This is a genomic window from Bacteroidota bacterium (genome assembly GCA_016714535.1).
Lineage (GTDB): Bacteria > Bacteroidota > Bacteroidia > AKYH767-A > OLB10 > JADKFV01.
Genome location: JADKDR010000018.1, coordinates 1 through 57,671 on the forward strand (window position 1 = coordinate 1; position 57,671 = coordinate 57,671).

55 protein-coding genes and 1 pseudogene (1 of these 56 running past the window's edge) are annotated in these 57,671 nt (G+C 37.6%); 23 read left to right on the plus strand and 33 right to left on the minus strand.

Annotation, left to right across the window (positions count from 1 at the left end; all coding sequences use genetic code 11):
* Positions 1-863 precede the first annotated feature (863 nt).
* Positions 864-1,760 (minus strand): annotated as a pseudogene (locus IPO27_18240) (3-hydroxybutyryl-CoA dehydrogenase).
* Positions 1,761-2,674: 914 nt separating this feature from the next.
* On the opposite strand from IPO27_18240, the gene IPO27_18245 reads away from it, so the two are divergent.
* The 6 genes from IPO27_18245 to IPO27_18270 all read left to right on the plus strand — a co-directional run bounded on the left by IPO27_18245 (position 2,675) and on the right by IPO27_18270 (position 5,421).
* Positions 2,675-3,013: a hypothetical protein gene (locus IPO27_18245; protein MBK8848367.1), complete on the plus strand. Its 339-nt coding sequence runs from the start codon at positions 2,675-2,677 to the stop codon at positions 3,011-3,013.
* 41 nt (positions 3,014-3,054) lie between these two features.
* Entirely contained in the window at positions 3,055-3,702 is a 648-nt protein-coding gene (locus IPO27_18250; protein ID MBK8848368.1) for a hypothetical protein, read from the plus strand.
* The gene (locus tag IPO27_18255; protein MBK8848369.1) at positions 3,699-3,998 is read left to right on the plus strand and encodes a hypothetical protein; all 300 of its coding nucleotides are present in this window, start codon (positions 3,699-3,701) and stop codon (positions 3,996-3,998) included. Before IPO27_18250 ends, IPO27_18255 begins: the two co-directional genes overlap by 4 nt.
* Complete coding sequence (locus tag IPO27_18260) at positions 3,955-4,497, plus strand: SecD/SecF family protein translocase subunit (GenBank protein ID MBK8848370.1); 543 nt, start codon at positions 3,955-3,957, stop codon at positions 4,495-4,497. Before IPO27_18255 ends, IPO27_18260 begins: the two co-directional genes overlap by 44 nt.
* A gap of 245 nt (positions 4,498-4,742) precedes the next feature.
* Complete coding sequence (locus tag IPO27_18265; GenBank protein ID MBK8848371.1) at positions 4,743-4,913, plus strand: hypothetical protein; 171 nt, start codon at positions 4,743-4,745, stop codon at positions 4,911-4,913.
* A 133-nt stretch (positions 4,914-5,046) separates the two neighbouring features.
* Entirely contained in the window at positions 5,047-5,421 is a 375-nt protein-coding gene (locus IPO27_18270) for a hypothetical protein (GenBank protein MBK8848372.1), read from the plus strand.
* Positions 5,422-5,728: 307 nt separating this feature from the next.
* On the opposite strand, the gene IPO27_18275 is transcribed toward IPO27_18270, so the two are convergent.
* The gene (locus IPO27_18275; GenBank protein MBK8848373.1) at positions 5,729-7,714 is read right to left on the minus strand and encodes a 1-deoxy-D-xylulose-5-phosphate synthase; all 1,986 of its coding nucleotides are present in this window, start codon (positions 7,712-7,714) and stop codon (positions 5,729-5,731) included.
* Between the two features lie 441 nt (positions 7,715-8,155).
* Here IPO27_18275 and IPO27_18280 point away from each other — a divergent pair, with 441 nt between their 5' ends.
* A complete protein-coding gene (locus IPO27_18280; GenBank protein ID MBK8848374.1) occupies positions 8,156-9,670 on the plus strand; it encodes a DUF4139 domain-containing protein in 1,515 nt (504 codons plus the stop codon).
* 217 nt (positions 9,671-9,887) lie between these two features.
* Here IPO27_18280 and IPO27_18285 read toward each other — a convergent pair whose 3' ends face one another.
* Positions 9,888-11,162: a metallophosphoesterase gene (locus tag IPO27_18285; GenBank protein ID MBK8848375.1), complete on the minus strand. Its 1,275-nt coding sequence runs from the start codon at positions 11,160-11,162 to the stop codon at positions 9,888-9,890.
* A gap of 40 nt (positions 11,163-11,202) precedes the next feature.
* Positions 11,203-11,847, minus strand: a complete 645-nt coding sequence (gene pdxH, locus IPO27_18290; protein MBK8848376.1) for a pyridoxamine 5'-phosphate oxidase — start codon at positions 11,845-11,847, stop codon at positions 11,203-11,205.
* Positions 11,848-12,007: 160 nt separating this feature from the next.
* Between pdxH and IPO27_18295 the strand changes: the two genes are divergently transcribed.
* The 4 genes from IPO27_18295 to selD all read left to right on the plus strand — a co-directional run bounded on the left by IPO27_18295 (position 12,008) and on the right by selD (position 16,308).
* Entirely contained in the window at positions 12,008-13,531 is a 1,524-nt protein-coding gene (locus tag IPO27_18295) for a hypothetical protein (protein MBK8848377.1), read from the plus strand.
* Between the two features lie 137 nt (positions 13,532-13,668).
* The gene (locus IPO27_18300) at positions 13,669-14,235 is read left to right on the plus strand and encodes a YqgE/AlgH family protein (GenBank protein MBK8848378.1); all 567 of its coding nucleotides are present in this window, start codon (positions 13,669-13,671) and stop codon (positions 14,233-14,235) included.
* A 14-nt stretch (positions 14,236-14,249) separates the two neighbouring features.
* Positions 14,250-15,305 (plus strand): tRNA 2-selenouridine(34) synthase MnmH, encoded by a 1,056-nt coding sequence (gene mnmH, locus IPO27_18305; GenBank protein MBK8848379.1) that lies wholly within the window; start codon positions 14,250-14,252, stop codon positions 15,303-15,305.
* Entirely contained in the window at positions 15,283-16,308 is a 1,026-nt protein-coding gene (gene selD / locus IPO27_18310) for a selenide, water dikinase SelD (protein MBK8848380.1), read from the plus strand. The genes mnmH and selD overlap by 23 nt, the downstream gene beginning before the upstream one ends.
* Before the next feature lie 58 nt (positions 16,309-16,366).
* Here the strand turns inward: selD and IPO27_18315 are convergent, their stop codons facing one another.
* The 3 genes from IPO27_18315 to IPO27_18325 all read right to left on the minus strand — a co-directional run bounded on the left by IPO27_18315 (position 16,367) and on the right by IPO27_18325 (position 17,487).
* Entirely contained in the window at positions 16,367-16,588 is a 222-nt protein-coding gene (locus tag IPO27_18315; GenBank protein ID MBK8848381.1) for a DUF2795 domain-containing protein, read from the minus strand.
* Between the two features lie 177 nt (positions 16,589-16,765).
* A complete protein-coding gene (locus tag IPO27_18320) occupies positions 16,766-17,296 on the minus strand; it encodes a cob(I)yrinic acid a,c-diamide adenosyltransferase (GenBank protein MBK8848382.1) in 531 nt (176 codons plus the stop codon).
* Positions 17,293-17,487, minus strand: coding sequence for a hypothetical protein (locus tag IPO27_18325; protein MBK8848383.1), 195 nt, complete (start codon positions 17,485-17,487; stop codon positions 17,293-17,295). Before IPO27_18325 ends, IPO27_18320 begins: the two co-directional genes overlap by 4 nt.
* Before the next feature lie 110 nt (positions 17,488-17,597).
* Here IPO27_18325 and IPO27_18330 point away from each other — a divergent pair, with 110 nt between their 5' ends.
* The gene (locus tag IPO27_18330) at positions 17,598-18,053 is read left to right on the plus strand and encodes a hypothetical protein (GenBank protein ID MBK8848384.1); all 456 of its coding nucleotides are present in this window, start codon (positions 17,598-17,600) and stop codon (positions 18,051-18,053) included.
* A gap of 115 nt (positions 18,054-18,168) precedes the next feature.
* On the opposite strand, the gene IPO27_18335 is transcribed toward IPO27_18330, so the two are convergent.
* From IPO27_18335 to IPO27_18350, 4 genes are all read right to left on the minus strand, one after another.
* Positions 18,169-18,699, minus strand: coding sequence for a metal-dependent hydrolase (locus IPO27_18335; GenBank protein ID MBK8848385.1), 531 nt, complete (start codon positions 18,697-18,699; stop codon positions 18,169-18,171).
* On the minus strand, positions 18,699-19,214 hold the full coding sequence (locus IPO27_18340) for a YkgJ family cysteine cluster protein (protein MBK8848386.1): 516 nt from the start codon (positions 19,212-19,214) through the stop codon (positions 18,699-18,701). The genes IPO27_18335 and IPO27_18340 overlap by 1 nt, the downstream gene beginning before the upstream one ends.
* A gap of 3 nt (positions 19,215-19,217) precedes the next feature.
* Positions 19,218-19,583, minus strand: coding sequence for a hypothetical protein (locus IPO27_18345; GenBank protein MBK8848387.1), 366 nt, complete (start codon positions 19,581-19,583; stop codon positions 19,218-19,220).
* A 245-nt stretch (positions 19,584-19,828) separates the two neighbouring features.
* Positions 19,829-20,095 carry a hypothetical protein gene (locus tag IPO27_18350; protein MBK8848388.1) on the minus strand — a complete coding sequence of 89 codons (267 nt, stop codon included), beginning with the start codon at positions 20,093-20,095 and terminating at the stop codon, positions 19,829-19,831.
* 714 nt (positions 20,096-20,809) lie between these two features.
* Here IPO27_18350 and IPO27_18355 point away from each other — a divergent pair.
* Positions 20,810-21,154, plus strand: a complete 345-nt coding sequence (locus IPO27_18355; protein ID MBK8848389.1) for a single-stranded DNA-binding protein — start codon at positions 20,810-20,812, stop codon at positions 21,152-21,154.
* Positions 21,155-21,214: 60 nt separating this feature from the next.
* Here IPO27_18355 and IPO27_18360 read toward each other — a convergent pair whose 3' ends face one another.
* The 4 genes from IPO27_18360 to IPO27_18375 form a co-directional block, all read right to left on the minus strand.
* Positions 21,215-21,427, minus strand: a complete 213-nt coding sequence (locus IPO27_18360; protein ID MBK8848390.1) for a hypothetical protein — start codon at positions 21,425-21,427, stop codon at positions 21,215-21,217.
* Between the two features lie 119 nt (positions 21,428-21,546).
* Positions 21,547-21,855, minus strand: a complete 309-nt coding sequence (locus IPO27_18365) for a hypothetical protein (GenBank protein MBK8848391.1) — start codon at positions 21,853-21,855, stop codon at positions 21,547-21,549.
* Between the two features lie 66 nt (positions 21,856-21,921).
* Positions 21,922-22,296, minus strand: coding sequence for a cytochrome C oxidase subunit IV family protein (locus IPO27_18370; protein MBK8848392.1), 375 nt, complete (start codon positions 22,294-22,296; stop codon positions 21,922-21,924).
* A gap of 21 nt (positions 22,297-22,317) precedes the next feature.
* The gene (locus IPO27_18375) at positions 22,318-23,169 is read right to left on the minus strand and encodes a cytochrome c oxidase subunit 3 (GenBank protein ID MBK8848393.1); all 852 of its coding nucleotides are present in this window, start codon (positions 23,167-23,169) and stop codon (positions 22,318-22,320) included.
* A 260-nt stretch (positions 23,170-23,429) separates the two neighbouring features.
* On the opposite strand from IPO27_18375, the gene IPO27_18380 reads away from it, so the two are divergent.
* Entirely contained in the window at positions 23,430-24,725 is a 1,296-nt protein-coding gene (locus IPO27_18380; protein MBK8848394.1) for a UDP-N-acetylmuramoyl-tripeptide--D-alanyl-D-alanine ligase, read from the plus strand.
* 15 nt (positions 24,726-24,740) lie between these two features.
* Here IPO27_18380 and IPO27_18385 read toward each other — a convergent pair whose 3' ends face one another.
* From IPO27_18385 to IPO27_18405, 5 genes are all read right to left on the minus strand, one after another.
* The gene (locus tag IPO27_18385; protein MBK8848395.1) at positions 24,741-26,666 is read right to left on the minus strand and encodes an OmpA family protein; all 1,926 of its coding nucleotides are present in this window, start codon (positions 26,664-26,666) and stop codon (positions 24,741-24,743) included.
* 267 nt (positions 26,667-26,933) lie between these two features.
* Entirely contained in the window at positions 26,934-27,299 is a 366-nt protein-coding gene (locus tag IPO27_18390) for a hypothetical protein (GenBank protein ID MBK8848396.1), read from the minus strand.
* A gap of 16 nt (positions 27,300-27,315) precedes the next feature.
* A complete protein-coding gene (locus IPO27_18395; protein ID MBK8848397.1) occupies positions 27,316-27,804 on the minus strand; it encodes a hypothetical protein in 489 nt (162 codons plus the stop codon).
* 265 nt (positions 27,805-28,069) lie between these two features.
* On the minus strand, positions 28,070-30,574 hold the full coding sequence (locus IPO27_18400; protein MBK8848398.1) for a hypothetical protein: 2,505 nt from the start codon (positions 30,572-30,574) through the stop codon (positions 28,070-28,072).
* Positions 30,575-30,582: 8 nt separating this feature from the next.
* The gene (locus IPO27_18405) at positions 30,583-31,986 is read right to left on the minus strand and encodes a toll/interleukin-1 receptor domain-containing protein (GenBank protein ID MBK8848399.1); all 1,404 of its coding nucleotides are present in this window, start codon (positions 31,984-31,986) and stop codon (positions 30,583-30,585) included.
* A gap of 738 nt (positions 31,987-32,724) precedes the next feature.
* Here IPO27_18405 and IPO27_18410 point away from each other — a divergent pair.
* The 5 genes from IPO27_18410 (at position 32,725) to IPO27_18430 (ending at position 36,784) form a co-directional block, all read left to right on the plus strand.
* Positions 32,725-34,644: a GHKL domain-containing protein gene (locus IPO27_18410; GenBank protein ID MBK8848400.1), complete on the plus strand. Its 1,920-nt coding sequence runs from the start codon at positions 32,725-32,727 to the stop codon at positions 34,642-34,644.
* A gap of 4 nt (positions 34,645-34,648) precedes the next feature.
* Positions 34,649-35,014: a response regulator gene (locus tag IPO27_18415; GenBank protein MBK8848401.1), complete on the plus strand. Its 366-nt coding sequence runs from the start codon at positions 34,649-34,651 to the stop codon at positions 35,012-35,014.
* Between the two features lie 12 nt (positions 35,015-35,026).
* Positions 35,027-35,425: a response regulator gene (locus tag IPO27_18420; GenBank protein ID MBK8848402.1), complete on the plus strand. Its 399-nt coding sequence runs from the start codon at positions 35,027-35,029 to the stop codon at positions 35,423-35,425.
* 107 nt (positions 35,426-35,532) lie between these two features.
* A complete protein-coding gene (locus tag IPO27_18425) occupies positions 35,533-36,252 on the plus strand; it encodes an adenylate/guanylate cyclase domain-containing protein (GenBank protein ID MBK8848403.1) in 720 nt (239 codons plus the stop codon).
* An 88-nt stretch (positions 36,253-36,340) separates the two neighbouring features.
* Positions 36,341-36,784, plus strand: a complete 444-nt coding sequence (locus IPO27_18430; GenBank protein MBK8848404.1) for a hypothetical protein — start codon at positions 36,341-36,343, stop codon at positions 36,782-36,784.
* 467 nt (positions 36,785-37,251) lie between these two features.
* Here IPO27_18430 and coaD read toward each other — a convergent pair whose 3' ends face one another.
* Positions 37,252-37,713 (minus strand): pantetheine-phosphate adenylyltransferase, encoded by a 462-nt coding sequence (gene coaD, locus IPO27_18435; protein MBK8848405.1) that lies wholly within the window; start codon positions 37,711-37,713, stop codon positions 37,252-37,254.
* Positions 37,714-37,724: 11 nt separating this feature from the next.
* A complete protein-coding gene (locus IPO27_18440) occupies positions 37,725-38,384 on the minus strand; it encodes a DUF4290 domain-containing protein (protein ID MBK8848406.1) in 660 nt (219 codons plus the stop codon).
* Between the two features lie 175 nt (positions 38,385-38,559).
* Here IPO27_18440 and IPO27_18445 point away from each other — a divergent pair, with 175 nt between their 5' ends.
* On the plus strand, positions 38,560-39,483 hold the full coding sequence (locus IPO27_18445) for a DUF3078 domain-containing protein (protein MBK8848407.1): 924 nt from the start codon (positions 38,560-38,562) through the stop codon (positions 39,481-39,483).
* A gap of 167 nt (positions 39,484-39,650) precedes the next feature.
* Here IPO27_18445 and nuoF read toward each other — a convergent pair whose 3' ends face one another.
* The gene (gene nuoF / locus IPO27_18450) at positions 39,651-40,988 is read right to left on the minus strand and encodes an NADH-quinone oxidoreductase subunit NuoF (protein ID MBK8848408.1); all 1,338 of its coding nucleotides are present in this window, start codon (positions 40,986-40,988) and stop codon (positions 39,651-39,653) included.
* Positions 40,989-41,254: 266 nt separating this feature from the next.
* Positions 41,255-41,851 (minus strand): DNA alkylation repair protein, encoded by a 597-nt coding sequence (locus IPO27_18455; GenBank protein ID MBK8848409.1) that lies wholly within the window; start codon positions 41,849-41,851, stop codon positions 41,255-41,257.
* 68 nt (positions 41,852-41,919) lie between these two features.
* Between IPO27_18455 and IPO27_18460 the strand changes: the two genes are divergently transcribed.
* On the plus strand, positions 41,920-42,534 hold the full coding sequence (locus IPO27_18460; protein MBK8848410.1) for a YdeI/OmpD-associated family protein: 615 nt from the start codon (positions 41,920-41,922) through the stop codon (positions 42,532-42,534).
* Position 42,535: 1 nt separating this feature from the next.
* Here the strand turns inward: IPO27_18460 and IPO27_18465 are convergent, their stop codons facing one another.
* Positions 42,536-45,223, minus strand: coding sequence for a hypothetical protein (locus tag IPO27_18465; GenBank protein MBK8848411.1), 2,688 nt, complete (start codon positions 45,221-45,223; stop codon positions 42,536-42,538).
* A 108-nt stretch (positions 45,224-45,331) separates the two neighbouring features.
* Positions 45,332-45,928, minus strand: coding sequence for a ribonuclease HII (locus tag IPO27_18470; protein ID MBK8848412.1), 597 nt, complete (start codon positions 45,926-45,928; stop codon positions 45,332-45,334).
* A gap of 97 nt (positions 45,929-46,025) precedes the next feature.
* On the opposite strand from IPO27_18470, the gene IPO27_18475 reads away from it, so the two are divergent.
* Together IPO27_18475 and IPO27_18480 are read left to right on the plus strand one after the other, a co-directional pair.
* Positions 46,026-47,462, plus strand: coding sequence for an oligosaccharide flippase family protein (locus tag IPO27_18475; GenBank protein ID MBK8848413.1), 1,437 nt, complete (start codon positions 46,026-46,028; stop codon positions 47,460-47,462).
* Positions 47,463-47,472: 10 nt separating this feature from the next.
* Complete coding sequence (locus tag IPO27_18480; protein MBK8848414.1) at positions 47,473-48,195, plus strand: copper homeostasis protein CutC; 723 nt, start codon at positions 47,473-47,475, stop codon at positions 48,193-48,195.
* A 186-nt stretch (positions 48,196-48,381) separates the two neighbouring features.
* Here IPO27_18480 and IPO27_18485 read toward each other — a convergent pair whose 3' ends face one another.
* From IPO27_18485 to IPO27_18515, 7 genes are all read right to left on the minus strand, one after another.
* A complete protein-coding gene (locus IPO27_18485; GenBank protein ID MBK8848415.1) occupies positions 48,382-51,156 on the minus strand; it encodes a TonB-dependent receptor in 2,775 nt (924 codons plus the stop codon).
* A 376-nt stretch (positions 51,157-51,532) separates the two neighbouring features.
* Positions 51,533-51,766, minus strand: coding sequence for a T9SS type A sorting domain-containing protein (locus IPO27_18490; protein MBK8848416.1), 234 nt, complete (start codon positions 51,764-51,766; stop codon positions 51,533-51,535).
* Positions 51,767-51,861: 95 nt separating this feature from the next.
* Positions 51,862-52,269 (minus strand): DUF11 domain-containing protein, encoded by a 408-nt coding sequence (locus IPO27_18495; protein ID MBK8848417.1) that lies wholly within the window; start codon positions 52,267-52,269, stop codon positions 51,862-51,864.
* Between the two features lie 105 nt (positions 52,270-52,374).
* Entirely contained in the window at positions 52,375-53,751 is a 1,377-nt protein-coding gene (locus IPO27_18500) for a T9SS type A sorting domain-containing protein (protein MBK8848418.1), read from the minus strand.
* A complete protein-coding gene (locus IPO27_18505; GenBank protein ID MBK8848419.1) occupies positions 53,748-55,247 on the minus strand; it encodes a T9SS type A sorting domain-containing protein in 1,500 nt (499 codons plus the stop codon). Before IPO27_18505 ends, IPO27_18500 begins: the two co-directional genes overlap by 4 nt.
* Positions 55,204-56,964 (minus strand): hypothetical protein, encoded by a 1,761-nt coding sequence (locus IPO27_18510; GenBank protein MBK8848420.1) that lies wholly within the window; start codon positions 56,962-56,964, stop codon positions 55,204-55,206. The genes IPO27_18505 and IPO27_18510 overlap by 44 nt, the downstream gene beginning before the upstream one ends.
* A 4-nt stretch (positions 56,965-56,968) precedes the next feature.
* Positions 56,969-57,671: the 3' portion of a T9SS type A sorting domain-containing protein gene (locus tag IPO27_18515; protein ID MBK8848421.1), read on the minus strand. The gene runs 557 nt beyond the window's last position; the window shows 703 of its 1,260 coding nt (coding positions 558-1,260); the start codon falls outside the window, past its right edge; it ends in the stop codon at positions 56,969-56,971.

Here is a 57,671-nt window from a genome sequence, read left to right on the forward strand (position 1 = left end):
ATTGACCCTTTGTACACCATTCCATTTATGGTATTACTTATCATCTGCTTGTTTTAAACGAAGAAAGCGCTGTCCGTAGAAAAATTGCAATTGCTTCATTTATTGTAAATTACAGTATATATGGTAATGGTTAAAGGCTATAAAAGGCTACATATACACTGCCATGTCTGCCTCGAATTTACAGAATAACACATATGGCCTATACTACCCTTGGGACAACACCTTCCATCTTTAATGGGATGCTTTGAAGCAGGCATTGCTTATACCGCGATTCGATGCATGTTGGCGAATATTCAGTATGGGATAAGGACAGAATGTGGAATTTGTTTCGTTCCCAACCATTCAACATTTAAAAGAAAAATTCACTTGCCCCGAGCTTTCAACCTTAATGTGGTTTTCTCCAAGGCCAGTATATCTTCGAACATGTGAATGATACAACAGCACGTTTTATATTTGGTAAAATGGGACCGTTTTGATTATGATAAGCAACCACTCGATGCATTCCGTTTTACTTTACACTTATAAAACATGGCGACAATAAAGTAGATGTAATTTCATGAAGCCTTCCGAAGGTGAAATTAATTTCAAAGAAGCCTTTGCAAGATATGGCGAAGAATGTTTTACTATTGATTACTGTTTTACGCACATCTGTAATTATATACTCATCCCTCTTCGGAACGATATTACATTAAATGAGACGATAAAATCATTTAAGGTAAATGCTTTTACTCAAACAATTTATCTTCTTAAAAATTGATGAATCGAATGACAACGAATATATTTTAATCATGGAGTGTGTGCTTATTTTGAAAAATGAATGTCAATTAATATTTACAGACAGCCAACAATCACAACACTATCACTTACAACCGTCTCCTGAAAGCATCGGCCACCACAAGGTCCTTGCTGCCTTCTTTATATTGATAAAACCCGTGGCCAGGATTTTTCCTAAATGCCCTACTCGGCCATATTTACAAAAGCGGACAAGGAGCATATTTCGCAGTTTTCAAACCCATCATATAATACATGAGATATTTAATACTACATCTAAGCCGATAAAATCAGCCAACTGCAATGGACCCATTGGATGGTTCTCCCAAACTTCATTACCGTATCTATATCGCGAACATTAGACACACGCTCTTACAAGGCAAATATGGCTTCGTTTATCATCGGTATCAAAAACACGATTGCTAATAAAAACCCGGATAATCGTTTACTTCGGTTGGTGTTTTACCAATTCGCACCGATAACTCATTTATCGCACCTGCCACGCGCTGTCGAAGTTAAATAACCACGGAGTTACTTCAACCAATTTCATTACCGGAACCAGATTCATAAAGTGCATTCCATTACTTTATCGCCACGCTTAGTAGCTGCACCAATCATCGAAAATACTTATTGATGAAGTGTTGATGCTAATATATACCTCCAGGTTTGCAATGTTTATCAAGATCTTCAAATACCTTTATCTTAATATATCAACCCTTTTCGAAAACCTTCAATCGCAAGGTCTGCGTTGATTACGCCCTTCGATAAATCTGTATGTGTGTTAATATTATTTAATGCCATGGCCTTCACTTCTTCAGTTAGAGTTGCTGTAGCGGTCATCCTGTCAAGATTGGCTGTTATAGTAGCTATGGCCTTATCAAGGGCGTTTTTGATTAATATCTATAAGCGTGCTTTATAGTCTTACTGGGCAAATACCTGGCTATTCAGTTACCCATCGTTCCCAGACCAATTACTGCAATGTGTCTCACTTAATATTTCTAAAATCTTTTCCTCAAAAAAATTGAAGGCGCAAATGAAATAAATTAATCCAATTGCAATTGAGATTATTAATGTTGTCAAGTTCGGACGTATTTCTTTTTATCCGCTGGTTAAACCATAAAATTGACAAAATTCTACTTTTTCCATGCTACTGTAGTTTAGAAACTGCGATATTCAAAGGTGCTAATAACAGTTCCGTCCGCTTTTGATTACAATCTTTTTATTGTGTTCGAAAATGAAAAAAGGATTTCCATTACAATCGGGGTTAGTGATATACATTTGCTGCTTCGGGTAGATAGTCGTTCCAAAAACTAATTTTTGTCCAAATGGAGTTGTCCGAAATTCTGCCAAGCATTAATCATTAAATATAATTCAAGTAGCTATCTACAGATGACGTTTTATATTTATTTCAAAAAACGCCTTGTATAAATCAAAATCAGTTCAAGTGCAGTTGGAATAGTCGTTTCTCCTTTCGTGAATATTTTTTGCTCTTCCATTTTTCTGGTTGAATATTGCAGCAACATAAAAGTTCAAGAATGGAACCATTACATAACGAAGCTAATGTAAATTGAATCTGAATTCTCAAATCCACATCAGCAGCCTTATTGTTTCAACACAATAAAAACAATGAGACTCTACTCCAAAATCTAATCGGCAAGTCAAACACACTTTCCCAAAAAAGAAAGACTTCTAAATCAACTATTTCCACCCAAAACCGTGCATAAAGGCCCCAAACTAAAAACTTTGCCATTTTGCTGTATCTAAAATCAAAATTCTATATTTGCGCGCTTAAAAAATTTAAGAAACTATTTAATCAATTAAAAGTAATGCAAATAAAGGCGCAATAAGATACTGGCAATCAGAGTTATTGTTTTTTTTGCTTTTTTCGACAAGCTACACCTGGATGACCAAAAAGGTGGAATCCGATGCCCGTGGCTATGCGGCAGGTGATGCGGATAAGGAAGCCCGCTACCTCGACTCTATGAAAAACCAAAAGGTATTCCCTCCCTTGCTTAATGTGTACACCTATCGCGAGTGCAAGGAGCGTGAGCTTAACCTTGGGCTAGATCTTAAAGGAGGTATGAATGTAACGCTTGAGTTAAATTCAGCCGATGTAATTCGTGGGTTATCCAACTACAACACGGATAAGGATTTTAATTTAGCCCTTGAAAATGCATTAAAACAACAAACCAACTCGCAAACTGATTTGGTAACCTTGTTCGGTCAGGAATTTACAAAATAAACCCAAACAATAAACTTGCAGCCATATTTAGCACCGCTGACTTGCAAAGTAAAGTAAACTACAAAAGCACCAATGACGAAGTACTTGCAGTGATACGTGGTGAGGTTGATGATGCGGTAAAGCGCTCCTATAATATTATCCGCACACGTATTGATAAATTTAGAGTAACCCAGCCCAATGTGCAACAAGCAGCAAATGGACGTATTTTGGTTGAATTGCCCGGTGTAAAAGATAAAGAGCGTGTTCGTAAGTTATTGCAAGGAACTGCACAACTCGAGTTTTGGCCTACGTATCAATTTGGTGACATTGTTTCGCAAATTATTGAAGTTAACAAGACTCTTAAAACCTTGAACGATCGCGATTCGCTTGCTAAAGCGGGAAGCAATCCGATAACCCAGCCAGATAGTGCTGCATCGGCCAGCATTGCTGCAACTCAAGTTGAAACCAAGGACTCAGCTGCTAATGCATTATTAAATGAAATAAATAAACCTGTGGCTACCGACAGCGCCAAGAATGATACCTCTACAGCAGATAAAGGAACCATGACTCCAGAGCAATTCAAGAAGGAGTATCCATTGTTTAGTGTGTTGACGCCTTCCGATTTTCAAGTGAAAACAAAGAAGATCAAGATGCAGTCTACAAAAATTCACGCGTTGGTTTTGCCAGTATTCGTGATACGGCCGAAGTGAATGCCATATTTTCAAGGCCCGAAATAAAGACTTTGTTAAAAGGTGACTTAAAGTTTTTATGGAGTGCAAAATCTCCTTTTCCAAATGATGAAACAATACGCGAATTAGTAGCCATAAAAGTTGCCAGCCGTGATGGTAGAGCACCGTTAGATGGAGGCGCAGTTTCCAGTGCACGTGGCGATCGCAGTGTATTGACCAATAAGCCAGAAATAACCATGCAAATGAATCCTGAGGGTGCACAAAATGAAGCGCATGACCTCGGAAAATATTGGCAAGCAAGTCGCAATTGTGCTTGATGAGCAAGTATATTCTTATCCTACCGTGCAGGGAGAAATTCCCAATGGAAATTCACAAATAACCGGTGATTTTACCGACATGGAAGCTGCTGATATGGCTAATATATTACAAGCTGGAAAATTGCCTGCACCTTGCCGCATTATTGAGGAGGCTGTTGTTGGGCCATCTTTAGGCGAAAAAGCAATTAGCTCCGGACTATGGTCATTTGTTATAGCCCTTATATTGGTATTGCTGTTCATGGTATTTTATTATAGCAATGCTGGCTGGGTTGCCGATCTGGCATTGTTTGTCAATATCCTGTTTTTATTTGGAGTAATGACATCTATCGATGCAGTACTTACCTTACCAGGTATTGCCGGAATTGTGCTTACCCTGGGTATGGCTGTTGATGCCAACGTTCTTATATATGAACGAATACGCGAAGAATTGATTGACGGCAAGGGGGTTAGGTTAGCCATCAACGATGGTTTTCAAAAATGCCATGTCCGCTATTATTGATAGTAACGTAACTACAATTCTCACAGCTATTGTACTCGCAATTTTGGTACCGGACCTATGCAAGGTTTTGCAACCACGCTTATCATAGGTATTATCTCCTTATTCACATCAATATTTATTTCTCGATTAATATTTGAATGGATGTTGAGCAAGAATAAAGTAATTAGGTTTTCAAGGAAGTGGACCGAAAACTGGTTGAGCAATGTGAACATTGATTTCGTAAGCAAACGCAAATTTACTATTTAGTGTCAGGTGCATTTATACTTGCTGGTTTGATTTCAATTTTTACAGTTGGATTTAATAAGGGAGTTGACTTTAGTGGAGGCCGTGCCTATCGTGTTGAATTTAAAGAAGAACGTAATGCTGAAGAAATAAGATCATCCTTAACAACAGCCTTTGGAAAACTCCCGAAGTAAAGACACTCGAAAATGCAAAGACACTTAAAATCACCACAGCCTATTTAATTGATAGTAAAGAAGCTGAAGCCGATAATCAGGTTGAACAAAAGCATTATTTATTCTTGGAGTGTTTTCTTTATTCCGAAAGATTATGCCTTTCTCTATGGATATTGAGCAGGCATTTATCGCATCTATTCTTACCGTTATGGGATATTCTATTAACGATACGGTGGTTGTATTCGACCGTATTCGTGAATATCTTGGCATTCATAAGAAGGGCGAAATATCATTGGTAATAAACAAAGCTTTGAACGCAACGTTACGAAGAACAATTAATACTTCTCTTACAATTTTCTTCGTATTGGCAGCTATATTTTTATTTGGTGGCGAAACAATACGCGCATTTTCGTTCTCATTATTATTGGGAATTATTGTGGGAACGTATTCATCTATCTGCATAGCTACACCAATTGTAATTGATTTAGAAGGCAAGAAGGAGTTAGAGCCTATTCCGGTTAGAAAGTAATCTGGTTTCTTACGATATAATTGATGAGCCCTGAAATTTATTTCGGGGCTTTTTTGTTTATTCTCATTTTTTTTGAAAACTTCTAATCGCCTTTTATTTCGCTGTTCTTGAAAGAAAATAATCCGTAAAATTCTTTAGTGGGTCATGCTCAAATATCAATTAGATGTGAGAGCAAAAACAAGTTCTTCTTAGGTTTGATTATGTGTTTTATGGTTATAGCAATTTTGAAACACGAGCACTTGCATATTATTCGTTATTAATCACAACATATTAATTCTAATTTTGCCACAATGAAGTTTACTCTCAGTCATATTATTTCTCGATAGCCTTGAGGAGGCGAATTGCTTGTGGTTATATTTTTGCCTTGCTCTTTTTGGAAGTGATAAACTACCAGTTTTTGACGTACTGTTTTGATTATTGCTTTTGCATCAAAACCACATTCATTATATAGCTCGCTTTGCTCACCATGTTCAACAAAGCTATCGGGAATACCAAGGCGGGTAATATTGGTAGCGTAATTATTATCAATCATAAACTCGGCAACAGCACTGCCAAAACCACCCTGAATACATCCATCTTCAATAGTTATAACTTCCTTGAAGTTACTAAAAACTTCGTGCAACAAAACACTATCGAGAGGCTTAACAAAGCGCATGTCGTAATGTGCGGGGTAGATATTTTCTTTAGCAAGCAAGTCGCAAGCTTCCACTACAAAATTACCGGGATGCCCTATGCTTAATATTGCAACTTGTTCGCCACCACGTAATTTACGTCCTGTACCTACTTTAATTGCTTCGAACGGGGTACGCCAATCTACCATCACACCATTGCCACGCGGATATCGGATAACAAAAGCCCCCATATTATCATGCTGAGCAGTGTACATTAGATTGCGTAGTTCCTGCTCGTTCATTGGAGCACTCACTATCATGTTTGGAATGCAACGCATGTAAGCCAGGTCGAACGAACCGTGATGAGTAGGCCCATCGGCACCAGCAAGGCCGCCACGGTCAAGGCAAAATACCACATTCAGTTTTTGTAATGCCACATCATGCACCACCTGATCATAAGCACGTTGCATAAACGATGAATAAATATTACAAAATGGAATGAGCCCCTGTGTGGCCATGCCTGCACTAAAAGTAACTGCATGTTGCTCAGCTATACCCACATCGAAAGCACGATCTGGTATTGCTTTCATCATAATATTAAGTGATGATCCCGAAGGCATGGCAGGCGTAACTCCTACAATCTTACTATTACGTTCAGCCAATTCAACTATGGTGTGTCCAAAAACATCTTGATATTTAGGTGGCTTTGGCTTATTAACTACAGGCTTAAAAATTTCTCCGGTAATCTTATCAAACAATCCGGGTGCGTGCCATTTTGTTTGATCTTGTTCGGCAAGGGAATAGCCCTTACCTTTTACGGTAACACAATGTAAAATTTTAGGCCCGGGAATTTTTTTCAAATCGTTCATCACCTTCACCAGGTGATTTACATCATGTCCATCTATAGGACCAAAGTAGCGGAAGCGCAACGATTCGAACAAGTTACTTTGCTTAAGCAAAGAACTCTTTATGGCATTTTCAACTTTGGCAACTATGGATTGCGCATTTGGTCCGAATTTTGAAATTTTACCCAAAAGCCTCCATACCTCATCTTTAACTTTGTTATAGGTTTCAGAAGTCGTAACATCGGTAAGGTATTCTTTTAATGCACCCACATTAGGATCAATGCTCATACAATTATCGTTGAGTACTACCAGCAAGTTGGAGTTTTCTACTCCGGCATGATTAAGTCCTTCAAAAGCAAGACCTGCGGTCATTGCTCCATCACCAATGATGGCCACATGCTGCCTTTTTTTATCTCCTTTTAAACGCGAAGCAACGGCCATACCCAAAGCCGCACTTATGGATGTGGATGAGTGCCCTACACCAAAAGTATCAAACTCACTTTCGCTGCGTTTTGGAAAACCACTGATGCCTTCATACAGCCTGTTGGTGTGAAATTGATCGCGTCTGCCGGTAAGTATTTTATGGCCATAAGCCTGATGCCCTACATCCCAAACCAACTGGTCGCTGGGAGTATTAAACACATAGTGCAAGGCAACGGTTAGTTCCACTACACCAAGGCTGGCGCCAAAATGGCCTCCATTAACCGATACAATGTCGATGATAAAATTGCGTAACTCTTGTGCAACCTGTTCCAATTGATGTACTTTTAGTTTGCGCAACTCTTCGGGACATTGAATAGTGCTTAGCAACGCTCTGGGTACTACTTGTTGAGCCATGGTTTTTTTCGTTTTCTTATTCTAAATTTATGGCGAAGCCACAAAGTTAATTTAATAAATAAATACTGTGATTTTTTTTAATTGAACGTGTTTCCTGTTACCAACAATATAGGTTAACAGTTTATTATGCATTTTTGTTTGTAGCCATTTTCAGGATTTTTATTTTTGATTGATGGCTTTTTAAACATGTGTTACCTGCTCCTGTTTAAATGCATTTATTTTGCAATCATAATTTATTCCGCTACTTTGCGTTAACTTCTCTTTTAAACAAAATTCTATATGAGTAATAAAAATTTTCTTCTGATTTTAATTTGTAAATTTTTTGTTTTGTCAGTATGTCGCAAAGTGAAATAAAAGGTAAGCACAACGAAGTGTTATCCGTAAAAATTTACTCGAGCGGAGCATTAGGTTAGGAAGTTTAATGCCACAGTACAGCCGGGCATCAATCGCATTGTGGTGCAGGACCTTGCTTACGAGATAGGGCAAGAGAGCATTAGCCTTACCTTTCCGCCAGAAGTAAATTTGATGAATGTACTTTTTCAAAAAAACTTTTTGAGTGGTGAAAAGAATACTGCCGCAGTAAAGTTACTTCAAGATAGTGTAAAGCAATTGCAGGAGCAATTAGAGTTAGTTCAGCTTGAACAAAACATGAATGATGAGGAGCTAAATGTGCTAGTGGCAAATCGAAAGATTGGTGGAGAATCAGGTGTGGAGGCAGATCAGCTTGACAATGTGATGGACGTTTACACCGAACGTTTTCGCTTGGCACGCAAAAAATCTTTTGACTATAGCAAGCAAGTTGACAAGTTAAATCAAAAGATTATGAAACTAAATATGCAGATATCGGAGTTGGGACAAGGAAATAAAAAGCCTGAAGGTAATATTGTAATTACGCTTGAGTCTAAAGCAAAAGTTAATGGACAGTTTGAGCTTTCATACATTGCATCTGGTGTAAGTTGGTATCCGGTATATGATATAAAAACACAAAGCGATAAGGAACAATTAAGCTTGAAGTTTAAGGCCATTATCAATCAGTATACAGGCGAAAACTGGAGCAATGTCAAACTTACGCTTGCCAGTGGAAGCCCTTTTACAAGTGGCGAGGTGCCTGTACTAAGCAAGTGGATTTTGAATCAAGCAAACTGGAATTACCGCTCGCGTTTAGCAGGAAGAAAAGATGGCGATTATAAAAGCAATGAAGCCGCAGGGTATTATGCACCACAAACAACGTATGATGGCAATGCTCAAGGCAATCAAATTTTGTATAAAGACAAAGAAGATGAAAAATCGAAACAACGGCAGCTGTTTACCAATGCAGATGCTACGTACACATGGACCACCGTATCAAGCCTTGCAGCAAGCGATTATGTAATTGCCACTCCGGTAACCATTGCCAACGAATCAGCTGAGTTTATGCTGGATGTAGAAACATTTACCCTCGATACAAAATTTGAATATCGTTGCGTTCCAAAGTTGGATAATAATATTTTCCTTGTGGCAAATATTCTCAATTTCGAATCGCTTGATTTGCTGCCTGGTAAAGCCAATGTATATTTAAACAACAGTTTTCTGAGCACAACGTATGTTAATCCAAAAACACAGGAAGACACACTCGTCATTGGTTTAGGTATTGACAAGCGGTTTGTGGTAAAACGTACCAAGTTGAAAGAATTCAGCAGTAAGAAGTTTTTAAATAAAAATATTGAACGCGAAACCTCCATTGAAATCAGTGTAAAGTCGATGGTCAATACTCCTGTTACGGTTACTATATACGACCAATATCCAATTAGCAGCACCAGCGATATTGTTGTCAATCTTATTAAGTCAGATGCAGTGGTTAATCCTGAAAACAACGAACTAAAATGGGTTTTAAAAATTAATCCGAACGAAACCATAAAGAAAGACTTTACCTATATGGTTAAATACCCAAAGGGGATGACAATTTCATGCGAGTAGGATTTGTCTTTGTAATTTACATGTTTGACATGTAGAAAAAAATGCAAGGGTTGTTAACAGGGTGTATATACCTACGCAAAAAGATTTTCTGGTGTTTCAGATTGTATTTTTATTTTATAAGAGAAAATCAATAGCATACTGACAACATTATAAAATGCATTTGCATTTTATTCAAATTAGAATATGCTTGTTTACATTAAAAAGAATATGCTGCAGATTAGGAGGTTGCTACAAGTTCAAATACTGTAATCTCAGGCATAATGCCTACACGGCCCGGATAACCAATAAATCCAAGCCCCCGGTTAACATACAAGTGTTGGTTTTCTTTCGAGTATAAGCCGGCCCATTGCCTGTAAACATATTGCACGGGACTCCATTTTATTCCTGGTATTTCAATGCCAAACTGCATTCCATGCGTGTGGCCCGAAAGTGTAAGATGAATGAATGGGTATTTATCCAGCACTTCGCCATGCCAATGCGAAGGGTCGTGAGACATAAGTAAGTTGAAAGATTGCGGCTCAAAATTATTTGTTGCTTTAATCAAATCGCCATGCCTTGGAAATCGCTTATGCGAGCTCCAGTTTTGTACACCTAACAATCCGATTTTAGAGTCTCCTTTTTCGATGTATTGATGTTCATCCATCATTAGCTTCCACCCAATATCTGCATGCGACTGAATAAGGTTATCAAAGTTTTGTTGCTTATCCTCAGCACTTGGCCATTGATGATAATCACCATAATCGTGGTTGCCAAGTATGGAGAATACTCCATGAGGTGCAGTAATTTTTTTAAAAGTTTCGATAAAAGGAAGTACTTCGGATGCCATTTCATTAACTAAATCTCCGGTAAATAGCACCAGGTCAGGCTTTTGATTTAATATCATTTCAACCGCCCTGTCTACCTTATGTTCAAATGTAAAACTGCCGCTATGTATATCCGAAATTTGCACAATCTTAAAACCATTAAACTCTTTTGGAATGCCTGCATGTTTAATCTTAACCCTATGAATGGTATAATTGTAAGCACCTTTAACCATACCTGCCACCATACTAATAAAGGGAATAGCTGCTATTACCAATCCGGTTTTTACAATAAAATCATGTCTGCTAATATACCCAGATGTATTATAGTCATTCGATAGTGAATCGTTGCCTTTTAATTTTGTATAAACAAATTGAAATACACGTGAAATATCATCAATAAGAAGAAAGGCGATAAAGAAGACTTTCGAAAAATAAAAGATAAGTATAAAAGCAAACGCATACGTGCGGAATACTTTATTCCAACTATGATAGTCGGAAATGGTAACACCTGCAATTAAAATAGTGCAGCATACAGCATTGAGCAACCAAAAAGCAATTTGAATATTTCGTTGTGTTGTTGGTGTAAAGTTGCGTGATATAGTTTTTACACCCTGAAAAACATATAAATCAATTAACCCCAGTAAAAGGATAAGAATTAAGGTACGAACAATCATTTCAATAGGAGTCACAATCTAGATTTTAATTACAGTTAATTTTCTTAAATAAGTCTTAAGGGCATAATCGGTTTTTGCGCCACGAGTTATTGACAAGTTTATAAGCAATTCGATCGTGCAGGCGGCCGAGGCGACCCTGCCAGAATTCAATATAATCAGGTTGCAAGACATAGCCACCCCAGTGTGGAGGGCATGGTATTGTTTGATTCTCGTATTTTTTTTCGATTGCAGCAAATTGTTCGTCAAGCGCAGCACGTGAAGAAATTTCTTCGCTTTGCGAAGAAGCCCATGCTCCAACTTGACTCTCGCGTGGGCGCGATGCAAAATACTCTTCGGAGATAGAAGCAGAAAGTTTGTTAACCTTTCCCTCCAGACGAATTTGCTGTTGCACCTTTGGCCAGAAAAAGTTTAGTGATGCAATTGGATTTACTTCCAATGCTTTTGCTTTTGCCGATTGATAATTTGTATAAAAAGAAAAACCTTCGGGTCCATAACTGCGCAACAATACAATGCGTGATGACACTTGCGTGCCTGTTGCCGTTGACAAAGTCATTGCATGCGGCTCATCTGCATCCAGCATCATGGCATGATTTATCCAGCTATCAAACAACTGAAATGGATTGTCAGGTGCGCCATCATCTGTAAGCTCATACATATCATAGGGTTTGCGATGCTCAATTTTTTTGTTTCCTTCCTCCATGTTTTTTTGGGATTTTAAAATTAATTTTTGCAACTTGCTGCTTCTTAGTAACAGAATCCTTTTAACATTTAATCAGAAAATTATCCTGAAAACTTATCCAGACAGAACCGCAAAGATTAGAATAGTTTTTAGTATTCTGATGATTCTATGCTTTAAATTTTTGGTTGGACAAAAACACCGAAATGCAGGATATTTTAATAAACAAAGTATTCAGGTTTTTGTTTCGGAGGGAGTAGCTAATCCTGTAATTAAAGGCACGGACAATGAACTCATTAAAACCCCTATTATTAATTTTAATCAGGTAGCAATTGAGTATCGCCATACAATTTCGCATGGTATGAGTGTTGTTGCCGGAGTAGCTGGTGGTTTTTACAACCTGAATTTCGAAATGGATGCAAAAAGGTTTAGAGTGAATGATACCCTGATTTATCAACCAACCGCTTTGCGATTTAAAAAGGACCTATACTATTATGGCTTACATGCAGGAATATATTCTATGAGATACATTGGCAAACGAGGCCGTTTCAATTTTGGCAGCGATATTGTTTTTCAATATCACAATCGCAATTACCCGCAAGAGCAAAATGTTTTTTCATTTCCTGATCAGGTGTACAATATCTCTGCTAATTATCTTCGTCTTAATTCCGGTTATGGACACCGGAGTGCAGCATTAATGTTACGGCCCGGCTTTACGTTTGATTTTATTCTTCGATCGAAAAACTATGTTAGTATTGGTTTATATGCTGGCATTAATTTGCTTCAAAAAACACAGATAGGCGCTTACGAATATTTGCATACCAGCAACATTAATCAGCGCTATGGCAAATTATTTTTTAATTATAATTACCTGGCCATTCGGCTTGGATATGCTATTGCATTAGATTCTTACAGCATGCGGGGAAATTACCTCCGTAACTTGCGCAGTACTGATAAATATCAAAAGCTTAAGTGGCGAAACGATAAACAATTACTATCTGACAGGCAAGTACTTACACTAAACGCATATGCCCTCAGTTTGTCGGCAATACGCATAGCTAAGCCTGAGTTAGTAGTTGCTTCCGATTCTCTAAGTTTATTCCGTAAGCGAAGCGTTGGAGTAATTGCCGCTGGCGAGCATGTAATAAACACCAAAGCCCCTTTTGATGTTGTGATTGGTTTACAATTTCAATTTAACAATAATCGCAGTTACCTGTTCTATCACGATTCATCTGCCAATGCTGATGAGCAGTTTCATATCAGGAATTCAAATTTCAGGCTTAACCAAGTTGCTTTTGTCTCCGGACTTGAGTTTAAATGGGCCATTGCACGCAGGTTAAATCCGCTCATTCGTTTTGGTGCCGTAATTCCACTCATACAAAATCCGGATTTAGAAACAGTTTCGCTAAGATTAATAGATGAGAAAAATAGCGCTATGATAAAGGCAGGCAATCAGGTATCGGGAAGTTTTGCAATTGCACCTTTCCTTAGTGCCGGTGTTTTCAGAATTTTTCCAAACAAGGACATGATAACTTTTCGTGCCGAGTATTTGTATCAGATAAACGCACAGCAAAGCATTGATGTGCTATACAAATCAGGAAGTAAAACCGAGGTTACCAATATGATTTGGAAAAAATCCTATGTTGCTGTAGTTGTAGCTTACTACTTTAATAAAAGTAATATGTTCAGGTTATACTCGGTTGATTAATCGAAACAACCGGCTGTGTTGTACCTGTGCAATTGGCTTAATAATTATAGCATGAAGTCGAAATTATGTGTAGTTGATATTATATTACTTCAAAAATATCCATCACTCGAAACATTACTTTTATATTTGTGGCTGCAATGGCTATACAATCAGACATACAAATTAAGCAAGGCGATCTTTTGCTATCAGAGCCTTTTATGCGCGATACTCATTTTAAGCGCACCGTTATTCTTATTTGCGAACACAACGAATTGGGAAGTGCAGGACTAATATTAAACCAATCAGCCGGCATGACGATAGCCGATGCAATCGATACATTTCCCCAGGTTGAGAGCGATTTATTTTTTGGAGGCCCTGTAGAAACAGAGTTGCTGTTTTATGTGCACACATTAGGCGAAAAAATTCCGGGAAGCAAACATATTATCGACAATATTTATTGGGGTGGCGATTTTGAGCAGATGAAATTTTTGCTCGATACCAAACAAGTTGGAAAAAACGATATTCGTTTTTTTGCCGGATACAGCGGGTGGGGCCCTGGTCAGTTAAAAGCAGAACATGATACCAATAGCTGGATAGTTACTCCGGCAACGCATTCATTTGTTTTTGAATCCAATTACAAACACTTATGGAAAAGTGTATTGCGAAGCATGGGCAAGTCGTTTGGTAACATTGCAAATTATCCCGAAGACCCCATGCTTAATTAAAGAAACTACACAACGTGCAAATTCTTTCAGTTGAAAAATTTATTGAGCTACTAGCTCAAGGTTATACGTGCATCGATACCCGTAGCCCGGGCGAATATATGCAAGCACACTTGCCTGAAGCAGCAAGCATACCGTTATTAAACAATGAAGAGCGCGCCATAGTAGGTACTGTATTTAAACAGCAAGGCCGCACCGATGCTATCATTAAAGGGTTTGAAATAGCAGGAGCAAATTTTGCGGGACATATTACAAGCGCAAGACAATTATCTCCGGACAATAAAGTATTGGTGTATTGCTGGCGTGGAGGTTTAAGAAGCAATATCATGGCATGGCTGTTAAACCTGGCAGGCATGGAGGTTTTCGTGCTTAAAGGAGGATACAAGGCATTTAGAAATTACGTGCTTGCGCAGATGTGTAAATCATGGCCTTTACTTATAATAGGAGGCAAAACAGGAGTTGGCAAGACCGAAATATTACATCAATTATTAAGTAAAAATCAGGCATGCATAGACCTCGAAGAACTTGCATCGCATAAAGGCTCAGCCTTTGGGCACTTGGGTCAGAAGCCACAACCTAGCAGCGAGCATTTCGAAAACATGCTCGCAGTCGAATTAGAAAAGGTAAAAGGTGCGCCACATATTTTCGTTGAAAATGAAAGTAACAAAATTGGTGCAGTGCAAATTCCGGCCATGTTTTTTAAGCAGATGCGCGAAGCGATGGTGATTCAAATTGAGCGCGATTTTGAAGAACGAAAAAAACGTATTTTACAAGAGTATGGACATTTTGATAAAGCCTTACTTGCGCAATGCACTCATAAGGTTGCAAAAAGATTAGGAGGCTTGCGCCTTCAGCAAGCTATTGAAGCACTTGAATACGATAACATGAACCTATGGGTTATGATATTAATGGAGTATTATGATAAAACATATACACATAGCAACAATGAACGTAATAAGGAACATGCAGTTTATATTAATGCAGATAACTTTACCGAAGAAATGTTGCCTCAAGAAATAATTAGAATTACTAACGAGTTAAATTTGAAATATGATAAAGCTAACACAATATAGTCATGGAGCAGGATGCGGATGCAAAATTGCACCTACTGTACTTAGCGCCATTTTAAAGAATCACGAAGCAACACCTGATGATAAGCGATTGCTGGTGGGCAACAGCAGCCGCGATGATGCAGCAGCCTATGATCTAGGAAATGGTACCGCACTTATAAGCACCACCGATTTTTTTATGCCCATTGTAGATAGCCCATTTGAATTTGGGCGCATTGCAGCTACTAACGCAATCAGCGATGTGTATGCCATGGGTGCAAAACCAATATTAGCTATTGCCATTTTAGGATGGCCCATAGATAAACTTGATGCCACCGTTGCAAATGAAGTAATAGCCGGTGGCCGCAAAGCCTGTGCTGATGCCGGTATTGTGCTTGCAGGAGGACATAGCATTGATTGCCCCGAACCGGTATTTGGCCTTGCTGTGAATGGCATTGTAGATATCAGTAATTTAAAACGTAACGACACCGCCAAAGAAGGAGATGTAATTTTTCTTACAAAAAAAATTGGAGTAGGGGTTTTGAGTACTGCCAATAAAAAAGGCATAATTGCTGCCGGTCATTTACAAGTTGCAATTGACAGTATGACCACCTTAAACAATATTGGAGAAGCACTTGGACATTGCAAGGCAGTAAATGCGTTGACTGATGTAACAGGATTTGGATTGTTAGGTCACTTAATTGAAATGGCCGAAGGCAGCAACCTTAAAGCTGTAATTAATTATAGTACGATACCGGTGCTCGATTATGTATCATTATATTTAGAAAATGGATGCATACCCGGAGGTACTGTTCGCAATTTTAAAAGTTATGGGCACAAGGTTCAGATGCCCGATGAAGAAATGAAAAACCTACTATGCGACCCACAAACAAGCGGAGGCTTATTAGTTGCAGTTGCAAAATCTAATATGAATGAATTTATCGCAGTTATGGGCAATCATTTTTTTGTTGAAATAGGTAAGATGGAAAAAAGAGAGGATGATTACCCGGTAGTTGTGATTGAATAAAAAAACAAAACCCGCAATTTGCGGGTTTATACTTTTTCTGTTACTAAAAAATCAAATTTTAATACTCGTCTTCGTTAAAGAAGAAGTCATCCTTGGTTGGGTAATCAGGCCAGATTTCTTCGATGTTTTCATACGATTCTCCTTCGTCTTCAAGTTCCTGCAAATTTTCAATTACTTCCATTGGAGCACCTGAGCGAATAGCAAAATCTATTAATTCGTCTTTGGTAGCAGGCCAGGGGGCGTCTTCTAAATGCGATGCTAATTCTAATGTCCAATACATGCTTTTCTGTTTTAAATAAATACCGTTCTACTTATAAATTTATTGCCAGGGGCAAAAAATATTTTGCGATCATGACAATGCAATAATCAAGCCTTGCCCTGATTTTTTATGGCGCGCAAAAATATAGAAATATAAATAGGTTGTATAGGGGGTTGGTAAATATTTAAATTCTTGGTTTCAGGGGATTTCGGGGCAATTAGCTAACAAGGCCGTGTATCTTGACAGCACAAACAGGTAATCGCTCAGCCTATTTACAAATTGAACGATGAGGTTGTCTATGGGAGCAATTTCGTCAATGGCAGTAATACAACGCTCGGCCCTGCGGCAAATGCAACGCGCTACATGCACATGCGCAACAGCAACATTTCCTCCCGGAAGCACAAATGAGCGCATTTCGGGGAGTTGTTCATTCATAGTATCTATGGCTTTTTCAAGCATCGCAATGTCTTCAATGGCTAATGCAGGTAAGGTCATTCTTGATTTTTCAGGATCGGCAGCTAATAAAGCACCAATGGTAAATAAGTGTTCCTGCACCTGATGCAGAATCACTTGAGCATCGTTGTCAACAAAATTTTTGCATAATCCAATATAAGAGTTCAACTCATCGGTGGTGCCATACGCTTCTATGCGCAGGTGATGTTTGGGTACCCGTGTTCCACCTATCAATGATGTCTGCCCTTTATCTCCGGTTTTAGTATAAATTTTCATTTCAAAAAAATTATGTTGGCAAGTATAGAAAGAATAATGAAGGTACCGCCTTTTATTGCAATCTCTTCATATGAGGTCAACAAGTTTATTTGCATTAAAGTTTGTACTTTGTCAAGAGCCTGTTTAAAATTTATCTGATTTGTTTTCTTAAGGCGAATATTCCGATTATCTTCGTTATGTTTTTGACTCATAGTTGGTTGCTAAGGCCTGCAAACATGCCTTGCTAATCAAAATATTCGCTCTTGATTATTTCAAAATATAAATCTTACACAGGCTCTAAGTTTGAAAAATAAATAGGATGATGAAAAAACTAAGCATCTATGCAATTTTTAATTTTATGTTGATGGTGTTTGCACAGGCGCAAACTATCACAAGATACGATAGCACCCTTGCAAAGCAAGTGGGTGCCGATGACTATGGAATGAAACAATATGTTTTGGCCATTCTAAAACGTGGTCCCAATCGTGAGCAGGACAGCATACGTAGGGCAGAAATGCAACAATTACATATGGCCAATATAAATCGTATGGCGCAAGAAGGAAGCCTATTACTTGCCGGACCTTTCCTTGAAGATGGTGACCTGCGTGGTATTTACATCTTTAATGTGACTACGGTAGAAGAAGCAAAAGCCTTAACCCAAACCGACCCACTAATTAAGAGTGGTGGATTGGTAATGGAATTGCATCCCTGGTATGGAAGCGCAGCATTAATGTTGCTCAATAAGCAACATCAACAAGTGGCGAAAACTAAATTTTAGTTTTTTATAAATTCAGAAACTACCTTTCAATATAAATACAAAAATAGTAGCTTAATAATTTTATTGCGATAATGCCAGAATGTTTTTTTACGATGAATCGAAAGAAATGACAAGACTATAACTTACTTTTCATTTTATTGAAAACATACTTTATGCTTAACAGGCTTAGGCAAGGAACAACGAGATACAAAAATTCAGATTTAAGAACCGTAAATCCGTAGTGAGAAAAAAATCGCACACCAATAGGTGAGACACGTAAAGGAGTAAATGGAAAGAAATATCGCTCGCCCCAAAAGGGTATTGCAAAACCAACACCCAGCCCACCATCGGTACATGCATCAATAAGTCCATGCGAAAGTGTTGCTGCAAAAATTACAACACCACTAACCAACAAATGTTTTTGTGATTTGCATACTACCAAAAAGTAAAACAGACCAATCAATAAAGCAAACAATACCGAATGTGAAAAACCTCTATGACCCCAATATGATTCGTAAGCAATACCATAACTAAATGTGATCACATCTGCATCGGGAAGCATGGCACACACGGCAGCAATGAGTGGTAACTTAGTAGACTTTTGTGGTTGGTTAGTAAGCTTTGCAATGGTATAGCCTACTACTGCATGCGAAAAAATGGTGGCCATTAGTACTTGAAGTGATAGGATTGTTTTAAACGCTCAACCACATTGTATACTATTGGACATATTCCATAATTATCTAGCACGCTAAATAACCGGTATACAAAATCTTTTTTATTCAGATGTGGATACTCAGCACAAGAAGCAGGCCGGTCCTGGTAAATCATACATTTGTTATTATCAAGGCATGGACAAGGATTCGTTTTTATGAATTCATAATTTTCAACAGGATCAATATCCAGGTGTTTAGTCTCCAAGGTTTCCACACTGCAATTTAAATAGGCAGCAATGGCAGGTTTGTTATGTTCTTCAATAGCAGGATTAAGTTGTTTGCAGCAATTTCCACATGTGGTACAATCAATGGCATTGCTAACCTCAGCATACAATGCAAATACCTTTTGATCTATTTTTGTGGATGATGATTGTGCTTTAAGAAACTGCCGAAATGATAAATTTTCGCGTTCACGTTTTTTAGCATTTCGTTCTATTAACTCAAGATTGGTTTCAGGCTTTTGTGACATTTCTTAATTGGTTTCTTTTTCCCAGTGGGCAATAAAATAGAAATCGCCTTCAATGGGCAGATAGGCGAAGTCGTAGCACAGATGGTAGGTGCTGCCTTTAGCTGTTGTGTGTTGATGTGTAAAGTACTTAAAATTAAAGCCCTTGTCTGTAAGTTTTGCTTTGCTTATTTTGCCCTTACCTTCTATAAGGGGAATAGTTTGTAGGATACGATAATTTTTCTTTAGCGTGTTGTTTATGCTTCTTATTAATGGAGAGGTCTCGCTGTTCTTGCGGTTGTTATAATTACTGCGACACTGATCGTCACAAAATTTTTTATCAGTTCGTCCGGCAAGCGGTTCGCCACATGAGAGGCAGGTTTTTTGTGCCATAAAATAAATTTAAAAACAAATATATAACGAAGTTGCGATTAGTGAAATTTATTGGACAGGGTTTATTTAATAATTCGTTTAGAGGCTTTAGAGGGGCCATTCATTTTATCGATTAGACAATTAGCAGGATTGTTAATAATATAAACACGAATTCTGTTCAATTCGCTGCCAACTCTGATTATTCTATCGTGAAATCACGTTTGCCATTCAAATTGAATATTATTTTGATTGGCATATCTTTTTAGCTATGATTTAAATCCTCTTATTACAGAACCTAAATTTTGAGATTGGGTGCCCAATTTATTTGGTTGCCAATCTGTTTTTTCAGGGTTATTAAAAACCAATATCCCATGAATATGATTGGGCATTATTACAAATTCATCCAATTCAACAAATGGAAAATGGTTAGGAATTTCTTTCCAAAAATGAATGGCGGTTTTACCAATTTCGGTTGCATATAGAGACGGATTATTATCCGTCTCTACGGAATTAATTTCACCGAAATAATGCAATCAATTTTTGGTACAAATGGTAACATATTACATTCCATTCGCGCCATAATCATACCCCTGTAATCTGGCAGATGGTATTCTATATTTATTTTGAAATTTATCCATGGCTGTTTTCTATTCTCCGAATATGTTTTTTTTGTACGTAGTGTCTCTTTCACAATTACTGATTTCCTTTCATCAACAATCGGTCTCTTATTCAATTGAAAAAATGTCATTGACAATTTCTGTAAGAATTGCAGATACCAAAGATATAACCTGTAAACTATATGAAAAATACAATCAATTAGGAATGAACTTTTGGTCTTGTAAATATCTCTTTCAGAAGCGTATTAAATGACATTTCATTTCTTTTATCTTGTTCCTTACCGTATGAATTGAACGGAAATAGTTGTCTTGAGAAAAAAATTTCCTTTTTTTTAATTTGTGGGAATAGTCACAACAACTGCCAACGTTAGTGCCTAGAATGCTTGTTTAATAAGCGTTTGGGTTTTAAAGCACATCCGTTTATATCCGTATAAAATCGCTTACTATCGTCTATATACGTAAGCATCCATTTACACTCCGGCTTAGGGGATGAGGTTGCGACATCTTTGCATCGTCAATTTTGAGAAACCAAAATAAGACACGATTGCTAAAGAAAAATAAATGTAGTCGCACACAAAAAGTAAATTTTAATTCAAATAATAAAAGTCAAACAATTTAAATTTTAAAAAAATGAACAGTTTAAGAAACAGTGTTAGGTTAATTGGAAATTTGGGTCAGGCACCTGAAATCAAATCATTCGACAGCAATAAGAAATGCGCCCGCTTTTCGATTGCAGTAAACGAGAGCTACATGGATGCCAATGGTAAATGGGAAAAGCAAACACACTGGCACCCAATTACATTATGGGGCAAGCAAGCTGAAGTAGCTGAGAAGTATTTGACCAAAGGAAGCGAAGTTGCCGTAGAGGGTAGCTTGGTAAACCGAAATTACACAACCAAGGATGGCGAGAAAAAGTACATTACCGAAATAAAGGTAAATGACATCATGCTTCTTGGTAAAAAGGCAGAGAGTTAATCACGAGAAGAGTTAAACTTTTTAGCTAAGCCACGCACCTTCGGGTGTCGTGGCTTTTTTTTATTTAATTTTCTGTTCCTGAAAATATTCATACCTCAGAACTTTGATTTCTTCTTTGGCACGTTTTACTTCGTACAAGTCTGTGGCGTCCATATTTCCACGAAGGTGCCAATGCTTATCGATAAGTATAATCATTGGATTGGTGGTATAAAGGCTATCGCTCGATTTATAAACCACAGGGCTAAAATAATTCTCTTTCGATATTTTTTGCATTTCATCGGGAGGCAATAGTGCAAACTTCCATTGATGCTTTTTGGGATAGTAATACCTTACCAAGGCATGAAGCGAATCCTGGCTAATTTGTGATGTATTAAAAAAGTGAGTTAGGAAAACTACTTCGAGTCTTTTTTATTTTCATAAGCAATATCCTGCATGGCTCGCATATCATCTTTAGCTTGGGCCACAGCCAGGTCAACAAAGTTTGCAACCAGGGTTTTGTTGTAAGCAAAGCTGCTTAGTGAAATTGAATCCCCATCCTCCACACTAAAAAAAGTATAATTAGCTAAAGTAAAACGAATGGTGTCTTTATCATTTCCACTGACTACTTGGTAGGAACCAAGGAAAGGCAAAGTCTTGTAATTATTTTTTCCGGTAATTATCCATAAATAAAATAATGCTGGTCCTATCAATACAACCAGCATTATTATTATCAAGAAGATTTTTCGGGGAGTACTTTGGGGCTTACCCATTCAAAATTGATTACAGGCTTATTTGAAAAAACTATCCATGTTATACATGTATATCATTTCGGTTAGCGCAATAAAAATCAAGTAAATGATTAGGACAAACGGCAGCAATATGGTATAGCGAAGTGCTTTTTTTTCATCGCCAAGGTGCATAAATACGAGCACTATGTAACCTGCCTTTACAATAGTAAGTATCACGAAGGTCCATATAAGAAGGGTCTTACCAAGTCCCCATGAATGAGCTTGGAAACCAATGATAACTTCGGCTACGGTTATAGCAAGTAGAATCCAAAATACTTTCCACAGGCGTGCCTTGTTTTTGGGATCGTGATGTTCCTCAACAAACTGATTGTGAATGTCGCCAGTATAATATCCGTGATGTTGTCCGTCTGACATATAAAATAAAATTAATAACGATTAAACAAGATAGAAGAAGGTAAATACAAAAACCCAAACCAGGTCTACAAAGTGCCAATACAAACCGGCCTTTTCAACTTGTTCGTAATGGCCACGTTTTTTATAGATACCGTCAATTACATTAATGTAGATGATAAGGTTAATAATAACCCCGCTGAATACGTGAAATCCATGAAAACCGGTAATAAAGAAAAAGAAGTTAGCAAAAAGGGGAGTTGGACCATATTCATTTTCGATAAGGTTGGCTCCTTTAATGTTCTTAGTGGAGGAGGCTATCAGTTTCTGCGCTTCAGTGCCTTCAATTTTTAGGGTTTTATACATTAGTCCAAGTGCATCGGGTTCGGTTAACGATTCGCGAATAAATAAAACTCCAGGCTCATAATCATCGGTTCGGGCAAAACGTCCGTCTGCTAATATATAGGCGCCTTTTTCGCTACCTACTATAAAGTGATACCACTCCCATGCCTGCGAGCCTACGAACATTGCTCCGCCTATAATAGTAGCAAACATCCAAATTTTTACTGCATTGTTGTCACGTTTATGTCCCGCATCTACTGCCAATACCATGGTTACCGAGCTCATAATGAGGATAAAAGTCATTAACCCTACATATGCCAACTGAATATGACCATGTACAAAAGGAAAATGGGTAAACACCTCGCTGGCTGCTGGCCAAATTTCGGTGTGGCGATGGCGCAAGGCACCATACGCAATAATTAAGGTTGAAAAAGTAAATGCATCGGAAACAAGGAAAAACCACATATATATCTTTCCCCAACTTACATTAAACGGAGATACTCCACCGCGCCAAGGTGACTTGGAGGTGTGTTCTGCTGTGATCGCTTCTGCCATAACGGAATTTAAATTGTTTATCTTTTTGTGAATCAAAATGCAAGAGGTAGACCTTGCTTTTCGGGCAACGAAAATACAAAAATCTTTACTCTCACAAGTTTTTTTGAAATTTTTAAAAAGAAGTAATTAACCTGAATGCATGTTGAAAAATTTTAAACTATAGTATATAAATGGCGATATGCTTATAAGTGAATAAAATGCATGTTTGCTGAGCCAATAATAACAGGCATATTAAGGCCAAATACCATCGAATAAATCAAATGATGTTAGAAAAAATTTACCATGCGTTCCTTCAATGCAATGGATTGATAGGCACAGACACCCGCACCATTGCCAAAGGCTGTATGTTTTTTGCCTTAAAGGGCGCCAATTTTAACGGGAATCAATTTGCAAATCAAGCATTGGGCGCAGGGGCAAAATTTGTAGTCATTGATGAACCGGTGCTTATGGGTGACCATGTTTTTTTGGTAGATGATGTGCTGACTACCCTGCAGCAACTGGCCAGACATCATCGCAGACAGCTAAAAACGCGCATTATTGCCATTACCGGCAGTAATGGCAAAACTACCACCAAGGAATTGTTGCATAACGTGCTTGGTTCTACCTATAATACTCTTGCTACACGAGGAAACCTTAATAATCACATTGGTGTGCCGCTTACGCTATTACAATTAACTCCGGTGCATGACATGGCCATTGTAGAAATGGGGGCAAATCATCAGGGCGAAATTGCTTCCTATTGTGACATTGCCGAGCCCGATTTTGGGTTAATAAATAATGTGGGCAAGGCTCATCTGGAAGGTTTTGGAGGTTTTGAAGGCGTAATTAAAGGTAAAACAGAATTATATCGTTTTCTACAGTTACATAATCGAGTGATTTTTTGTAATGCGGCAAACCCGCATCTTGCGCCCATACTTGCCAGTTATACAAACACGGTGTGGTACAACAGTTGGCAAAGCATTAGCGGGCAATGCAGGCAACCTGGCCTATACCTGCAAGTAGAATGGCAGGCTGCAAATACTCCAGGCATTAATTATATAGACACCCGCCTTACCGGTGCTTACAACTTTGAAAACATTATGGCAGCCATTGCAATTGGAAAATATTTTTCGATACCTGCCGAAAAGATTAATGCAGCCATTGCTTCTTATGTGCCTGATAATGCCCGAAGTCAAGTAATTGAGAGGGGCAGTAACAAAATTATTATGGATGCTTATAATGCTAACCCAACAAGCATGCGCCACGCTATCGAGAATTTCAATCAGAAGTTTGACAATAATAAAATAGTTGCGTTAGGCGATATGTACGAACTTGGTCAGGATGAAGATGCTGAGCATCTTGCTATCATTAGTTTATTGGGGGAATGTAATTTGGAAGAAGTTATTTTGGTAGGATCGCGTTTTGCAAAGCATAGAGATAAAATTTCAGCACAGTTTTTTGACAATTCGAAACAAGCACGTGATTATTTGCAGCAAAAAAAATACAGCCATTCTCATTTTCTGATAAAGGGATCGCGCAGTAGTAAAATGGAACTGGTACTCGAAGGTATACTATAACAGTTATGTTTGCTATTATTTTCCTATAATAACAATTTCGGTTCTACGATTTTTGGATTTGCCGGCTTCGCTGGTATTGTCTGCCACAGGCTGGGTAGCGCCATATCCTTTATAGCTAAGCCTGTTAGCAGCAATGTTGTTTTTAATAAGTAACTCGTAAACCACCTTGGCGCGTGCTTCACTTAGTTTCATGTTTTCTGAAGCGCTGCCCTGATTATCGGTATGACCATTTATAGCTATTCGGAGCGTTTTGTTTTCTATTAAGTAAGCTGCAAAGTTGGCTATCATAAATACCGACTGTGGGCTTATTTCGCTCGAGTTGGTTTTAAACAAAATATTATTCAGGTTATAGCTGGCGCCCACTTTAATGTTTTTTAATTCCACATTAACTGTTTGTGGAGAGAAATTGGTGCTATCATCCTTACTAAAGAAGTTTGAGTTAAACTCATTATCTTTTTTACGAACCGTAAGCAGGTAATCGTTATCGAATAATACCACATGCGAATATTTTCCGGTCGTGCTATCCACATCTATCTTCACCACTTCTTCGGTTTGCACATTTTTTAATTCAATTTTTGCATCGGTAACAAAGTCTTTATTTTCATCTGTCAATTGTCCTTTTAGAAATAGCACTTTCTCGGGACGAATTTTATCATACAAATCAAATTCATAAATATCGTAGCTGCCCTTGCCAGCTTGCAGCTTATCACTTGCAAAATATCCTTTGTGTCCATTGGTGCTTACAAAAAATCCGACTTCGTTGCCTTCTGTATTTATAGGATAGCCAAGATTGACGGGTTTAGCCCATTTGCCTTTTTCATCTATCTTAACCATAAAAATATCGAAGCCACCAAGGCCGGGCAGTTTATCACTCGAAAAATAAAAGGTGCGGTTATCGGGATGCATAAAAGGGCTTTTCTCATTACCATCTGTGTTTACATGCACAAGCGACTTCGCTTCTGCAAATTCGCCTTTCTCATTTTTTACCGAATAGTAAATATCGCAGGTCATGTTAACGCTATCCCTATATGTTGCAAAGTACAATGTTTTTCCATCGGGACTAATGCTTGGTTGTGCATCCCATTGCTTGGGGTGATTTATGTTTTTTAAATTTTTAAAGGGCGACCATTTCCCATTTGCAAATTCGCATTCGTATAAATCAAAGTTGCCTTTGTCAACTCTGGTAAAATACATTTTCGTATTATCAATGTTGAGGCAGGGGCCACCCTCGTTATCCAATGCCTTATAATTAAAAGGTGGTTCCATGGGTTTACCTTCACTAAAAGCACTTCCTTCAATTTTTGTAGCCACACAAAATTTCTCTACTTCGCGTGACGATACCAGTCCTTTGCTTTCTTCGGTAAATCTGCGGGTAAAATAAAATAACTCGCCATCGGCACTTTGGTAACCCAGGTATTCTGGATTGAATGTATTAATGCCCTGCACCGGTCTGGGGTCAAAAGGTACCGGGTGGGTCAGTAAATTTATTCTTGAGAGGGATTCATCAATTTCTTTTAATATTTTTTCATCAGTACAGCCTTGTTCACTTACACCTTTGAGGTACTTGTTCGCTTCAGTATACTTTTGATTTTCTAAAAAATAATTCCCCGTGCGGTAGTATGCCTGCCAACCGGCATCAGGACAATGTGCTATGGCTTTCACATAATTTTCTTTCATCAAGCGGAATTCTTTATGGGTATAGGCAAGCTCCGCCAACATCTTGTATGCACGACCAAACGTGGTGTCCTCCTCTACAGCATTTTCCAGATATTTTTTTGCCTTATCAAAATCTTTCTTTGCGTCTTTGGCTTTCTCAAAATTCTTAACCGCTTTGGCATTTTCCGATAATGGGCACAATTCCGGCAACTTTTGCTTTTGAGCAAAAGCAAATTGCCAGTTAAAGCAAAGGCAAATAAAAAAGATGAAAAAAAATTTACTCAATCCTTTCAGGTTTAAACTGTTAATATTAATTAACGGCATTCGCGCTTTTTAGTATGCAGCAAAGGTAAAAGCAAGCTGCTAAAGTTTTTATTAAGTAATAATTAGTTTTTACACAGGGTGGGGTCGGCAATAATTTTCAATACCAAACCTTTGCAGCGATATTTTTAAAAATTCTCTTTTAAAAAAATACAATAATGGCCACTGTTTAAAAAGTGGGGGCAGAAGTATGGTATGCTGGCAACTATTAAAAACTAAGGATTAAAATGATTAGAATGAAGCTGCATTAACTGCGCTTTTTGCCCCTTCGCGATCTTTGCCTATAAGGCTTCCCAATTCATCGAGGGCGCTATTAGCACCGCTAATATTGTCAATACGCATATAGGACTCGTATACCAATTTATACACCCTTGTAACCAACGCAACATCAATTGCCTGTCCATTTTTCTTTTTAGCCTGACCATCTTGCCTGCAAGCAACAGTGGCCCCGGGCACTAAATCATATTGCCCTTTTTGAAACATCTGAAGCGCAGATTGATATCCACTATTGCAATCCTGTGCATGCAACGTTGCACTGAAAACACAACATATAACCATTATGGCTGCTGTATAAATGTATGTACTTCTAATCTTCATTTTATTTTTGTTTGATTTAATTCTTTTCGATTGCCTTGAGTTTGTTTTCGTAAACATTTTTTTCAGTCATATTATCCTCATCAGAGTAGTAGGTTATTATCTTTTTATATGATGAAACTAAAATATTATTTCCATTAGCCAGTTGTTTTTTTAGAGGGCTTAAATTATTTTCGATTTTACTTTTTTCAACTTGAATAGCCTTTAAGTCATTTTTAATTTTGTCGTCCTTTTTTCTTTCTTGTTTCAAAGCAGCCTGACGTGCTTTTTTTGCTTTTAACTCTGTTTCGAACGATAAAATTTCTTTATTCAATTTCTTTTGTTCCAATTCAAGTTCACCCATACATTTTAGATAGTTGGTGATGATGGTAGAATTTAAACCACCAGGTAAAGTGTTATATTTTTTAATTTGATTCTTACAACTATCCGTAGGTTGGGCAACAGAACCAAACCCGAACAATAATCCTACAAGGAAAAGCAAGAGATTAATAATTTTTATTTTTTTCATAATTGATATCAACAAATGTACTTTTTTAATAACTACTTCGATATTTTATCTAAAAAATCCTGATCAACGTTTATACCGTACTTATTGGTTAGTTCCGGCAATACGTATGTATTCCAAAGATTTAGATCAAGACGTTGATGGTTTGAATCAAGTTGTTGACGCACTAAAGGCCACAACACGTCCATATTTAGAGGCCATTTGAGAACGGTGCCATCATAATAACCTGCAAGTACGTATTTCTTATCAGCACTAAATGTGAGTGTATTTACTTTTTATTTAAGTCACCATCGCAAACCTTTTGCCTTAGTATAAAAGGCATTTGTAAGTACCAGTCTTCTTTTGCATTAAAAATGATTACACTACCATCTGCACTACCTGCCACTATATATTTGTTATCGTTGCTGCATATAATGCTTTGAATTCTGCCATGAGCAATTGCGTTATATTCAACTTTATAGGTGCTAAGCGAAATTTTACATAATCCGCCTTTTGCATTTCCGGCAAGCGCAAATTCAGTATTAGAATCGAAAGCTACACATGTTACGATTCCTAGTTTGCTATCGGTAATTTTTATAATTGTATCTTTTGAAATAATATAAATGGCCGAGTCCACTCCTGCAGCTAATTTTTCGTTTCCAACAGCCACACAGTTAAATTTTTTTCCATTAATCCGTAAGTGGTTTTTTCCCCAAACTATAGTGTCTTCCAAAGCCGATACTTGGCCATTATTTGTTTTTATGGTTAATCTCTTGTCCCATATAATTGACTTGTGATTATCTCCTATCATTTGCCAACCTGCTAATAAACTATCGGTTCTTAAAAATAAATCACCTTGTTCATTGTAACAAATTGTTTTACCATTAATGTTATTGTAAAGAAAATCGGAGTTAATGCCCATAAGAACCGAACGACTCGTATCTTGAGTTAAGTCGAACAATTGTATATACTGAAACGTTCCGGCTGCAGCCATCGTTTTGAGCCCTTTATTTATGCTAATGCTTGTAATTCTTTGACCTACATCATAAAATAGCGTAAGCGAATCTTTATCATCACTCCAGCTTTTTTTATAAATTTTTCCATCTGCATACCCAACAAGCACCGTGTCGCCAGCAAAATTAATAGTACTAACTCCATTGCCAGGTTTTGAACAAAACGCAAAATAAGGGCCAACGCTTTTTACTTTATTGTTACGTTCTAAGGAGTTATAAAAGCTATTATAAAAAGGTGATAAATCACCACCATTATTATTTCCGTAAATCCGATAGGCTGCATATGAAACCAATGCTGCACTCTGATAGTCACCATAGTTTTCTTCTATTCCATTTGCTATTGATAAGAGGCGACCAGCAAATTCCAAAATCATCAATCGTTGTTTATCGTTAGCATTTTTTATGTTGTAAAATAAAATTATGGATGACGCTAGTAGTCCAACTAATGTAACTGTTATAAATATATTTCGTCTTTTTCTTTGCCTTACCTTTTCAATTTCAACGGCTTTTCTGATGGTTTCTTTCCTTTCTTTTTCCTTAATCTCCTCGCGCCTTTTTTCTCTTTTTTTGCGCACCACATCTCTTAGCACATCGTGTATAAGTTCTACATACTCTACATTATCGCGCAACTCTTTGCGTATAATTCGTTTATTAATGAGTGCCTCCAAAATGGTTTCATCTACTTCGTATTCTTTCTTCAATTCTTCTAACGATTGTAATTTTCTGAAACCGCTTTCGGTAATTAACGTTTCTTCAAAGGCCACCTGAACTTTTTCTTTAAACTGACTTACCGTATCGTTGTAGTAGGAATTAATAACATCCTGCACATTAAATGATGCTACCAACTCAAAGTTTATATTATCTAAGTTTTGTTCGATACGTTTTTCATTTATCTGAAAACAAATAAGGCTCAGCAAAAAGGGCTCTATCTTTAAACGCTCCTGGTTGTCGGGCTCGGTAGCTTTTTCATCAAAATCACGTTCCGTTACATCAGGTAGTTTTTTTATTATTTCAATGGCAACTTCTTTATCTATAAGCCCATTAGATGATTTCGTGGCTGCTTCCAATGCCTGCATAGCGGTCATTTGTACTATTCGGTATCGATACAGACCAATAGATGGCATGTATCTTTTATAGCTCTCTAATTGAGCAAGGTAGTCTTCGCGCAAACTTAATACTACATGATACTTGCGTTGTGCAAAGGAAGCTGATATCATTGTTGCATTGTCGGCATATCTTTTTTGTACTTCGGCAGGAATGCGATTTTCGGCAAGGTCAGATACTTCTATAATCATTTCGAGCACCTCCCGCAGTTTATCTTTACCTAAGGTAAAGATTTCTTCAAACTGATCTAATATCAACACAGGAGTTATTAAGCCATCAAGCAACCTTATATTATGGAAATATTCCCATAAAGATTTGTTGCCAACTTCTTCAACCGATGTGTCAATTTGTTTTAATTTTTCATACACTCCCTCTTTTAGTTGTGTTAGTGGCGATTTTGCCGATGAAAAATCAATACGTATATAGATTGGGTAGTAAAAATTCTTGCGCAATTCTGGTATAACCCCGGCATTAATCAAAGATGTTTTACCAATACCCGACTTTCCGAATATTACGGTAAGTCCATTGTTTTTTATCAGGGTATAAATTTCCTGAATTTCAATATCGCGGCCTCCGTATTGCTCTTTATTTTGTTCTTCAAAAGAGCGTAATCCAAGAAATGGCCTTTGTGTGTCTATGGCTATACGGGTTGCGGTATCTTTATTGTTTTCTGGCATTCCTTAAGTTATTTTAATGGTGTAAGGTTGTTTTCCGAAATAAACTTGCGAATTGTTTTTGGCAGTTCATCAAGATTGGTAATGCTTTCTATATTAAGCAAACGTATTTCATCGGGAATACGCGGGTCAGTAGGTTTGGTGGCATCTATAATAAATGGGCGTATGTATGATTTGCTTGTCAGTTTTTCATACAGGATAGCGGTAGTCCATTCTTTGGCATATACATATCGCGATTTATCGGCTATCGCGTTTTCGGAAATAATCACAAGAAAATAAGCACATGTTTTAAGCTTTTCAATTATTACATCGTTGTATTTTTCTCCGGTTTTTAATTCATCATCATCAAAAAATACATTGACACCGTTACGCATTAGTTCGTTTTTCATTCGTTCGGCAAGCGATTTGTCGGTCCAACTATAACTGATAAAAATCTCTTCTTTAAATAAAACTTCGTTGGGTGGTGGGCCGCTTACTTTGCTTACCTGATTATGCACATCCTCTATAAAATCAATCGCATTTTTATAAAATTTATTTTGAGTATCGGGTTGCAAATTTTGTCCTATCGGGATAACCTTGATGTTATTACTTTCGAGAAATTTCTTAAGCTCCGTATCTTTTAAAATATTATTGGCTGCTACATATTTCTTTTTTACCTGACTTCGGAAAGGTTCTTTGGATAGTATGCGAATAAATATTCGCATAAACCAATCGGGTAGGCTGCTGCCAATAAACAACATGCTCTTTTGCGAAATGGCGTCAAATAATTCTTTTGCAATGGTGTCCATTCCATTTTGCAACATATAAAGGAACTCGATGCTTTGATCATCCGTTATGGCAAAGTTTGCTCCCTGTATATTGCCCATCAGGTTGTAAATTTTAGGCAAGGCAGGGTCTTTTTTTTCTGATGCTACCGAAGCTGAAAACGGATTCGAAAAATTATACGATTTGTTAACCAACCTTCCGGCTGCTTCAAACGCGCGCTCCAGAAAATTATCATAGTTGAGCGAAACAAAGGTTTCGAAACCGCCAATAGATATTAATTTGATAAAAGGGTCAAGTATTATTTGCTCATTGGTAAGTGCATTTATTTCATTTTTTATTGCAAGTTGAATATCGCTTTCTGTAATGTTTTGGGCCATCAATCCGCGTGCAACATTATTTATGGTGGCGTCAAAGTCAAGGGGCTTGCTGCTTAAGTTTTCCCAAATACGGAATGCCAGATATTTATAAAGATTTATCTCGAGTGTATCGCCAACTTGCTCGCCCGCACTAAGCATTGCATTATAGTATTCCAGTTTTTCAATACTACTTTTTTTAAGTCTCAGGTTCGATAAGTCGTTGCCAAGAACAGGTACAATAGCCTTGCTATTGACACTATAGGTAAACGATTTCCAATTAAATTGATCGGTCATTTATTAGTTAGTAATTTTTTATTTAGAAATAAGTTAAGGCGATTAGTTATGGCAAACTTAGGCAACTATTAACATAAAGCCTAATTATTTTTTTGGGATAGCCGGATAAGTGAAATTTAAACCAGTTTCTACTGCTAATAGCAATGTTTGATTTGACCATTAATACTCAATTACGGATTTAATGAGGTGGTTGGCTTACATGTTACTATTACCATATACCAGCACAACATAAGGCACTATCAGGAAGTTTTAGTGTCATCGTTTAATGAATATAGTACTCTAATTGTATTGGCACAAAAGCAGCTTCTTAATATCATGCAACATGCTCCTGCAAAGCTTTGTTTATGTTGAAGCTTACATGGGTTTTGTATTCGTTCTATTGTATTTCGTTTTCATGTTTTTTTAGAATAAAGTATAGACATGGCCATCAAAAAAAATCAACACAGAGGCTTAGGGGCAAGTCTCTCTGCTATATCCAACGTGTGCATCAATTGAATGAATGAATAATTTTCAGCCCCAACAATTTGATACAGTTTACCATCTTATTCCAATGCATCAGGAGTGCATAACAGAAATATTTATTTAAATTTTGATTTTAGCTGGTAATGGGAAACAAAAATTTTACATTTGTTCACGATGTATAACTATGTAAATTTTTACGAACCTGCCTGATTAGGCTTAATGTGTATGATCAAATATTTTTCGCACCTATTTTTAATTATTTCGATTAGCATTGTTATGTCTTTTCTGTGCATAACATTTGCATTGGCTTCTGACACGCTTGGCATAAATGCAATGAGCAATATAAAGCCCGACACTGCACAGATAAACAAATTGCTCGAGCAAGGAATACAGGCCATAAAAACAAATGCAAGCAGCGAAAGAATAATAACAGTACTAAGCAAGGCAAATGAATTGAGTAGGCAAATCAATTATGATTTTGGTAAAGGACGTGCCAACTATTTATTGGGAAAATACTATTTGTCGCAGGCAAACTATCCTGCAGCCATGGAGAATTTTACAGTTGCTTCTATATTATTTAGAAACCTAAACGACAAAAAATATTTTGCACTTACACAAATGCAATTGGGAATTGTACTTTATACTCAAAAGCAATGGAGCGAAGCATTGCCATACTTTGAAACGGGTGCCCGCGATTTATTAATCATAGGCGATACGTTGAATTCGGCAACGTGTAATTATCTCTCAGGTCTTGCAAGCTTCGAAGACAAGGATTATTCCAATGGCGAAAAAATGCTGAAACAAGCATTGAAAGAATTTGAAACAATAAATAATACACAGCGGGTAATGGAAGCCAGACTAGGATTAGCAAATTTGTATCTGGAAGTAAAAAACAAAAACCTTGCTCTTAATAATCTTGATACCTGCAAATTGTATTTACTAGGTAACCCACAAAAAGATGTTGAAGCTATGTGTAATTTATTTTATGGTAAAGCAGCTTTATTAGATAATGATTATGAACGAGCCGAAAGTTATTATAGTTTAGCTTACAAATCGGCCAGCGAATTGAATAACCTTACGCTTATGCTGAAGATAACTAAACCTATAGCCGAATTGTATAAGTTGATTAAAAAATATGATAAGGCACTTTTGTTTCAAGAGGAATATTACAAAATACAAGATTCGATTTTTACCTTACATAATTCGCGGGCTATAGCAAGTTTGCAAAACATGAATAAACTGGAGAAACAAAAATCAGAAATACTATTGTTGAATAAGAAACTTGAAGTAGACAAGGTTGTGCGCATAGCACTTATAGCTGTAGCCATTATGCTGGTATTGTATGCTTTTAACTGGTACTATAAAACAAAGCGAATCAAGATTGCCTATACCAAGTTAAGCGAATCAAATGCAGAATTGGCCCTGGCATTATCTAATCTTAAATCTGCCCAAGACCAATTATTGCATTCCGAAAAAATGGCCTCGCTCGGTCGACTTACAGCAGGCATTGCACACGAAATTAAAAACCCGCTCAACTTTGTTATCAATTTCTCTAGTGTTTCAAAGGAACTTATTGATGATTTTACTGCAAGCAACGATGAAGATGAGAAGAAAGATTTATTGATAGATGTAAAGTCAAACATTGATAAAATATATTATCATGGAACGCGTGCCGATAAAATAATGCAAAACATGTTGCAGCATTCGCGCACCGGAACCGGTCAGCGTAAGCTTACCGATTTAAATAAACTGTGTGATGATTACCTCGAGTTTACATACCAAAGTATGCGTGCTAATAATCCAAATTATAAATGCACCCTGGTTAGATCCTTGCAAATGGATTTACCCGAAGTGCGGTTAGAGCCACAGGATATAAGCCGTGTTTTGCTCAACTTGCTCAATAATGCAATGTATGCGGTTGCCAATCGCAATGATCCGCGGGTTGAGATTAAAACATCTGTAATAAATAATGCTGTGCGAATAGAAATTAAAGATAATGGGCCGGGCATACCCGAAGAGATAAAGCAAAAAATATTTGAGCCCTTTTTTACTACAAAGCCTACCGGTGAAGGTACCGGTTTGGGTTTAAGCATTTGTTACGATATTGTGGTAGCTCATAAGGGAAGCATCGTAGCCGACTCGGTAGAAGGTGCATATACTAATTTTATAATCGAATTGCCTGTTTTAAAAACCTAGGAAGATGAAAATACTTGTGGTAGATGATGAGTGGGATGCTCAGGATTTATTTAAACAAAGATTCCGTAAAGAGATAAAAAGCGGAAGCATGGAGCCATTATTTGCTATGTCGGGCGAAGAGGCCATAAAGATTTTAAGTGATTTGCACCCCATGGATATTGTAATGGTTTTTTCTGATATTAATATGCCGGGTATGTCAGGTTTCGAATTGCTTTCATCGATAAAAATAAAGTTTCCGCAACTTAAAGTATATCTTGTTTCGGCCTATGGCGATCATACAAACTTGCAACGGGCGATAGATTTGGGAGCCGATGATTTTATACATAAGCCGGTTGACTATGATATTGTGAAAACTAAACTGACAAAGTAATTTTTAATAGAAATGGCAAACAGAATATTAGTGATTGATGATGAGCAAGATATGCAATCACTGATTAATCAGCGCTTCCGCAAGCAGATTAAGGCAGACGTTTTTACTTTCGAATTTGCTTTGAATGCAAACGAAGCGCTGGAGAAACTGCGCTCTATAGAAGATATCTATTTGATAGTAACCGATATCAATCTTCCTGGTATGGATGGAATTACCTTGCTCAATAAGATTAAGGAAATCAATCGTACCATTATGTCGGTAGTAATATCTGCCTATGGCGATATGAAAAACATACGTGCTGCCATGAATGCGGGTGCATACGATTTTCTTACCAAGCCCATCGATTTTGTTGATTTTGAAACGACACTCGAAAAACATTGGCCAACATACGTTTCGTTTTGCAATCAATAGAAAACACGAAGCAACTCGAAAACGAGCGCATCGAAAAAATAAAGGCGCAGGAAGAAGCGCTGAAACAAGCTGAAGAGAAGGCCGTATTTATAAGCGAACAAAATCGCATGCTTGAAATTAAAGTAGATGAGAGAACATTGGAGTTACGAGAAAAAAATAATTTGATTACCATGGAAAAGGAGCGCTCCGATTCGTTGCTCCTTAATATTTTACCCTTTAAAACTGCTCAGGAACTAAAAGATACCGGAAAAAGCGAGGCCACTTTGTATAACGATGTAACGGTGATGTTTACCGATTTCGAAAATTTTAGCGGCATAGCAGAGCAGTTAACACCAGCCGAATTAGTTGCCGAAATTGATTTATGTTTTCAGGCCTTTGATAACATTGTAGAAAAGTATGAGATTGAAAAAATTAAAACAATTGGCGATAGCTACATGGCTGCATGCGGACTGCCTATTGAAAATAAATTGCATGCAATCGCGATGGTAAATGCCGCAATCGAGATTCAGGATTTTATTCAAAAACGTAAGCGGGGACTTGCCAACTTGCCCAATAAAAAATCATTTGATATTCGTATAGGTATTCATTCGGGACCGGTGATTGCCGGCATTGTAGGCTTTAAGAAGTTTGCTTACGATATATGGGGCGATACGGTAAACACCGCATCGCGCATGGAAAGCAGTGGCGCACCAGGCAGAATAAATATTTCAGGACAAACGTATGAGCTTATCAAAGATTATTTCAGGTGTGAATACCGCGGAAAGGTATCGGCAAAAAACAAGGGAGAAATTGATATGTACTTTGTTTTAGAGCGAATTACTAAATAGTTGCTTAATATAGACATTGGCATTTGCTTGTGTTGGTTTTTAAATAAATAGTAACTTGCGCACTATTAACCTCTAAAATCTATTTGAAATGAACAAATCAAAATCAATTATGGCTTTCAACTTCATTCGCAATCTGTTTGCCATTGGGTTCGTTATTTTGTGTTTTGCCGCATTTGTAAAAAGCGAAAATCCTGAGCCACTTGCTCCGCAAGAAGAAGCGGCATCTGGTGGACGCAACATTAGCTCGGCCGATGCAAAAGTTTTAATTAATAATTACATCAGATGGAATCCCGGCAAGAAGCAAAAAGGGGGCTACATTAGTAAATCGGTTTTTGATCAACTGTGGGCTCGCAATGCCACAGCCAAAGGTGTTTTCTGGTATATGGGCTCTGAAATTGTGAACGAACGTGATACGGTGATCAGGTTGGTAGTAGAGTCTGGCAATACTGCAGCCACAATAATTGATGGCGGTTCAGGTATTTACAAATCACAATCTATGTGCCCAACAGATTGTGGCACATTGGCTCAGTAATTTCTTCCTAAAGCACGAAGCATTATTTTTCTTGTCACCGCTCGAGCCGCGCTTGCAGATCGTGACACCATACATGTGCATTATAAAACGTTTACTCATTTGTACCATCAACAAAATCTCCAAGTACATTAACCTAAACTTCATCTTCATTTATCGTTTTACAAAATGTTGTAAGCAACATTTACCTAATGCAAGGGACATATTTTTAGTGTTTGCAGTTGTCGTTCTTTTAATTTATTCCAGTTCGAATCCAATTGCCACAATTCCAAAACTAATTTATCACATAGTATACACCCACCGTTAGTAAAATTCTATTTGCCTCTACAGTATCAAAAAATTTCCTTTTTAGACCCAAAGCCCTCAAGCGTGCATTCCACCCATCTCCTCAAGGAGAGGGGAAGAGGTGAGGTTTATTTCTCCCATCCTAACCAAACAAATTATCTATCGTAAATGTGATTAAACAAAAATCACACACCCAAACTTACCCCTCTTGCCAAAAACTGCTTTACTTCGCCACCGTTGCGAATAATATCGCGAACAATGGTACTCGCTATAGCATCATACTCAGGTTTGGTTAGCATAAAAATAGTTTCGATAACTGGCGACATTTTATGATTCATTTGTGCAATGGCACTTTCGTATTCAAAATCAGTAAATGAGCGCAAACCTCTTACCAGATAGTTTGCATTATTTTTTTTACAAAAATCAATGGTAAGTCCTGAATAAGCAGCAACCGAAATATTGGAGTTCGCCTCAAATGTTTTTTCTATCCAGCTAACACGCTGTTCCAGGGTAAACATGTGTTGCTTGTTGGCATTCGTGCCTATGCCTACTATCATTTTATCAAACAAGGTGCTGGCGCGCTCTATAATATCCTGATGTCCTATGGTAATAGGATCGAACGAACCCGGAAATACTGCTATGCGCATGTAAATTAGTTTTACCTTTTCTTTTTAGGGCCGTAGCGCTTTCCACCATTTTGCATTTCTCGCCTGGGTGCTTTTTCTTTTATGGTGCGTTTAGAAGTTTTTGAAATACTGCTTGCAGCAGCTTGTACATCCTTTATTTCCTGCAACCTGTAATTATCACTTAGGTGCAGCTTGCCATTCGATAGCTCCTTTAGTTGATCAATTATTAATTGGTCTTCTACGTTTTCTTTGTTCCAGGTTACATACAATATTTTCATAAAGTTGGCAAGGTCTACCGTTAGTTTTTGTCGTGCAGCGCCTTCTTCCAGTTGTATGATTTCGCCAATCACTTTTTCAACGTTCTTACCATAATGTGCCCATCTGATTTTGTAAGTGGGGTAACTTGGCTTTTTGGGTTTTACCTTTAATGCTTTTTCTGTAGGAACCGGATATGGTGAATCTACATCAAGTTTAAAGCCGCTTATTATAAAGAGGTGATCCCAAAGTTTATGTTTAAAGTCGGTAATATCACGTAAATGTGGTAATAGAGCACCCATTACATTTACAATATATTGCGCACGCTTGTTGCGCTCATCGCGATCCTCAATTTTACATGTATCTTCTACAAAGTGTTGTATGTGGCGTCCATATTCTGGTATGATAAGATGGTTACGCGCTGTATTATATTCCATATGTGCTTATTTTAGGGGCAAATGTATTTTAAAAAATGAATCTTCGATCTTCTTTTTTTATTGGCAAATTGGACTAACAGAAACAAATCATAGATATGATTTCTGCGCCTTTTTTATTGAGTGGTATCAATTTGAATTCAATTTGTATTTTCGCCACCGTTAATCACTTTTTTCTATGATGAAACTACCTTTAATTCTTTTTGTATTAGTTTTATTTTTATCCAACCTTGGCTATAGTCAAACCGATAGCACTATGCTTGCACCAAAGAAGGATCCAACCAAAATTTGGAATAAGGGTGGAGTAGGTGGAGTGCAGTTTGTACAAGCAGCATACAGTAATTGGAGTGCCGGAGGCGAAAACTCCCTGGCCGTAACCGGATTACTGAATTTGTATGCCAATTATGAAAAGAAAAAGGCTACCTGGGATAATTACATGGATGTGGCGTATGGATTTATCAGAACCTCACAATTTGGAGTTCGTAAAAATGATGACCGCATGGAGATTAACTCATCGTTCGGTTATCGCGAAAAACAAACCAATTGGTATTACACCGTTATGGTAAATGGACTTTCGCAATTTGACAGGGGTTACAATTTTCCTGATGATAGTACAAGAATTTCGAATTTTGCAGCGCCTGCTTTTGTAAAAATTGCCATGGGGATAGAACATAAACCCAATAAAAACCTGCGATTGCTTTTGGCCCCCATTACCGGCAAATCAACCATTGTGACCGATACCATGGTAAACGAGATTGATTTTGGTCTTGATGAAGGAAAACGTTGGCGAAATGAGTATGGGGCTTATCTTAAATTTTATTATCGAAAAGAAATTTTTAAGAATATCATCTTTACAAACAAGACTGACCTCTTTAGTAATTATGCCGAAGACCCACAAAACATAGATATTACTACGCAAATTCAACTTACTTTTAATGTAAACAAATACATGAGTGCCGGGTTGACATTAGATATGATCTATGACGATAACATTGCTGTGGCTGTATTTGATGAAGTGAATGGTGTGCGCGAACAAATAGGAGAGGGGCCTCGCATGCAGCTTAAAGAGGTAATTACTCTTCGCCTTGCTGCTAAGTTTTAAAGAGAAATCTTTTGGTGTAATTTATATTCTGCAATCAATTTTATGTATTCCTAAAAAGTACAGTTGTCAATTTATTATACATTGGTAAAAGGAATACAATGTTTGCTATTACAGCAACTTACTAGTATTGCAAAGGATAATAAAAAAGAAAAATGCCTTTAGGCGGCTTATGCTTCTACTAAATTATTCAAACGATAATAGTGTTTTACATCTGCCTTGCCATGATTGCGCACATACTCTTCAAACTCAGGGCGGAAATGCCTGATAGCTGCTGCTACGGGCCATGCTGCGGCTTCGCCAAGTGGACAAATAGTTTTTCCTTCTATTTTGCTTTGTATATCCCATAGCAAATCGATATCACTAATAGTTGCATGACCATGAATAAATTTGTGCAGCACTTTTTCCATCCATCCTGTGCCTTCGCGGCAAGGGCTACATTGCCCGCAACTTTCGTGGTGATAGAAGCGTGTGAAGTTCCAGAGATTTTTTACAATACTTGTGTCTTCATCCATAACGATAAATCCTCCCGAGCCAAGCATGGTGCCTGTTGCAAAACCTCCATCAGCAAGACTTTCGTAGGACATAAGTCGTGGATCTCCATTTGCTGTATTTAAAATTAAATTTTTTGGCAGCACGGGCACGCTTGAACCTCCGGCAACAACTGCTTTCAATTCTTTTCCATTGCGAATGCCACCACAATACTCGTCACTATAAATAAATTCTTCTACAGGCAAGCCTAACTCAATTTCGTAAACTCCCGGTTTGTTTATATGCCCCGATGCCGAAATCAATTTTGTACCTGTTGATTTGCCAATACCGATTTTTGCATACTCATCGCCTCCCATTTCTATTATAGGTACAACCGCTGCAATGGTTTCTACATTATTTACTACGGTGGGGCAGTCCCATAATCCTTTTACCGCAGGAAAAGGAGGTTTAATACGGGGATTGCCACGCTTTCCTTCGAGCGATTCTATCAGTGCAGTTTCTTCTCCGCATATATAAGCCCCTCCACCGCAATGTACATGCAAATCGTGGTCGAATCCGCTTCCCAAAATATTTTTTCCCAGGTAACCTTCTGTATATGCTTCATCAATGGCCTTTTGTAAAATATGAAACTGATGCATCATTTCGCCCCGGATATAAATGTACGAAGTGTTGGCGCCCAGAGCAAAACTCGAAATAATCATACCCTCAATAAGGATATGTGGCTTACGCTGCATAAGATAGCGATCTTTAAAAGTTCCGGGTTCACTTTCGTCAGCATTACAAACAAGATAACGTGGCACTCCCGGAGGCTTTGCTATAAAGCTCCATTTCATTCCGGTAGGAAAACCTGCACCACCACGGCCGCGCAATCCTGACTTTTGAACCTCGGTAACTATTTCTTCCGGTTTCATATTGAAAGCCTTGCGCAGGTTGGTGTAGCCACCAAATTGTGTGTATCCTTCAATGCCGGTAATGGCAGGATTATGTATGTTATTAAGCAATATCTGACGACCCATAACTATTCTATGAATTTCTTTTTAACTACGGCAAAGGTAATTTTTTTAAAGTTTGAAAGTAAAATTTTGTTTCAGATTTAATGCCTCCATTTGACTATTATTAATAGAATGCTTCTTCCTAAATAAACTTCATTTATGCACGTAAGCAACCTTAATTAAACAAGCTGTTGAGGCGCGGTATGCATCATCGAAAAGGTCAAATTATATCGTGCTCTAATTTGCAAAGTGCTGCAATAAAAATTCTTTATGCAATGCGCGGCTATTTTTTATTTCCCTTTTTCGAAGTTGCGTTCAATCCATACCACTGCTTTTTTTACATAGTACTCCTTATCACCTTTTACTTTAAGCAATAGTTCTTTTATGGCAGGATGCTTTTCTTTTTCTCTGGTATAGTATTCCATCAAAACAATGGCAAGCCTGCGTTGCCATAAATTTTCTGAAACAATTAATCTTCCTGACAATTTTGTTATTTCATCAAAATGTGTTTTTACAATTCCCTTGCAAGCCTGCATGCCAAAGGCATCGCACACCGCCCAATTATTTATACTACCCGAAAATTGTTCAACTATTTTTAAAGTAAGTGCAGGATTTTTTTTTCCGGCTTTTTCAAGAATCTTGGCCGCAAGTATTTGTGTTTCGGGATAAGTAGTAAGACATAATTGCTCAGCCAAAGCAAGGGCATCTTCCTTGTCTGATTTTAATTGTGTATTTAACTCCTTGGCTAGTTGATTTATTACAGGCATGCGCACACCTATTGGTGTTACTTCGCCAGGAATAAATTTTTTAAACGCTGCAATCCCTTCCGGTGTGCTTGCTTTCTGTAAGCGGATAATGATATCGTCAATTTGTTTTTTCGTATTCATTTGAAAAAAATGTGTGAAGATTAACTAAGTAGTTTATTAATTTGGGCTCGTAAATAAACACTATTCGTATGGGAAAAAGAACTGTAACTTTTGATAATTATATAAGTAAGTCAGAGGTATTTGCCCGCCCAATACTTACTTACCTGCGCGATGTAATGCATGATAGCTGCCCTGAAATTGAAGAAAAGTCGAAGTGGGGTATGCCATTTTTTGTTTATAAGAATGACAACCTTTGTCACATGGCATCGTTTAAAAAGCACTGTGCCTTGGGATTTTGGAAAGCACCCCTGTTTAGTAAAAATAAGTTGCCTCAAGTAGATGACAACGACAAAGCCATGGGACAGTTCGGAAAAATTAGCAGCATCAATGAGTTGCCATCTAAAAAGGTACTACAAGCATTTATTAAAGAATCTATTGAGATTATTGATAAGGGAATAAAGCCACCACCCAAACCTAAAGTTACAAAGGCAGAACTGCCTTTGCATCTTGATTTTTTGAAAGCACTATCAAAAACAAAAAAAGCATTGCAAGTGTTTCATGATTTCAGCCTCTCGCATCGCAATGAATATGCCGGTTGGATAAACGAAGCTAAGACCGAAGCCACTCGCAACAAGCGAATTGAACAAGCCATAGAATGGCTTAACGAAGGGAAAGGAAAAAACTGGAAATATGAGCGTAAATAATTTATTTTAATGAAATTACTTTCAACGTAGTGCCCGATAAAATCAAAATATCGGTATTGCCATCATTATTCAGTTCGCATAGTATAGGGATACCGTTACAATCCATGTTGCTGCCTTTAATTTCTTTTCCGCTTGCATCAGCCATAAACAATTTATTCTTTTCATTATTTAGCCATACTACATAGCGGTTATTGTTTTCGCTTTGTGCAACGCCAAGCCACATGGCATATATGTTAGCCGATTTGGTATGAAATAGCTCATCGTTAGCAAGGGTATAAGCACTTATACTCTGATCATCAATAGTCACATAGCACGTATTGCCTTCAGCCTCAAGCTCGGCAGTAATAACATACGTATAAGGCATTCCAATTAATGGTACTTCGGCAGTAATTCCTTCTTTATTTATTCGCATCAGGATACCCGTGGTATCCAAATATTCGATGGCGCAATTTTTTGCATCTATCAATATCTGAGAATTGTTCTTTACCATTGCTCCTGATGGCATTCCATCAAGCAGGGCACCGGTAAGTTTATCTATTTGTACAATTCTGTTTTGTACATCAACCGATTTAAGCCAAATTCCATTATTACATACTACTTCGGTTAGGGGCTCCGTTAATTGGGTTGAGGCTTGGTAGTTCCATTCCTGAATAGGTATTCCCGATGAGGTGTAGCAATAGACATTGGCATTTTCGCAAGGCATGTAGATGCGATATTGTTTCGATTCAGAAAAGTCGAATACACTTAACGAAGCAGAAGCACGAGCTGGTAATCGTTTTGGAAAACCTTCCATGGTCATACCACTCAAATTGATAACATACAGTAACGTATCGGTATTAAATAAAAGATGATAATTTCCGGTTTGATTTAAATCGAGGCAATATATATCGCCTTTTATTTTATCATTAAAGTGAATTCGATGTTCAATTGCGCCTTTATTATTCACTAGTAAAATATTGTCCAAAGTGTCTTGCAGTGCTATTAAATGAATAGAATCGTTGTCGGTTTTCACATAGCTGATATAGGACGAATTAACCTCAGGCATATCAGAAGTGAAGCGTGTGTATAGAATATCTTTAATGGCACGCGAGCTAATCACAGTTGCTTCCGATGCGCAGTATGTTTCCTTAGCTTGTGCAGTATAAAAGAACATGCCGCTTGTTTCTAATTGCATTTGATATGCCTGGTAATTAGATTTCCAGGTTTCGTTTAGCGTAGGCTCCAGGTTGTTCAATGCCATATCTGTGTTTACATAAATAAGGTAGTTGCAATTGGCATTCACTTTAGAACTGATAAGTTCAAATTCGTTTTCCTGTTTTATTAAACGATTGGCTTTTACGGTTTCTATATACGTTTTGAGGTCAGAAAGTTGATTGGCAACAACCAGAAATTCGCCTACGTTAGCCACATAGTTTTGTGTGATGCCAGCAAAATCATTTCCAAATAGCACCTGCAATGCATTGCACTCAGGTAATTTTACGAGATTACTTTCTTTATATTTTTCCGATTCAAGTTGCACCGGTGCATTCTTCTTGGCATATTGAATAAGCCTGAAAATGCGCGAACGCGCATTTTCGTTTGCAATAACAGCAACAAGTCCATTGCCGTTTCCGTTGTGTTGTGCTTCAAGGGCAATCAGGCTGATTTCGTTGTCAATCATTTCATTGAGCAATGCATCAATGCTTTGGGCACCTTTGGGTGTGGCAGCCGTTACCGTTTGTAACGCTTTCTGATAAGCACCGTTTTGCCTATACACATTACTTACAGCGGTTTGCAACAAATTTTTATCGGTAAAAGCATAGCTTTTACACCAGGCGGCATTTGCAGGCAGCGCATTAAAGGCGCCATTGTTTGTTTCTTTTTGCCCCTGGAATATTGAAAGAAAGGAGGATGCATCATAAGCTGTATTTCCGGCAAGTGTAAGATGATATTCGTCTACCTCTGCCATATAGGAGGCAAAGTTGCCAAAGGAAACATCAGGAATGGCGTTTTTAAATAGTTGCTGCCAAATGATATGGCAGTTGGCATGTTGCACATACACTTGAATGTCACCGTTAGTATATATGTTTTTGTCGTTATAATAAGTTCGCCAGGTGTTATCATCTTTGTTGCTGCCATTATTCGATTGTCTGATGGCATCTTCTATAAGCAAAGGATTAAAACTTACAGCCATCACATTATTGAAAGAAGCAAAATTCAAAATGCTTTTTCCAATATAAAGTTGCAAAACATCGGTACCATTAAAATTTCTTTTTTCTACTTTATCAACTTTGCCCCATATGGCCTCGGTTGTATTACGCACCTGATCTTCGGTTATATCAAGTTGTGGCAGGTAATACATAAAGTCCAACTTTCCCTGCACTTGTTGATGTATAGAGATGTACAGGTCATTGCGTGTAATAATGCCGATGGAGGAGGAAGAGGATTCGCCATTCGCAATTTTTTGCAGCAAGGCATTCACTTCCGTCATGCCCGGAACATTTTTAAATTTTGTAAAAAGAAAATTTTTAAGAATGCGGTTGGCATTGGCTTCGTTTGGCTTAAGTTGTATTACGCATAGTGCATCGCCAGGTACCGACCTGAAAACTGCTTCGGTTCCCGCCCCACGGTTAATGAGGTAGTATAAACCAAACGCTACCCCGGCAAGAATAACTACGGCAATAAGTGACGATCGTATAAGCCTGGTCATGTTACTGTAATGTTGTTTCCATAATCTTTCAAAAGTACGTAAGCCTGTCAAGTGACTTACTTATAGCAGCCTGCAATTATCTACACAAAGATGTTAATAAGGAAAGGCTTAAAATAAGCTCAGTTGTTTGCTCTTAAGATGAAATGATTTGCGGTGATGCTCGCAATAGCCATGCTGCCTGATGGCTGCAATATGCTGGGCTGTAGCGTAAGTTTTATTTTTTATCCATTGATAATGCGGAAATTGATTGTGTAGTTTTTCTACATGTTCATCGCGATACGTTTTTGCAAGTATGCTGGCTGCGGCAATGCTGGTATAAATGTTATCCCCTTTAATCACACACTCATGAGTCATTTTCTTGTAAGATTTAAACCGATTACCATCTACAATGATGTGATTAAATTTAACACTAAGTTGATCTAATGCCCGATGCATGGCAAGTATCGATGCATTGAGGATATTTATTTTGTCTATTTCATTAATGTCAGCCATACCTACGGCATAGGCTAGGGCGTGGTCTTCTATATAACTTCGCAGTGCATTGCGGTTGGCTTTATTCACCTGCTTACTATCGTTAAGCATTGGGTGATAAAAGTCTTGTGGCAATATGACAGCGGCAGCAACTACCGGTCCGGCAAGGCATCCACGTCCTGCTTCATCGCATCCTGCTATTACTCCTTTTGCTTTGGTATATGTTAACAACATCGTGTATAGAACTAACTACGGCCTTTAGTGCAAACATTCAAAAAATATTACGTTTGTGCAACCTCACCACACAATGGCCCTCGACTTATAAAGTAATATGCAGGCAAAGTTTATAAAGAATATTTTTCTGTTGGTCATAATCAATTTATTGGTAAAGCCATTTGGAATTCTTGTAATTGAGCCTGGCGTGCAAAATACCGTGGGGGCTACAGCTTATGGTTTGTACAATGCACTTTTCAGTTTTACTCTTGTATTTAATATTCTGCTCGATGTGGGTATTAATAATTTTAATAACCGCACCATTGCACAACAAAGTAATTTACTTGGTGCACATTTTCCGGGTATTGTAGCATTGCGTTTAGTTCTTGCTATTGTTTATGTACTAGTGCTGGTAGCAGCTGCTTTGGTCATTGGCTACTTGCCCGCTTATTGGATGTTGCTTATGGTTCTTGCTTTCAATCAGGTGCTAGCGGCATTTTTATTATTTATCCGTTCCAATATATCGGCCTTGCAGTTTTATAAAACCGATTCATTTTTTTCTATATTCGATCGGGTAATTCTTATTGCTATAACCGGATGGATGCTGTTGTATCGCAAACCGGAATTTAAAATTGAATGGTATGTGCTGGCGCAAACAGTAGCATACAGTATATCCCTTATTACTGCATTCATAATTTTAGCGCAGCATACCAAATCTATATTTCCAAAATGGGAGGGACAATTTAGTGCAAGCATATTGCGTCAGAGTTTTCCATACGCATTCCTCATTTTACTAATGATATTGTACAGCCGTGTAGATGTAATTATGCTTGAGCGCATGTTGCCCGATGGAGCTTTACAAAGCGGCATCTATGCGCAAGCGTTTCGCTTGCTCGATGCCTGCAATATGATTGGCTACCTCTTTGCCGGATTATTGCTGCCTATGTTCGCACGTATGATCCAACTCAATGAACCGGTTGAGCAATTGGCGCGACTCTCGTTCAACCTCATTATGGTGCCTGCACTTACTATTATTGTAATAAGTTTTTTCTTTTCGAAAGAAATAATGGATACCCTATACATTGCGCATACAGATGAGTCGAGCGCCATACTTGGGTTGGTAATGATAGGCTTTGGTTGCTTTGCTTCCAATTATATTTTTGGAACATTGCTTACTGCCAAGGGTGACCTAAGCCTGCTTAACAAAACCGCCATAAGCGGAGTTTGTATAAACATTGCGCTCAACATCGTATTAATTCCAAGCTACAAAGTAAATGGTGCTGCTATTGCTTCTGCTATTACACAGGTGGTGATGAGCGTGCTTCAGTTACTTATAGCTCACCGCCAATTTAAGTTTAATTATAACTGGAATCAGTTTGCCCGAATTTTAGCTTTTGTAATTTGCCTGATAGCAGCCACATGGCTATTTACTCAAGTGAGCACCGGGTGGATTATTAAAGTAACGGGTACCGTATGCGTTTCTCTTTTATTAGCAATGATGTTGCAGTTGATTAATTTAACTGCTCTCAAAAATCTATTATTATCTAAAGAATAATCTACTGTATATGCATTTGGAAATTTGTTGTTACAATTTTGTATCGGTTCGTATTGCCCATCAGCAGGCAGTAGATGCTATTGAACTTTGCAGCAATCCTGCCGAAGGCGGATGCACGCCATCACTTGCATTGATTGAGAAGACGGTAGAGCATACCAAAATACCGTTAGGAGTGATGGTAAGACCACGAGGTGGTAATTTTGTTTACGATGCCAACGATAAAGTGATAATGCTGCGCGATATTGAACACATAAAAAAAACAGGAGCCCGATTTATTGTAGCAGGTGCTTTAACGCACGAAAATGAAATTGACATTGAATTTACCAAACGCCTTGTTGAAACCAGTTACCCATTGATGTTTCGGTTTCATCGTGCCATTGATGTTGTTCCAAATTACTTGCGAAGCATGAGTATGTTGATAGAAAGTGGAGTGACCAGCGTGCTTACAAGTGGAGGCGAACAAAATGCAATACTTGGTTTAACAAATTTGAAAGAGGCCAAGCACTACTTTGGCCATAGCATGCAACTGGTAGTGGCAGGAGGTGTACGCAGCAACAATGCCTTAACCTTTTTACAAGCAGGTATGCATTACCTGCATAGTGGCGCAGGTACAGTAAGCCTAAGTGATTCAAGTAAGTTGAGGTTTAACTCCATGGTGAGTGAGAATAGCAATCAATACACGCTATGTGATGGAGAAGAGATAAGGGCAATAAAAGATTTGCTTATTCAATAATTGTTCGGATAAAGCTTTGCATGTATTTTCGTAACCCTGATGATGTGGATATTGTAAGTCAATATAATAATTAGAAATTTTGAATTTGTGGAAGCTAAGAGCGTAATTTTTTGGCTCCACATAATAGGAATAAAAAAATCCCAACCGCTTATAACGATTGGGATTTAGTATCAAAGAAACTATCATTTAAAAATTAAAACCAAGACGTGCATATATTCTGCGGCCGTTCATTCCCATTTGTACTGCATCAAAAGGACCTGCCGATTCATTGTTGAAAGCCCACCAACGCGCTGCACTTACTGCGCCAAGATCAGGATGTACATTCATGAAATTGTCAACTCCTAAAATCAGGTTGGCACCTTTAATAAATTTATACGAAAGAAATAAATCGGGTACCAATTTGGCACCGTATACATATTTGTCGTCAACATATACTGTTTCATCAGCATCTGTAGGAACTTGTGGGTTAATACCAAGGCCATCTTCACCGTAACCAAGTGTGGTAATTTCACCAAAATAATTTAGGCGGATACCGGCACTCACTTTTTTATATCCATACTCAAGCGAAAAATTAAATTTAACAGGAGGAGCAGAAGCAAGTATAAAAGATTGCTCGCGCTCGCTTAAGAATGTTGAGCGATGTTCTTTCGTATCATTCAACCGTTCGGGTACATTAATCTGATCGATGGTCATTTTTTGAACATTACCTGCAAACGTAGTGCGCAGGGTATGAATATCGGTAACCCACTTATAGTCGATAATAAAATCGAGTCCGGTGTTTGTTGTATTTACAGCGTTGGCAAAAAATTGTGCAAGACTAACTTTAGCATCATTCATAATAGAGGTAAGTTCAGGGTTAAGTGTTGTATCCGAAGCATCAAATTGTCCTGATAATACAACACGGTCTTTTATTTTTACCATATATCCATCAACAGTAATATTCAGATTTTTAATAGGACTAAAGGTAAACCCACCACTCACGTTGGTACTTAGCTCCTGCGTTAGTTCTGGTATACCTGCAGCTTTTGCAATTTTGCTATAGTTGGGTGCAATTTTTACTTCGGCTATCTGACCACCCTGCACGGTAGTAAAGGTAGAGCTGAAATTAATTTGCTGTAAGGATGGTGCGCGGAAACCATTGCTTGCTGACGCACGCAACGTGAAGTTGTCTGTAAACTTATAGCGGGTACTAAGTTTTCCGCCAAGTGCTAGACCAAAGTCGCTATAGTTTTCTAATCGAATGGCACCAGTTACAAGAAATTTTTTGGTGATGTCTAATTCTGCATCTACGTAAGCACCAATAGTGCTGCGGCTTGCATTTACTTCATCCGAAGGCTGATAGCCCGGAAAGCCTTGTGCACCTGTCGCTTTGTCGGGATTATAGTTTTTGTATGAGGCTTCTTCGCCAGCATACAGATTGTATTGCTCTAACCTGAACTCGGCACCTGCTGCAAGACCAAAACCTTGTAACACGCCTGCTATCTCTTTATTAAAATTCAGATTGGTAGTATTTTGCAGGAAGTTAAATCCACCATCATCAAAACTTGTTTGAGCAGCGCCCAGCGATGCATTAAAAGTCTTTTCACCATAGAAATGGAAATCGTTACGGCCTGTGTTATTGCTGATATCCCAATTCCACCCTTTACCAACTATACCGCGCGCTCCAGCTGCAAATGACAGATCAGTTATTTTACTTTGAATAAGCGGGTTAAAATAAATTTCGCTATCACCTGCTATTTGCATAATTTCTTCTACAAAAATCAAGTTACCATTAGCATCAGTAGGGAATCGTTCGGGGCGCGCACTCCAGTTACGAGTAAAGGCGTAGGCCTCCGAATTTTTTGCATTATAACCACCAAATAAATAAACGGTTGTTTTGGTATTCTTTATTGGAAGTTCGCTGTTTATCATTGCACCAATGGCATTGAGCGACCCTTCGCCATTTGCTCTGCGATAAATGTTTAAGGGTAATACATCTTTATCGGTTTCAAATTTGGCGGTATCGCCCAGGTTTTGACGATATGTTTTTTTGCTATTGATGTAACTTAAAGAAAAATTGACAAGGCCTCCGCTTTTTCCAACAGGCACCCCATAATTTCCATTAAATGAAACCGCATTTCCATCGGCCTTATTTTCGTACACATATTCTTTGTACTCTGGTTTAAAGGCCGGATTAAATTTATCATCGTAATAAAAACCATAACCTACATCGCCACTAAATTCTTTTACGTTCTTTTTCAAAATAATATTAATTACTCCTGCTATGGCATCCGACCCATATTGTGCGGCCGCACCATCACGTAATATTTCTACACGGTCAATGCTGCTAATTGGAATGGCATTCATATCTGTACCTGAGTTTCCTCTGCCACGTGTACCAAACACACTTACAAAAGCAGTTTGGTGTCTGCGTTTACCATTTATTAAAACAAGCGTTTGGTCGGGGCCTAAGCCACGAAGGGTTGCAAGGTCAATATGATCGGCACCATCCGAACCACTTTGTTTATTATAGTTGAGCGATGGGGCAGCATTGTTCAGAAGCGAGGTAAGATCCATACGGCCTGTTGGTAAACTAACAGCACTAACATTTATTATATCTACCGGTACCGGAGTTTCGGTCTTAATACGACCGGGCCTGCGGCTACCAACTATAACTACATCGCCAATTAGTTTGCTTTCGGTTGCTAGTGCTACAAGTATGGTACTGCGGTTATTTACCGGTATGGTTTGCGTTTGATAGCCCAGAAAACGCACTTCCAGCAAGTCGGTACCATTACAAGTTACTTTTGCCGTGCCGCTTACATCTGTTGCCGCACCATTGGTAGTGCCTTTTACCATGACCGTTACTCCCGGCATAGGTTGCCGGTTTGTAGCATCATTAACTACTACTGTTACAACCGATTGTGCATACAATACAATAGATGTAATGCATGCGAATAGCATTAGGATAATTTTCTTCATAATTTATTTTTTTAGTGTAGATAGGGCAACAAACTTATTAATATAATAAGAATGCACAACTCCATTGGGCAATTAGTTTAAACAAAACGTGGTTGATAATTTTAAGCTGGTTAATTCTGATGGGCAATGATTTGTGATAATGGGGTAAGTAGTCTTGCTTTTAGAATTTAAATAATGTTATAAAAAGAAATGGTGGCAGGTAGAATTGTATAGATTGATAATAAAATTATTAATCGTGAAATAGCAAGGCTTGCTCATTAGCGACTAGGTTGAATTAGCTTCCGATATAGGTGCAATATTTTTTTATGTAATTGTTTTTGGCAACAGGGTAAGATCTGCTGCTTTAATGCCATTATTGAGAAGTTGAATAGTTTTCTTAATTATCCATCACTACAAATTTTCTGCTCACGGTTTTGCCATTGTTTTCAATTCTAAGTAAATAAATACCCTTTGCAATGTTCCTCAAACTTATACTTTGCTCATTACTCCAAGACGGTAAATTTTGCTGATGCACAACTTTTCCATTTACATCAATTACTTTGAGCAAATAAGAAGTTGCAATTGCTTTATAACCAATATTAAAACTTCCATAGTTAGGATTTGGATAAATTTAAAACTTGTCATCATCTAGAGAATATTGATTATAACTAGTGGCGCAACCACAGCCTAATGTGGTATCGCAGCCTAAATAATAATTGGGGTGGTTTACGTTACCTCGATACGACCAACATGGCAATTGCCTGTTTGTGCAAAATATCCTTGCACAGTGTATGTTACACTATCCTGCGCTGCCATAATCAAGGTATCAGGCAAGGGGTTTGGTAGCCAGACTGTAAAATTGGGAGGCAAGGAGTCGCTGACAACCACCAACTGCGTACTACCATTATTGGATGTAACAGTAATGGTATATGTTATAGTATCATACGCATTAATACTTGTTACATCAGCCGTTTTAGTAATAGTAAAGCAATCGGTGCAATTATTAGTACCGTTATAAAAAAAGTAGCCACCTCCACTTTCTTCAAAAACGTAGTCGCCACAGGGCGTATGGGCATGTATGGCTACATGTATAATAATTTTTAAAAGCAATAATATTAAAATGCACTTGCTCATTTATTTTAATAATCCATTACAATCATTTTCCTACTCACATACTCGCTTCCGTTTTCTATCCTAACAACATATACACCCTTAGTTAACAAGCACTTTATAGATTGCTCATTGCTCCAAGGCGGCAAAGTTTGTGTGTAAAATGGTTTTACCATTTACATCTATTACACTTAGCTTGCTTGTTGTGGCAATTGCTTTGTAGCCAATATTAAAATTACCATTATTTGGATTGGGGTAAATATTAAATTTACTTTCATCCATTGTATATTGATTGTAGGCTGTGGCGCAGCCACAGCCTAAGGTAGTGTCGCACCCCAAATAATAATTGGGGTGGTTGGGCACAGCGCGGAGGTGCAAATAATTTATTAAATCAATGGAGTGTTGCTGTACATCGCAAGCAAGGCCTGCACTATCTGGATTATTAATAACATGTAAATGTTGAGTACTGCTACCGGTAGTAATATATATTTTGCCGTTAGCAGCAAGATACATATTCCAAAATGTTGTGGCACAACACCAAGGATGCGGAGAGTAAAACCCATCGTAGGTTGCTACTGTATCTATTATTAATGTTTGAGTATCAATTTGGAAAACATTCACCGCATCTGTTGTATAAATAAAATTCGCTGTAGATGAAAAGCAATGTCCAAAAAGATAAGCCCCCGCAGTTACTGGAATTTCAATTGTATTGCTAAATAATCCTGTACATCTATTAAAGTCACAAATAATAATGGAACTGTTCTTAGTTACAATGTCGTCATATGTAGCTGTAACAAATTTTTTTCCATCCTTGGAAAAGGCAGCCTGCGTAACATTACCATTTGGCCATGAACTAAAATTTAATTTCTGAGCGAAAATTGTATCAACTCCTTGAGGTGTATGTAATAATGTAAAAGCAATATCACTACTATCCTTCATTATTATTACCCACCAATCGCGGCCATTTGAATGTTTACATGCTGCAATACCCCAACTTAAAGTATCTTGCAGTATTGTATCATTTTTGATAATTACTTTACCTAAACCATTGTTAAAAGTTAAATCAATTATACTCTGATAAAGTACGTTTGAGGGAAAGTCAGGATCATTTTCCGTTTGGTGGTAAAGTATGTATTTTTGAGCATTGTCTGGAAAAGGCAGTAGAATGTTACCATAACTTATTACTAATCCATCCGGCCAGCTATTTACAAAATACCCCGGATTCAAACCGCTTCCATTATCCATTGTATCATTATTTGCATTAGCTATCCAAACACCGTTACTACTCATTAGCATGTTTCCGGCACTGTCGCTTATTGTGGCTTGTGTGCCTTGAAATTTCATTTTCCTAAATTCATCAATTATTGAAAAATTATTAGTATCAATTAAGGCCCTACCGTTTAAAAAATTTGGAAATGGATTGTAACCCAATAACCAATTTCGATTTAAGCCTTGTGCTAAATTTATATTTGGAATTAGTATTAATAAAACAATTAAATTTCTCATCGAATCAAAATTATTTTACCATTATACAGCATACCATTTTTTAATCCTATATTAATAAAAAACGTTCCTTGGTTAATATGCTCCAAAGAAATTTTTGCCTCACCATTATTTAGTTTACAATTTGTTATCAATACCAATTTCCCTATCACATCCTTAATTTCAAGGCTTATAGCTTCATCAGTTTTTAAATTGGTATGTATGGTTATTTGATCCTTAGCAGGATTTGGTAAAATGTGAATTCCACAGTTCTCAAATGATGTGCTTTTTATTTTATATATGCCATTTGCTGCGCATATTGTAGCATCATCATATAATAATGAGTCTCCATTAAGCGATAAATAGGAACGTGCTTGATAAACAGCTTCGCCTCCAATATATGGACACATGCTTGCAATTTCTTGCAAACTGCCTTGCCAATTTTGTAAAACATCTATTCCATTTTGTTTTAAATCAATTTGTATTTCATTCAGTATTTTTTGATTTTGAATTGGGATTTCTATTGATATAACTGATGCAGTATTAGTAATAGCACCGTTGTAATCTGTTTGAACCTTTTGCTTTTGAGTTTCAATTAAATTATTTTTTAAAGCATAAAGCAAGTTGATTTCGTTTATGTAGTAAAGCCTATTTGACAAAAGATTTTGATATGAATTTATTGAATAATTGTTTTCAAGAAAATGAATACTATCACAAAACAATTCAATTAAACTATCGGCATTAGCGTAAGCAATTTTATCAGTTTCTGTAAATTCCTCTCCAGCAGCAAATGCTACCTTGCTATTATAAATTTTGCCGATTGCCTCTGTGGTATTTTCGGCCATAAATTCTTCATAAGATGAGTTTGAATTGGATGCTATACTATCCTTTGAAAGTTCTCCAAACAAATTCTGTTTGGCAATTACTTTGGATGGCTCAATAAAATCTACAGTTAATGCACTATCATTTATTATAGCTAAACGCAATTCATCTGAAGTAGGAATATCCTCATCGATTTCATTGCATACAGTAGAACTTGCACAACCATATTCAGAACCTGTCAATACTAATTTAAACCATCCCACATTATTCGGATTAACAATAGGAGTTTGAGGTAAATATATTCCAGGCGAATTTTGATTGACTGTAAATAATGACAGCGCCAAATCAGTAAATGAATTGGCATTATAATTCACCGCATCCCAATTACCATTCACTACTAAGTTTTTTGCATTCCATGTATTACCTGCATGTGCTTGTGTATCTATTACAGCTACACTATTTAATCGCAGTGCATTAAAGTGATGCCACATTGCATTGCCTTTAAATTTGGCACCCAGACAAATGCCACCAAAGAAAAAACCAAAGCCCGTACTATCCACATTGTTGCAATACACATTTGTATTGTAGCTAATGCTTGTGCCTATGCCGGTAATTAATGTATCGGTTACGGTATGGCTGCTAACATGGTTGCAGCTAACATTGGCACTGCGGCTGGCGGTATTCATTATGCCATACATGGTTGCGTTGCTTTGTGTTTTTCAACCTAACGGTATTGCCTGTTATGTTGGCTGCTTGTGTGTAGTTGCAATATATGCCGTACAGCCCATTAGTTATGGTAATAGTATTTTCTATAATTTGGTGATTGCTTGTTACTTGTATAAAATCTTCTAACGCAATACCGGCACTATTAGCGGCATTGGCGTTAATGGTAATACGGTTATTGTTTGCTTTTACTAATGAGGCACCGCTGTTAGCAATAAAATTAATGGCACGGTAGGTAGCATTAATTTCACAATCTGTAATGTGGCAATGCTTTAGTTTGTCGCATTGCAATATATATGCCCCGGTGATTACACTATCTATTCGCAAGCTGGTAATTGTGCTATTAGCCAAGCGGGTATAAATACCTCGTTTGCAATTAGTAATGGTAAAGCCTCCATTGTTTATTGGTTGGGCATTGAGGCTGGCAGTTACTTTGTAATTGCCCAATACTACCATGGCACTACCATCGTAATTGTTAGCATAAAATGCATCTGGTTTAATTTTAGTAAAAGTACTATTCTTGCATACAAGGTCACTTCTGTAAGCTGCAATACCTATGTTCATATTAAAAAAACTATTGTGTGCATAGTTATTGTCGCCTATAGTGCTTACCATGTCTTGTATATCTATACCTGCAAGTGGTACAGCACCATGTAATGGTTGGCCTATGTAGTCCGGTTTAAATGAAGGGCTAACCATCCCAAACTTACAACCTATCACACGTAGGTAATTATTATGTTTGGCAATACTGTCAAAAGAAGCAGGTACATATATGCTTCTCACATTATCATAAAAGAAAGTATTCTCACATTGCACCATGCAAAATTCAGACATAACGATGGCACCATTAGCATCGCGCATCACAGTGCCGTTTTCTGTAGTTATGCTGGTATTGTCTAATAAGTAAATCCCAGACCACATACTGTCGCAAGCTTGTATAGTAGTGTTGGATATATTCAAGCTATTGCCCACATCAATTATTATTTGTCCACCGGCACTCACATAAATGTTGCAGTTATCAAAGGTAGCGCTGTTGTCTATTATTAAAGTACCATTAATATAAAGAGATGAATTAATAAAGTAATTTGACGGGAGGCTGCTGCTAACGCTTTGATTTTCGATAGTAAATGTGGTGTCAGTCATACATGTGGGATTAACTTCAACACATACACTATCATTTAGGATTACATAACCATTAGTAATACTTGCTAAATTATATGTATTGGGGCAATTGCCTGTTTGTGCAAAATATCCTTGCACAGTGTATGTTACACTATCCTGCGCTGCCATAATCAAGGTATCAGGCAAGGGGTTTGGTAGCCAGACTGTAAAATTGGGAGGCAAGGAGTCGCTAACAACCACCAACTGCGTACTACCATTATTGGATGTGACGGTAATAGTATATGTTATAGTATCATACGCATTTATACTTGTTGCATCAGCCGTTTTAGTAATAGTAAAGCAATCGGTGCAGTTATTAGTACCGTTATAAAAAAAATAGCCACCTCCGCTTTCTTCAAAAACGTAGTCGCCACAGGGCGTATGTGTATGTAAAGTAACGCGTATGCGGTTGTTGGTGGGTGCTGTTGGGCTTGTGACTGTTTTTTTTGACATTGATTTATGAAACTGCATATCGGCCGCATCTAAACAATAGATATTAAAAAGTAAAATTATTAGAATATGCCATTTCATAGTCTCAATTATCTATTACCAACATTTTCCTACTCACATACTCGCTTCCGTTTTCTATCCTAACAACATATACACCCTTAGTTAACAAGCACTTTATAGATTGCTCATTGCTCCATGGGGGTAATGTTTGTGTGTAAATGGTTTTACCATTTACATCTATTACACTTAGCTTGCTTGTTGTGGCAATTGCTTTATAACCAATACTAAAAACTCCATTATTTGGGTTGGGGTAAATATTAAATTTACTATCATCCATTGCATATTGATTGTAACTGGTAGCGCAGCCACAGCCGAGTGTTGTATCGCACCCCAAATAATAATTGGGATGATTTGGTACAGCGCGGAAATTCCAAATATTTAAGAATATAGAATGTTGTTGCACATCGCACCCAAGCCCTGCACTATCTGGGTAATTCATCTCATGCAAGTGCTGCACACCATTGCCACTTGTTATATATATTTTGCCGTTGGCTGCGAGGTACATGTTAAAAAAAGTGGTGGCAGCACTTTGCAATGGAAAAGAAAAACCATCGTACCAAGCAACAGTATCAACTTGTAATGTTGTAGTGCTAACTTGAAATATATTTTGCGAACTGCAAGCATAAGCATAATTACCACTTGCCGAAAATGCTAAACCCCATAAATACAAATTTTTGGACAGGAGAACAACTTGTGTATTTGAAAACATACCTGTACAGCGATTGAAA

Coding starts and splice junctions, on each gene's coding strand:
- IPO27_18245 (MBK8848367.1), top strand. CDS start 2,675: ATGACCAAAAAGGTGGAATCCGATGCCCGTGGCTATGCGGCAGGTGAT.
- IPO27_18260 (MBK8848370.1), top strand. CDS start 3,955: ATGACCTCGGAAAATATTGGCAAGCAAGTCGCAATTGTGCTTGATGAG.
- IPO27_18270 (MBK8848372.1), top strand. CDS start 5,047: ATGCCTTTCTCTATGGATATTGAGCAGGCATTTATCGCATCTATTCTT.
- IPO27_18275 (MBK8848373.1), bottom strand. CDS start 7,714: ATGGCTCAACAAGTAGTACCCAGAGCGTTGCTAAGCACTATTCAATGT.
- pdxH (MBK8848376.1), bottom strand. CDS start 11,847: ATGGAGGAAGGAAACAAAAAAATTGAGCATCGCAAACCCTATGATATG.
- IPO27_18300 (MBK8848378.1), top strand. CDS start 13,669: ATGGCTATACAATCAGACATACAAATTAAGCAAGGCGATCTTTTGCTA.
- selD (MBK8848380.1), top strand. CDS start 15,283: ATGATAAAGCTAACACAATATAGTCATGGAGCAGGATGCGGATGCAAA.
- IPO27_18315 (MBK8848381.1), bottom strand. CDS start 16,588: ATGTATTGGACATTAGAATTAGCATCGCATTTAGAAGACGCCCCCTGG.
- IPO27_18320 (MBK8848382.1), bottom strand. CDS start 17,296: ATGAAAATTTATACTAAAACCGGAGATAAAGGGCAGACATCATTGATA.
- IPO27_18325 (MBK8848383.1), bottom strand. CDS start 17,487: ATGAGTCAAAAACATAACGAAGATAATCGGAATATTCGCCTTAAGAAA.
- IPO27_18330 (MBK8848384.1), top strand. CDS start 17,598: ATGAAAAAACTAAGCATCTATGCAATTTTTAATTTTATGTTGATGGTG.
- IPO27_18335 (MBK8848385.1), bottom strand. CDS start 18,699: ATGGCCACCATTTTTTCGCATGCAGTAGTAGGCTATACCATTGCAAAG.
- IPO27_18340 (MBK8848386.1), bottom strand. CDS start 19,214: ATGTCACAAAAGCCTGAAACCAATCTTGAGTTAATAGAACGAAATGCT.
- IPO27_18345 (MBK8848387.1), bottom strand. CDS start 19,583: ATGGCACAAAAAACCTGCCTCTCATGTGGCGAACCGCTTGCCGGACGA.
- IPO27_18355 (MBK8848389.1), top strand. CDS start 20,810: ATGAACAGTTTAAGAAACAGTGTTAGGTTAATTGGAAATTTGGGTCAG.
- IPO27_18360 (MBK8848390.1), bottom strand. CDS start 21,427: ATGCAAAAAATATCGAAAGAGAATTATTTTAGCCCTGTGGTTTATAAA.
- IPO27_18365 (MBK8848391.1), bottom strand. CDS start 21,855: ATGCTGGTTGTATTGATAGGACCAGCATTATTTTATTTATGGATAATT.
- IPO27_18370 (MBK8848392.1), bottom strand. CDS start 22,296: ATGTCAGACGGACAACATCACGGATATTATACTGGCGACATTCACAAT.
- IPO27_18375 (MBK8848393.1), bottom strand. CDS start 23,169: ATGGCAGAAGCGATCACAGCAGAACACACCTCCAAGTCACCTTGGCGC.
- IPO27_18380 (MBK8848394.1), top strand. CDS start 23,430: ATGATGTTAGAAAAAATTTACCATGCGTTCCTTCAATGCAATGGATTG.
- IPO27_18390 (MBK8848396.1), bottom strand. CDS start 27,299: ATGAAGATTAGAAGTACATACATTTATACAGCAGCCATAATGGTTATA.
- IPO27_18395 (MBK8848397.1), bottom strand. CDS start 27,804: ATGAAAAAAATAAAAATTATTAATCTCTTGCTTTTCCTTGTAGGATTA.
- IPO27_18400 (MBK8848398.1), bottom strand. CDS start 30,574: ATGCCAGAAAACAATAAAGATACCGCAACCCGTATAGCCATAGACACA.
- IPO27_18405 (MBK8848399.1), bottom strand. CDS start 31,986: ATGACCGATCAATTTAATTGGAAATCGTTTACCTATAGTGTCAATAGC.
- IPO27_18410 (MBK8848400.1), top strand. CDS start 32,725: ATGTCTTTTCTGTGCATAACATTTGCATTGGCTTCTGACACGCTTGGC.
- IPO27_18415 (MBK8848401.1), top strand. CDS start 34,649: ATGAAAATACTTGTGGTAGATGATGAGTGGGATGCTCAGGATTTATTT.
- IPO27_18420 (MBK8848402.1), top strand. CDS start 35,027: ATGGCAAACAGAATATTAGTGATTGATGATGAGCAAGATATGCAATCA.
- IPO27_18425 (MBK8848403.1), top strand. CDS start 35,533: ATGCTTGAAATTAAAGTAGATGAGAGAACATTGGAGTTACGAGAAAAA.
- IPO27_18430 (MBK8848404.1), top strand. CDS start 36,341: ATGAACAAATCAAAATCAATTATGGCTTTCAACTTCATTCGCAATCTG.
- coaD (MBK8848405.1), bottom strand. CDS start 37,713: ATGCGCATAGCAGTATTTCCGGGTTCGTTCGATCCTATTACCATAGGA.
- IPO27_18440 (MBK8848406.1), bottom strand. CDS start 38,384: ATGGAATATAATACAGCGCGTAACCATCTTATCATACCAGAATATGGA.
- IPO27_18445 (MBK8848407.1), top strand. CDS start 38,560: ATGATGAAACTACCTTTAATTCTTTTTGTATTAGTTTTATTTTTATCC.
- nuoF (MBK8848408.1), bottom strand. CDS start 40,988: ATGGGTCGTCAGATATTGCTTAATAACATACATAATCCTGCCATTACC.
- IPO27_18455 (MBK8848409.1), bottom strand. CDS start 41,851: ATGAATACGAAAAAACAAATTGACGATATCATTATCCGCTTACAGAAA.
- IPO27_18460 (MBK8848410.1), top strand. CDS start 41,920: ATGGGAAAAAGAACTGTAACTTTTGATAATTATATAAGTAAGTCAGAG.
- IPO27_18465 (MBK8848411.1), bottom strand. CDS start 45,223: ATGACCAGGCTTATACGATCGTCACTTATTGCCGTAGTTATTCTTGCC.
- IPO27_18470 (MBK8848412.1), bottom strand. CDS start 45,928: ATGTTGTTAACATATACCAAAGCAAAAGGAGTAATAGCAGGATGCGAT.
- IPO27_18475 (MBK8848413.1), top strand. CDS start 46,026: ATGCAGGCAAAGTTTATAAAGAATATTTTTCTGTTGGTCATAATCAAT.
- IPO27_18480 (MBK8848414.1), top strand. CDS start 47,473: ATGCATTTGGAAATTTGTTGTTACAATTTTGTATCGGTTCGTATTGCC.
- IPO27_18485 (MBK8848415.1), bottom strand. CDS start 51,156: ATGAAGAAAATTATCCTAATGCTATTCGCATGCATTACATCTATTGTA.
- IPO27_18495 (MBK8848417.1), bottom strand. CDS start 52,269: ATGAGCAAGTGCATTTTAATATTATTGCTTTTAAAAATTATTATACAT.
- IPO27_18500 (MBK8848418.1), bottom strand. CDS start 53,751: ATGAGAAATTTAATTGTTTTATTAATACTAATTCCAAATATAAATTTA.
- IPO27_18505 (MBK8848419.1), bottom strand. CDS start 55,247: ATGTATGGCATAATGAATACCGCCAGCCGCAGTGCCAATGTTAGCTGC.
- IPO27_18510 (MBK8848420.1), bottom strand. CDS start 56,964: ATGAAATGGCATATTCTAATAATTTTACTTTTTAATATCTATTGTTTA.